The organism is Gordonia bronchialis DSM 43247 (assembly GCF_000024785.1).
Taxonomy (GTDB): Bacteria; Actinomycetota; Actinomycetes; order Mycobacteriales; family Mycobacteriaceae; genus Gordonia; species Gordonia bronchialis.
Window position 1 is genome coordinate 2,171,419 of record NC_013441.1, and the last position, 57,671, is coordinate 2,229,089.

Annotated in this window: 53 protein-coding genes, 2 tRNA genes and 1 pseudogene (1 of these 56 running past the window's edge); 48 read left to right on the forward strand and 8 right to left on the reverse strand. The window is 67.4% G+C overall.

What is annotated here, in order from left to right; genetic code table 11:
- Positions 1-291: 291 nt before the first annotated feature.
- From GBRO_RS10125 to GBRO_RS10135, 3 genes and pseudogenes are all read right to left on the reverse strand, one after another.
- Positions 292-1,483, reverse strand: a pseudogene (locus GBRO_RS10125) (lipase family protein).
- Between the two features lie 251 nt (positions 1,484-1,734).
- Positions 1,735-1,920 (reverse strand): hypothetical protein, encoded by a 186-nt coding sequence (locus tag GBRO_RS10130; protein WP_012833857.1) that lies wholly within the window; start codon positions 1,918-1,920, stop codon positions 1,735-1,737.
- 116 nt (positions 1,921-2,036) lie between these two features.
- Positions 2,037-2,107: transfer RNA gene (locus tag GBRO_RS10135), tRNA-Gly, on the reverse strand.
- A gap of 190 nt (positions 2,108-2,297) precedes the next feature.
- Between GBRO_RS10135 and GBRO_RS10140 the strand changes: the two genes are divergently transcribed.
- The 17 genes from GBRO_RS10140 (at position 2,298) to proB (ending at position 21,982) form a co-directional block, all read left to right on the forward strand.
- Positions 2,298-2,371, forward strand: a tRNA-Pro gene (locus GBRO_RS10140).
- A gap of 65 nt (positions 2,372-2,436) precedes the next feature.
- The gene (gene tig / locus GBRO_RS10145) at positions 2,437-3,801 is read left to right on the forward strand and encodes a trigger factor (RefSeq protein ID WP_012833858.1); all 1,365 of its coding nucleotides are present in this window, start codon (positions 2,437-2,439) and stop codon (positions 3,799-3,801) included.
- A 222-nt stretch (positions 3,802-4,023) separates the two neighbouring features.
- Positions 4,024-4,647, forward strand: a complete 624-nt coding sequence (locus GBRO_RS10150) for an ATP-dependent Clp protease proteolytic subunit (protein ID WP_012833859.1) — start codon at positions 4,024-4,026, stop codon at positions 4,645-4,647.
- Between the two features lie 53 nt (positions 4,648-4,700).
- Positions 4,701-5,384, forward strand: coding sequence for an ATP-dependent Clp protease proteolytic subunit (locus tag GBRO_RS10155; RefSeq protein ID WP_012833860.1), 684 nt, complete (start codon positions 4,701-4,703; stop codon positions 5,382-5,384).
- Between the two features lie 181 nt (positions 5,385-5,565).
- Positions 5,566-6,846, forward strand: coding sequence for an ATP-dependent Clp protease ATP-binding subunit ClpX (clpX, locus tag GBRO_RS10160; protein ID WP_012833861.1), 1,281 nt, complete (start codon positions 5,566-5,568; stop codon positions 6,844-6,846).
- 653 nt (positions 6,847-7,499) lie between these two features.
- Positions 7,500-7,838, forward strand: coding sequence for a hypothetical protein (locus GBRO_RS25970; protein ID WP_147290647.1), 339 nt, complete (start codon positions 7,500-7,502; stop codon positions 7,836-7,838).
- Between the two features lie 152 nt (positions 7,839-7,990).
- On the forward strand, positions 7,991-8,611 hold the full coding sequence (gene mobA / locus GBRO_RS10165) for a molybdenum cofactor guanylyltransferase (protein WP_012833862.1): 621 nt from the start codon (positions 7,991-7,993) through the stop codon (positions 8,609-8,611).
- Between the two features lie 55 nt (positions 8,612-8,666).
- A complete protein-coding gene (locus GBRO_RS10170) occupies positions 8,667-11,321 on the forward strand; it encodes a valine--tRNA ligase (protein WP_012833863.1) in 2,655 nt (884 codons plus the stop codon).
- Positions 11,318-12,844, forward strand: a complete 1,527-nt coding sequence (gene folC, locus GBRO_RS10175) for a bifunctional tetrahydrofolate synthase/dihydrofolate synthase (protein ID WP_012833864.1) — start codon at positions 11,318-11,320, stop codon at positions 12,842-12,844. The genes GBRO_RS10170 and folC overlap by 4 nt, the downstream gene beginning before the upstream one ends.
- 71 nt (positions 12,845-12,915) lie before the next feature.
- Positions 12,916-13,254: a DUF4233 domain-containing protein gene (locus tag GBRO_RS10180; RefSeq protein ID WP_083775685.1), complete on the forward strand. Its 339-nt coding sequence runs from the start codon at positions 12,916-12,918 to the stop codon at positions 13,252-13,254.
- A 132-nt stretch (positions 13,255-13,386) separates the two neighbouring features.
- Positions 13,387-13,935 (forward strand): hypothetical protein, encoded by a 549-nt coding sequence (locus tag GBRO_RS10185; protein ID WP_012833866.1) that lies wholly within the window; start codon positions 13,387-13,389, stop codon positions 13,933-13,935.
- A 50-nt stretch (positions 13,936-13,985) separates the two neighbouring features.
- Positions 13,986-14,402: a nucleoside-diphosphate kinase gene (ndk, locus tag GBRO_RS10190; RefSeq protein WP_012833867.1), complete on the forward strand. Its 417-nt coding sequence runs from the start codon at positions 13,986-13,988 to the stop codon at positions 14,400-14,402.
- 472 nt (positions 14,403-14,874) lie between these two features.
- Entirely contained in the window at positions 14,875-18,246 is a 3,372-nt protein-coding gene (locus GBRO_RS10195) for a translation initiation factor IF-2 N-terminal domain-containing protein (protein ID WP_012833868.1), read from the forward strand.
- A 310-nt stretch (positions 18,247-18,556) separates the two neighbouring features.
- Positions 18,557-18,868 carry a 50S ribosomal protein L21 gene (gene rplU / locus GBRO_RS10200; protein ID WP_012833869.1) on the forward strand — a complete coding sequence of 104 codons (312 nt, stop codon included), beginning with the start codon at positions 18,557-18,559 and terminating at the stop codon, positions 18,866-18,868.
- Positions 18,869-18,903: 35 nt separating this feature from the next.
- Complete coding sequence (gene rpmA, locus GBRO_RS10205; protein ID WP_012833870.1) at positions 18,904-19,167, forward strand: 50S ribosomal protein L27; 264 nt, start codon at positions 18,904-18,906, stop codon at positions 19,165-19,167.
- 196 nt (positions 19,168-19,363) lie between these two features.
- Positions 19,364-20,830, forward strand: coding sequence for a GTPase ObgE (obgE, locus tag GBRO_RS10210; RefSeq protein WP_012833871.1), 1,467 nt, complete (start codon positions 19,364-19,366; stop codon positions 20,828-20,830).
- Positions 20,831-20,866: 36 nt separating this feature from the next.
- Positions 20,867-21,982 (forward strand): glutamate 5-kinase, encoded by a 1,116-nt coding sequence (proB, locus tag GBRO_RS10215; RefSeq protein WP_012833872.1) that lies wholly within the window; start codon positions 20,867-20,869, stop codon positions 21,980-21,982.
- Positions 21,983-22,453: 471 nt separating this feature from the next.
- On the opposite strand, the gene GBRO_RS10220 is transcribed toward proB, so the two are convergent.
- The 4 genes from GBRO_RS10220 to ectA form a co-directional block, all read right to left on the reverse strand.
- Complete coding sequence (locus GBRO_RS10220) at positions 22,454-23,344, reverse strand: Sir2 family NAD-dependent protein deacetylase (RefSeq protein ID WP_012833873.1); 891 nt, start codon at positions 23,342-23,344, stop codon at positions 22,454-22,456.
- Positions 23,345-23,392: 48 nt separating this feature from the next.
- On the reverse strand, positions 23,393-23,821 hold the full coding sequence (locus GBRO_RS10225; RefSeq protein ID WP_012833874.1) for an ectoine synthase: 429 nt from the start codon (positions 23,819-23,821) through the stop codon (positions 23,393-23,395).
- Positions 23,818-25,089, reverse strand: a complete 1,272-nt coding sequence (gene ectB / locus GBRO_RS10230) for a diaminobutyrate--2-oxoglutarate transaminase (protein WP_012833875.1) — start codon at positions 25,087-25,089, stop codon at positions 23,818-23,820. The genes GBRO_RS10225 and ectB overlap by 4 nt, the downstream gene beginning before the upstream one ends.
- 128 nt (positions 25,090-25,217) lie before the next feature.
- Positions 25,218-25,745 (reverse strand): diaminobutyrate acetyltransferase, encoded by a 528-nt coding sequence (gene ectA, locus GBRO_RS10235; RefSeq protein WP_012833876.1) that lies wholly within the window; start codon positions 25,743-25,745, stop codon positions 25,218-25,220.
- Between the two features lie 180 nt (positions 25,746-25,925).
- On the opposite strand from ectA, the gene rsmD reads away from it, so the two are divergent.
- From rsmD to GBRO_RS10370, 27 genes are all read left to right on the forward strand, one after another.
- Positions 25,926-26,480, forward strand: a complete 555-nt coding sequence (rsmD, locus tag GBRO_RS10240; RefSeq protein ID WP_041919841.1) for a 16S rRNA (guanine(966)-N(2))-methyltransferase RsmD — start codon at positions 25,926-25,928, stop codon at positions 26,478-26,480.
- On the forward strand, positions 26,470-27,630 hold the full coding sequence (locus tag GBRO_RS10245; RefSeq protein ID WP_012833878.1) for a nitronate monooxygenase: 1,161 nt from the start codon (positions 26,470-26,472) through the stop codon (positions 27,628-27,630). The genes rsmD and GBRO_RS10245 overlap by 11 nt, the downstream gene beginning before the upstream one ends.
- 104 nt (positions 27,631-27,734) lie before the next feature.
- Positions 27,735-28,238 (forward strand): pantetheine-phosphate adenylyltransferase, encoded by a 504-nt coding sequence (gene coaD / locus GBRO_RS10250; RefSeq protein WP_012833879.1) that lies wholly within the window; start codon positions 27,735-27,737, stop codon positions 28,236-28,238.
- A gap of 100 nt (positions 28,239-28,338) precedes the next feature.
- A complete protein-coding gene (locus GBRO_RS10255; protein ID WP_041919842.1) occupies positions 28,339-29,166 on the forward strand; it encodes a DivIVA domain-containing protein in 828 nt (275 codons plus the stop codon).
- Positions 29,167-29,250: 84 nt separating this feature from the next.
- Positions 29,251-29,913: a YceD family protein gene (locus GBRO_RS10260; protein WP_041919843.1), complete on the forward strand. Its 663-nt coding sequence runs from the start codon at positions 29,251-29,253 to the stop codon at positions 29,911-29,913.
- Complete coding sequence (rnc, locus tag GBRO_RS10265) at positions 29,906-30,694, forward strand: ribonuclease III (RefSeq protein WP_012833882.1); 789 nt, start codon at positions 29,906-29,908, stop codon at positions 30,692-30,694. Before GBRO_RS10260 ends, rnc begins: the two co-directional genes overlap by 8 nt.
- Positions 30,695-30,706: 12 nt before the next feature.
- Entirely contained in the window at positions 30,707-31,594 is an 888-nt protein-coding gene (mutM, locus tag GBRO_RS10270) for a bifunctional DNA-formamidopyrimidine glycosylase/DNA-(apurinic or apyrimidinic site) lyase (protein ID WP_012833883.1), read from the forward strand.
- 109 nt (positions 31,595-31,703) lie between these two features.
- Entirely contained in the window at positions 31,704-32,165 is a 462-nt protein-coding gene (locus GBRO_RS10275; RefSeq protein WP_012833884.1) for an OsmC family protein, read from the forward strand.
- A 42-nt stretch (positions 32,166-32,207) separates the two neighbouring features.
- The gene (locus GBRO_RS10280) at positions 32,208-32,531 is read left to right on the forward strand and encodes an acylphosphatase (protein WP_012833885.1); all 324 of its coding nucleotides are present in this window, start codon (positions 32,208-32,210) and stop codon (positions 32,529-32,531) included.
- Between the two features lie 64 nt (positions 32,532-32,595).
- Positions 32,596-36,249 (forward strand): chromosome segregation protein SMC, encoded by a 3,654-nt coding sequence (gene smc, locus GBRO_RS10285; protein ID WP_012833886.1) that lies wholly within the window; start codon positions 32,596-32,598, stop codon positions 36,247-36,249.
- A gap of 87 nt (positions 36,250-36,336) precedes the next feature.
- A complete protein-coding gene (gene ftsY / locus GBRO_RS10290) occupies positions 36,337-37,932 on the forward strand; it encodes a signal recognition particle-docking protein FtsY (protein WP_012833887.1) in 1,596 nt (531 codons plus the stop codon).
- A 235-nt stretch (positions 37,933-38,167) separates the two neighbouring features.
- Positions 38,168-39,520: an ammonium transporter gene (locus tag GBRO_RS10295; RefSeq protein WP_012833888.1), complete on the forward strand. Its 1,353-nt coding sequence runs from the start codon at positions 38,168-38,170 to the stop codon at positions 39,518-39,520.
- A 49-nt stretch (positions 39,521-39,569) separates the two neighbouring features.
- Positions 39,570-39,908 carry a P-II family nitrogen regulator gene (locus tag GBRO_RS10300; RefSeq protein ID WP_004572306.1) on the forward strand — a complete coding sequence of 113 codons (339 nt, stop codon included), beginning with the start codon at positions 39,570-39,572 and terminating at the stop codon, positions 39,906-39,908.
- Positions 39,909-39,917: 9 nt separating this feature from the next.
- A complete protein-coding gene (locus tag GBRO_RS10305; RefSeq protein WP_012833889.1) occupies positions 39,918-42,500 on the forward strand; it encodes a [protein-PII] uridylyltransferase in 2,583 nt (860 codons plus the stop codon).
- A gap of 27 nt (positions 42,501-42,527) precedes the next feature.
- Complete coding sequence (gene ffh, locus GBRO_RS10310) at positions 42,528-44,081, forward strand: signal recognition particle protein (protein ID WP_012833890.1); 1,554 nt, start codon at positions 42,528-42,530, stop codon at positions 44,079-44,081.
- A gap of 18 nt (positions 44,082-44,099) precedes the next feature.
- Positions 44,100-45,173, forward strand: coding sequence for an amidohydrolase family protein (locus tag GBRO_RS10315; RefSeq protein ID WP_012833891.1), 1,074 nt, complete (start codon positions 44,100-44,102; stop codon positions 45,171-45,173).
- Positions 45,174-45,499: 326 nt separating this feature from the next.
- Positions 45,500-45,970, forward strand: a complete 471-nt coding sequence (rpsP, locus tag GBRO_RS10320) for a 30S ribosomal protein S16 (RefSeq protein WP_012833892.1) — start codon at positions 45,500-45,502, stop codon at positions 45,968-45,970.
- Positions 45,967-46,209 carry an RNA-binding protein gene (locus GBRO_RS10325; protein ID WP_012833893.1) on the forward strand — a complete coding sequence of 81 codons (243 nt, stop codon included), beginning with the start codon at positions 45,967-45,969 and terminating at the stop codon, positions 46,207-46,209. The genes rpsP and GBRO_RS10325 overlap by 4 nt, the downstream gene beginning before the upstream one ends.
- Positions 46,210-46,237: 28 nt before the next feature.
- A complete protein-coding gene (gene rimM, locus GBRO_RS10330; protein WP_012833894.1) occupies positions 46,238-46,756 on the forward strand; it encodes a ribosome maturation factor RimM in 519 nt (172 codons plus the stop codon).
- Positions 46,756-47,451: a tRNA (guanosine(37)-N1)-methyltransferase TrmD gene (gene trmD / locus GBRO_RS10335; RefSeq protein WP_012833895.1), complete on the forward strand. Its 696-nt coding sequence runs from the start codon at positions 46,756-46,758 to the stop codon at positions 47,449-47,451. The genes rimM and trmD overlap by 1 nt, the downstream gene beginning before the upstream one ends.
- 102 nt (positions 47,452-47,553) lie before the next feature.
- A complete protein-coding gene (locus GBRO_RS10340; RefSeq protein WP_012833896.1) occupies positions 47,554-47,877 on the forward strand; it encodes a YbaB/EbfC family nucleoid-associated protein in 324 nt (107 codons plus the stop codon).
- Positions 47,840-48,181 (forward strand): hypothetical protein, encoded by a 342-nt coding sequence (locus GBRO_RS10345; RefSeq protein WP_148223276.1) that lies wholly within the window; start codon positions 47,840-47,842, stop codon positions 48,179-48,181. The genes GBRO_RS10340 and GBRO_RS10345 overlap by 38 nt, the downstream gene beginning before the upstream one ends.
- Positions 48,181-49,200 carry a hypothetical protein gene (locus GBRO_RS10350; protein ID WP_012833898.1) on the forward strand — a complete coding sequence of 340 codons (1,020 nt, stop codon included), beginning with the start codon at positions 48,181-48,183 and terminating at the stop codon, positions 49,198-49,200. The genes GBRO_RS10345 and GBRO_RS10350 overlap by 1 nt, the downstream gene beginning before the upstream one ends.
- A 187-nt stretch (positions 49,201-49,387) precedes the next feature.
- Positions 49,388-49,729 (forward strand): 50S ribosomal protein L19, encoded by a 342-nt coding sequence (gene rplS / locus GBRO_RS10355; RefSeq protein WP_012833899.1) that lies wholly within the window; start codon positions 49,388-49,390, stop codon positions 49,727-49,729.
- Positions 49,730-49,747: 18 nt separating this feature from the next.
- Positions 49,748-50,677, forward strand: coding sequence for a signal peptidase I (lepB, locus tag GBRO_RS10360; RefSeq protein ID WP_012833900.1), 930 nt, complete (start codon positions 49,748-49,750; stop codon positions 50,675-50,677).
- Between the two features lie 7 nt (positions 50,678-50,684).
- The gene (locus GBRO_RS10365; RefSeq protein ID WP_012833901.1) at positions 50,685-51,371 is read left to right on the forward strand and encodes a ribonuclease HII; all 687 of its coding nucleotides are present in this window, start codon (positions 50,685-50,687) and stop codon (positions 51,369-51,371) included.
- Positions 51,368-51,679, forward strand: a complete 312-nt coding sequence (locus tag GBRO_RS10370) for a DUF2469 domain-containing protein (protein ID WP_012833902.1) — start codon at positions 51,368-51,370, stop codon at positions 51,677-51,679. The genes GBRO_RS10365 and GBRO_RS10370 overlap by 4 nt, the downstream gene beginning before the upstream one ends.
- Before the next feature lie 9 nt (positions 51,680-51,688).
- On the opposite strand, the gene GBRO_RS10375 is transcribed toward GBRO_RS10370, so the two are convergent.
- A complete protein-coding gene (locus GBRO_RS10375) occupies positions 51,689-53,560 on the reverse strand; it encodes an amino acid permease (protein ID WP_012833903.1) in 1,872 nt (623 codons plus the stop codon).
- Between the two features lie 243 nt (positions 53,561-53,803).
- On the opposite strand from GBRO_RS10375, the gene GBRO_RS10380 reads away from it, so the two are divergent.
- The 4 genes from GBRO_RS10380 to GBRO_RS10395 all read left to right on the forward strand — a co-directional run.
- Positions 53,804-54,217 (forward strand): YraN family protein, encoded by a 414-nt coding sequence (locus tag GBRO_RS10380; protein ID WP_012833904.1) that lies wholly within the window; start codon positions 53,804-53,806, stop codon positions 54,215-54,217.
- A 10-nt stretch (positions 54,218-54,227) separates the two neighbouring features.
- Complete coding sequence (locus tag GBRO_RS10385) at positions 54,228-55,736, forward strand: YifB family Mg chelatase-like AAA ATPase (protein WP_012833905.1); 1,509 nt, start codon at positions 54,228-54,230, stop codon at positions 55,734-55,736.
- Complete coding sequence (dprA, locus tag GBRO_RS10390) at positions 55,730-56,857, forward strand: DNA-processing protein DprA (RefSeq protein WP_041919844.1); 1,128 nt, start codon at positions 55,730-55,732, stop codon at positions 56,855-56,857. The genes GBRO_RS10385 and dprA overlap by 7 nt, the downstream gene beginning before the upstream one ends.
- A gap of 119 nt (positions 56,858-56,976) precedes the next feature.
- On the forward strand, positions 56,977-57,671 hold the 5' portion of the coding sequence (locus GBRO_RS10395; RefSeq protein WP_012833907.1) for a hypothetical protein. The gene runs 97 nt beyond the window's last position; the window shows 695 of its 792 coding nt (coding positions 1-695); its start codon is at positions 56,977-56,979; its stop codon lies off the right edge, out of view.

Consider the following 57,671-nt stretch of genomic DNA (forward strand, 5'->3'; position numbering starts at 1 on the left):
CGGGCCTGCCCACGTCGGGCTCGGCGAGAGGGCTTGTTCAGCACTGAGTTCGTACCTTCGGTTCGGGATGATTGTCTAGCGCATTCCCCCCGGAAGGCGCGAACCCATCGTTACACAACTGTTGCCATCGGTCCAAAGGTCGGCAGAGCGCCGACGGACCTGATGATCGCGAATCGCCGGTACGGGTTGGTAAAAGCAATGGTGGCGCATGCGGGCCGCCGCATGTGTGACGGTTGTCACACATGCGGCGGCCGGGTACGGATGTCCGCTTTGCGGGGGAGGTGTCGGGCCTCAGCAGTTGCTGGGCGCCGGCAACCCGTTGAAGCGGTCGGTCAGATAGGCAAAAGCGGGCAACAGGCCGATCACCGCCGCACTGAGGTGATCGGGTGACGGGGTGGACAGCCGCTGGACCCGCACCCCGGCGCGGCAGTAGCGCCCGAGGGTGTAGTCGATCGACGACACCGGGATCAGCACGTCGGTCGGGCTGTGCCACTCGAAGACCGGCGTCTTCGGGATCCCCCGGGTAGAGCGAGAGGCTGTTCTCCTCGACCACCCTGCGCGCCTTCGGGTCGTCGAAGATGGCGCGTCCGCCGATCGTGACCTGCTGGGCGTCGTGCCCGGCGCCGAGTCGGAGGATGTCATTGGTGCAGGTGTTGCGCATACCGATGTACATCTGGCGACCCAGCCCCGACAGGTAGTGGAGCATCGGGATCTGCTGCGGGTACTCGCGGGAGACGCCGATGGCCGCGGCGAAGGCCAGGCCGAACGCCGGGTGTGGCCGGTTGTAGCCGAGGCCTTCGGCCATCTTGATGAGGTTCATCGGCACTCCGCCGTATGCGGCGCCGGCGATGTTCAGGTCGGGAGCGTATGTCGGCGCAAGGGCGGCAGCCCACGCGGTCGCCATCCCGCCGCCGGAGTAACCGGCCAGCCCGACCCTGCTGTGCGCAACGCGGGCCGGTGCGAAACTCTGCACAGCGCGGATACCGTCGAGCGTGATCTGCCCGCCGACCTTGGCCGCGCCGTAGGCGCTGCGCGGGCCGAGATGATCGGGATGGCGATCGTCCAGCCCCGCTGGAGTGCCACATTGAGACTGGGCGCCTCGCGGATCGTCAGATTCGGATCCTGCGTCCACAGGGCCTGCGACGGTGCGCACTGCAGCCCGGTCGCGTTGATGATGTCGCTGAAACGACAGCAGCGGGCCGTTGGTGCGGTGGCGATCGGGAACCAGCACGGTGGTGACGGCCGCGATGGGTTTGCCCTGACTGTCGGTACTGCGGAAGGTGATTTGATACGTCCGCAGATCAGCGAACAGCGGCGGGTTCACGTGGCCGCGGACCCGGATGATCTGACCGGGCGCATACGCCGCGAGATTCGCCGGCTGCGCATAGAAGTTGTCGGGTAGTGGCGTCGGTAGTGCGACGTTCTCGGCATGTGCCTCGCCGGCGCCCACGACGAGCGCCGAACCGGCGGCGACCGAACTCATGAGGGCGAGCGACAGTGCGGAAGCGATCGCGACCCGCCCCGCGCTTCGCCTTTCCACCCGATTTTGTGGCATGAGCCGACGACGAAAAAACAACACGAGCAATTCCCCCCAGGAAAGTCCAGTGGCTGATCCAGACCCCCGACGCCGCTAATGATCCCGATGCGGCGGCCTCTGTCAACTGGGACAATTGACCACGTCAACCTGCACGAACGTCACCGGGGCGACGTCGCGGTGTGCCGGTGCGGTGCCGGTCAGGCGGGCTGCGGGTGTTCGGTCCGCAGGTGCCGAGAAGGTTCCGAGCAGGACTCGTCGCGGCAGACCAGCATGACGTCGACCCGTCCGACCCCGCTGTCGGACTGGGTGACATCGCGCCGCACGTACAGATTGGCGCCGCATGTCGGACACTTGCGCTGACTCTTGCTGTGGCTGGAGGACATGGTCCCAAGCCTACGCCGATGTGTCCTATATCACAGTGACCTACTGGGGCGCGGCTTGGTCGACAGGGGCGACATACACGTCAGGCCAGAAACGATGAACGCTTCTGGCCTGGCCGAGCGGGTGACGGGAATCGAACCCGCGTAGCTAGTTTGGAAGACTAGGGCTCTACCATTGAGCTACACCCGCATGCAGTCGACGTCCGGGTGACCTGGGGTCTGCTCGGGCGTCGCGTGCAGGTTGAGACTGTACCCGGTGGCTTACCCCAGGTGGAAATCGTCGCCCCGTTGTTCGTCGTCGGGGCACGGCCACGTACTATCTTCTGTTGGCCCACGAGCGTGGTCGGTCTCCGTGATCTTCCAGCCGCGTACCGGGACCACGGGATGTGGCGCAGCTTGGTAGCGCATCCGCTTTGGGAGCGGAGGGTCGCAGGTTCAAATCCTGTCATCCCGACCCAGACGAACCTCGTCATCGAACATCAGACTTGTCACCGAATCACGACATAAGGAGCAGCAGGCGTGAAGAGCACTGTCGAGCAACTCACCCCGACACGAGTGAAACTCAACGTCGAGGTCCCGTTCGAGGAGCTGTCGGCAGAGTTCGACCGCACCTACCGGTCGCTGGCCCAGCAGATCCGTATCCCCGGTTTCCGTCCGGGCAAGGCCCCCGCGAAGCTGATCGAGGCCCGCGTCGGCCGTGACTCGATCCTCGCGCAGGTGGTCAACGACGCGCTTCCCGGCAAGTACTCCGAGGCCGTGGCCGAGACCGAGACCAAGGCAATCGGCCAGCCCGAGATCGACCTGTCGGAGCTGAAGTACGGCGAGAGCGTCACCTTCACCGCCGAGGTCGACGTCCGCCCCGAGATCGACCTGCCCGACTACTCCACCCTCGCCGTCGAGGTCGATCCGATCGAGATCGAGGACGACGCGGTCGACGAGCAGCTCGAGGGCCTGCGGGCGCGGTTCGGAACGCTGAAGGGCGTCGACCGCGGCGCGCAGGACGGCGACTTCGTCTCGATCGACCTCGCCGCCGAGGTCGACGGTGAGCCCGTCGACGAGGCGTCCACCGAGGGTCTGTCCCACGAGGTCGGTTCCGGCCAGCTGATCGATGGTCTCGACGAGGCCCTCGTCGGGCTCAAGGCGGGGGACAGCAAGGTCTTCACCACCAAGCTCGTCGCCGGCGACCATGCCGGTGAGGACGCCCAGGTCACCGTGACCGTCAACTCCGTCAAGGAGCGCGAGCTCCCCGAGGTCGACGACGAGTTCGCCCAGATGGCAAGCGAATTCGACACCGTCGACGAGCTCAAGGAGAGCCTGCGCGAGCGGGTCACCCAGTCCAAGAAGGTCGAGCAGGCCAACGCGATTCGCGACAAGGTGCTCGACGCGCTGCTCGATACCGTCGAGGTCCCGCTGCCGGAGAAGGTCGTCGAAGGTGAGATCGAGGGGCAGCAGCACCAGGTCATCCACGCCCTCGGACACGACGACGAGCAGCTCGCCAAGTTCCTCGAGGCACAGGGCACCACCCGTGAGGAGTGGGACGCCGAAGCCCGCACCGAGGCCGAGAAGTCGGTCCGCACCCAACTGCTGCTCGATGCGATCGCCGAACAGCAGGAGACCGAGGTCAGCCAGGACGAGCTGACCCAGCAGATCATCTTCCAGGCACAGCGGTACGGGATGCAGCCGCAGGAGTTCATCCAGCAGCTCACCCAGGCCAACCAGGTCGGCGCCGTCTACGCCGATGTGCGGCGCGGCAAGGCGCTGGCCGGCATCGTCGGGCAGGTGACGGTGACCGACACCAACGGCGCGACCGTCGATACCTCCGAGTTCTTCGGCGACGACAACGACGAGGCCGCCGCCGACGACGCGACGTCCGACGACGCCTGATCGTCATCGACACCGCTGCAGCCGGTACGGGTTCACCCGGCCGGCTGCGTGCGTTCGGCGTCCGTTCTGCTCTCAGCGAAGACCGGTGTCCGCGGGGGTGTTCGGCATCCGGCATTGACTAGTGTCGGTGGGGACGCCTCGCCCAGCAGAGGCATTCACGACAACGGAGCACGACAACCAGGCATCACAACCTGGCACCACAACAAGGCAAAGGTAGGGACCGTGACTGAGCCGACCATCCACACACCCCACATCAGTTCACCGCAGCTGAGTTCGGGCGTGGCTGGGTTGAACCTGACCGATTCGGTGTTCGAGCGCCTGCTGCGCGAGCGCATCATCTTCCTCGGTACGCAGGTCGACGACGACATCGCGAATCGGCTGTGCGCCCAGATCCTGTTGCTCGCCGCCGAGGATCCGCACAAGGACATCAACCTCTACATCAACTCCCCGGGCGGATCGGTCACCGCGGGGATGGCGATCTTCGACACCATGCAACTCGCCACGTGCGACGTGGCAACCTACGCCATGGGCATGGCCGCCTCGATGGGGCAGTTCCTGCTCGCCGCCGGTGCCAAGGGCAAGCGGCACGCGCTGCCGCACGCGCGGATCATGATGCACCAGCCCTCGGCCGGCATCGGCGGAACCGCGGCCGACATCGCGATCCAGGCCGAGCAGTTCGCGGCCACCAAGAAGGAGATGAACCGGCTCAACGCCGAGTTCAGCGGTCAGCCGCTGGAGAAGATCGAAGCCGATGCGGACCGCGACAAGTGGTTCACCGCCGAGGAGGCCAAGGAGTACGGGCTCGTCGACCACGTGATCACCCGTCCGGAGAACCCGGCGCCGTGATCAGCGGTCAATCAACCACGCCACGAGGCCACATCTCACCAATGGAGCAGCAGATGACCAACTCCCTTTCGCCCGAGGTCGCCGCCGGGATCCCCGCTTCGGCACTGGCTTTGCGCAGCATCACCGCCCGCTACATCCTGCCGCAGTTCATCGAGCACACGCCGAACGGTCAGCGCCAGTACGATCCGTACGCCAAGCTCTTCGAGGAGCGCATCGTCTTCGTCGGTACGCCGATCGACCAGACCGTCGCCAACGATGTGATGGCGCAGCTGCTGGTCCTCGAGTCGCAGGACCCCGACCGCGACATCACGATGTACATCAACTCGCCCGGTGGCAGCGTGCCCGACATGCTCGCCATCTACGACACGATGCAGTACGTCCACTGCGACATCGTCACCGTATGCCTCGGCGAGGCCGCGTCGGCCGCGGCGATCCTGCTCGCGGGCGGAACCCCGGGTAAGCGTGCCGCGCTGCCCAACGCCACGATCCTGATTCATCAGCCGCGTACCGGTGGGGCCTACCAGGGTCAGGTCTCCGACCTCGAAATCCAGGCTGCCGAGATCGAGCGCATCCGCAATCGGCTCGACGAGATCCTCGCCGGGCACACAGGTCAGCCGGCCGAGAAGATCCGCAAGGACACCGACCGCGACAACATCCTCACCGCCGAGGCCGCCAAGGAATACGGCATCGTGGACGAGGTGTTCGAGTACCGGAAGAAGTCGCTGAAGAAGTCCTGACTCGACCGGCAGAACTTCGTTGCGACATTTGCCTTTATCGGTCGAAGTTCATGCAGCACGCGAGTACCGTCGGGTTACTGGGCGAATGGAACCGCCAGCGGTGGTCCATGTCGTCGGTCCGCGTGCTCGCGGCGGTCCGGTGTGGCAACGAGCAAGAACGAGGAAGTAGGTACAGCACGAGATGGCACGTATCGGAGACGGTGGGGACCTGCTGAAGTGCTCTTTCTGCGGCAAGAGCCAGAAGCAGGTGAAGAAGCTCATCGCCGGCCCCGGCGTGTACATCTGCGATGAGTGCATCGATCTGTGCAACGAGATCATCGAGGAGGAACTCGCCGAGAGCGGCGACGTCAAACTCGACGAGCTGCCCAAGCCGGCGGAGATCCGGGACTTCCTCGAGAACTACGTCATCGGGCAGGACACCGCCAAGCGCACCCTGGCCGTCGCGGTCTACAACCACTACAAGCGCATCCAGGCCGGTGAGAAGAAGGACTCGCGTACCGGCGAGACCGTCGAGCTCGCCAAGTCCAACATCCTCATGCTCGGTCCAACGGGCTGCGGTAAGACCTACCTCGCGCAAACCCTCGCCAAGATGCTGAACGTGCCGTTCGCCATCGCCGACGCCACCGCGCTGACCGAGGCCGGCTACGTGGGCGAGGACGTGGAGAACATCCTGCTGAAGCTGATCCAGGCCGCCGACTACGACGTGAAGCGTGCCGAGACCGGCATCATCTACATCGACGAGGTCGACAAGATCGCCCGCAAGAGCGAGAACCCGTCGATCACGCGCGACGTCTCCGGTGAAGGTGTGCAGCAGGCGTTGCTGAAGATTCTCGAGGGCACCCAGGCGTCGGTACCGCCGCAGGGCGGGCGCAAGCATCCGCATCAGGAGTTCATCCAGATCGACACCACCAACGTGCTGTTCATCGTGGCCGGTGCGTTTGCGGGTCTGGAGAAGATCGTCTCCGATCGAATCGGCAAGCGCGGCATCGGATTCGGCAATGACGTCGCCACCAAGGACGAGGTGGATACCAGCGATCACTTCGCCGAGGTGATGCCCGAGGACCTGATCAAGTTCGGTCTGATCCCCGAGTTCATCGGTCGTCTGCCCGTTGTCGCGTCGGTGACCAATCTGGACAAGGAATCGCTCGTCAGCATCCTGTCCGAGCCGAAGAACGCACTCGTCAAGCAGTACACCCGACTGTTCGACATGGACAACGTGGAACTAGAGTTCACCACCGACGCACTGGAGGCCATCGCCGATCAGGCGATCCACCGCGGCACCGGTGCCCGCGGCCTGCGCGCCATCATGGAAGAGGTCCTGCTGCCGGTGATGTATGACATCCCGAGCCGCGACGACGTCGAGAAGGTCGTGGTGACCGGCGAGACCGTTCGGGACAACGTGCTGCCCACCATCGTGCCGCGTAAGGACAGCCCGTCGGAGCGGCGGGACAAGAGCGCCTGAGCTGGCGCAGAATGCGCGAGCGTTCGAAGTCACGGACGACGAACTTGCCGACCGACTGAATCGAATCGGGCAGTTCTTGTTCGCGAGAAGGTGATGACACCTGCAATGGCGAAATTTCTGGCACTCGCTGGGACCGGGTTTCAGGATCAGTTGAATCTCCGGATGGGCTGTGGACATGCCCGAACGCGCCTAAAGATGCGACTACCGATCCGTTCTCGTGTTGCTTGCTGCATTGCCTGAGGCGGGCCCAATGGTGACTTTTGGCCGCAGCGTAGGAGGCAGCGTACTTCTCGGAACGGTTGGCAAGCTCGTCGGCGAGTTGGTCTGCAAATGAATACGAGTGGTGCGCGGCCGTGTGTTCCGTCGGCGTGGTCGTCACTTTCTTATGGAGATATCGGTGGTGCCGCGATGTATTTGTTCATCGGTACGGGCTTCGCGGCCATGGGCATCGCCGCTTTACTGCCGATCATGTGGTCGCATCGTTTTGTGCTGTACTGGTATGCATTGGATTCTATTTGGACCTCTGCTCGATATTCAGGTCTCTCCACACGCGCAAGATTGTGTCGCCGGCGCGTGGTGCTCACGAATGGAGTACTAGCGATTCATCGTGATTCGTGGATACGTGTACTCGATTCTTCTGCAAGGATCGCGCCTTGGTTGACAACCGTTCGCCGCTCCTGGAGATCTCGGAAGAGTCGATCGGTGCAGGTGCGCGCCGAAGTCTGATCGATCGAGGATGGGAAACCGTGGCCGGAGTTGTTCCCGCTTCGACCAAGGGTGATAGGCGCAACGGAGTCTGGATCAATCTGAGTCCTAGTGATCGGCGCGAGGAGATTCGGGTAGATGAGGCGAGCATCGGGGCGATTGGAACACTTTGGCTGGTGGGTTTTTATCATCGGCACCCAGAAATGCGATTCGAACTCTCAGGCGCCGCAGTTCTGGAGCGTCTTAACTCAGTGTTTGTGACTGAGGTGGAGAATCGAGATGTGTGAGGTCCTCGATTCTGTTCTGTACCTGCTGCATACGTGTCGTTGGTACGGGATCTAGCTGTCGATCCGGATTCGCGAAGACTGATTCGCCGCGTTGTCGCCTCGCGATCGCCCAACCCGCCTCCCGAACGGGATTCATCGACCACACTTGACCCATGGCAGATCAGGAACAGAACAGGGCATCCGACGGCCGGCTTGCGGGCATCGTTCTCGCCGGCGGGCGGTCGCGTCGGATGGGGCAGGACAAAGCAGCACTCGACTGGGACGGCGAGCCGATGCTGGCCCGGATCGTCCGGGTCGCCGCGCAGCGCTGTGAGCCGATCCTGGTGGTCGCAGCGGAGTCGTCGTCGGCGTATCAGGGTCTTTTCGGCACCGGCGGACCGCAGGCGCAGTGGATCACCGACGAGGAGCCGGGCGCCGGACCGCTCGGTGGGCTCGTCGCGGGCCTGCGGGCCGCCGCGGCCGGGGGCGCCGAACTTGCCTTTGTCTGTGCCACCGACATGCCGTTGATCAGCGCCGAGCTGATCGACGAATTGCTCCGGGGGGTCACCCCGTCGGCGCAGGCGGTGATCGCGCACGACAGCCAGCGCGATCACCCGATGGCCGGGATCTATCGCACGGCCGCGGCCGAGGTCATCGCCGGGGTCGTCGCGACAGGGGAGCGCCGGATGACGGCCGCGCTCGATGCCCTGACCACCCACCGTGTCGCTGTCTCCGAGCCGGACTGGCTCGTGAACGTCAACGCACCCGAGGACCTGCACCGCCTGCGCGTGTGAGGCGGTGTGGGCGCCCGTTCACCCGCGGTCCGGCGACCGGTGAGCGACAAATAGAATGGCGGTCGTGACGCGACCCGACCCGACATCCGATCTGCCCAAGTCCTGGGATCCCGCCGAGCACGAGGCGCGGCTCTATCAGGGCTGGGTGGATGCCGGTTACTTCACCGCCGACGCCGAGAGCGACAAGCCCGCGTTCTCCATTGTGATCCCGCCGCCCAACGTCAACGGGTCCCTGCACATGGGCCACGCCTACGAGCACGTGCTCATGGACGCGTTGTCCCGGCGCCGCCGGATGCAGGGGTACGAGGTCTTGTGGTTGCCCGGCATGGACCACGCGGCCATCGCCATGCAGACGATGGTCGAACGCAAACTGGCCGACGAGGGCAAGACCCGGGACGACCTCGGTCGAGAGGCGTTCATCGAGCGGGTGTGGGCGGAGAAGGCCGAGATCGGTGGCAACATCGGCGAGCAGATGCGACGACTCGGCGACGGCGTCGACTGGAGCCGCGAACGATTCACCATGGACGAGGGCCTGTCCCGCGCGGTGCAGACCGTCTTCAAGAAGATGTTCGACGACGGGTTGATCTACCGTGCCGAACGGCTGGTGAACTGGTCTCCGGTTCTCAAGACCGCGGTCAGCGACATCGAGGTCAACTACGCCGATGTGGAGGGTGAACTCGTCAGCTTCCGCTACGGATCGCTCGACGACGACGAGCCGCACATCGTGGTCGCCACCACCCGGATGGAGACGATGCTCGGCGATACGGCGATCGCCGTTCACCCCGACGACGAGCGCTACGCACATCTGATCGGCACCGAACTCGACCATCCCTTCGTCGACCGGACCATCCCGATCATTGCCGACGACTACGTCGATCCCGAATTCGGTACCGGCGCAGTCAAGATCACGCCCGCACACGATCCCAATGACTTCGCGATCGGGCAGCGGCACAACCTCGAGATGCCGACCATCATGGACGAGTCGGCCCGGATCTCCGGTACCGGAACACAATTCGACGGGATGGATCGGTTCGAGGCGCGCGTCAAGATTCGGGAAACCCTCGCCGAGCAGGGCCGCATCGTCAAGGAGGTGCGGCCATATCTGCACAGCGTCGGGCATTCCGAGCGCACCGGCGAACCGATCGAGCCGCGACTGTCGATGCAGTGGTGGGTGAAGGTCGAATCGCTCGCCAAGGCCTCCGGCGACGCGGTCCGCGCGGGCGACACCGTCATTCATCCCACGTCGATGGAGCCGCGGTTCTTCGCGTGGGTCGACGACATGCACGACTGGTGCATCTCCCGGCAACTGTGGTGGGGTCACCGCATCCCGATCTGGTACGGACCCGACGGTGAGATCGTGTGCACCGGGCCCGACGAGCAGGCCCCCGACGGCTATGTGCAGGAAACCGATGTCCTCGACACCTGGTTCTCGTCGGGGTTGTGGCCGTTCTCCACGCTCGGCTGGCCGGATCAGACCGCCGATCTCGAGAAGTTCTATCCCACTTCGGTTCTCGTCACCGGATACGACATTCTGTTCTTCTGGGTGGCGCGCATGATGATGTTCGGTACCTACGTCGGAAACGATCTAGGACCCGATGCCAAGGTGCCCTTCGGCAACCTCTTCCTGCACGGACTGGTCCGCGACGAGCACGGCCGCAAGATGAGCAAGTCCAAGGGCAACGGCATCGATCCGCTGGACTGGGTCCAGCGATTCGGCGCGGATGCCCTGCGTTTCACCCTGGCTCGTGGCGCCAACCCGGGCAGCGACATCTCGGTGGGCGAGGACCATGCCTCGTCGTCGCGCAATTTCGCCACGAAGCTGTTCAATGCCACCAAGTTCGCGCTGATGAACGGTGCACGGGTGGGCGATCTCCCGTCCGCCGACGAACTGACCGCGGTCGACCGCTGGATCCTGGGCCGACTCGATGAGGTGCTGGCCGAGGTCGACGCCGGCTTCGAGTCCTACGAGTTCTCCAAGGCATGTGAGTCGCTCTACCACTTCGCCTGGGACGAGGTGTGTGACTGGTACCTCGAGCTGGCCAAGGTGCAATTCGCCGAGGGTGACGAAAAGCGCTCGGAGACAACGCGCCTGGTTCTGGGTGCAGTTCTCGACCCGCTCTTGCGGGCGTTGTCGCCGGTGATGCCGTTCGTCACCGAGGTGCTGTGGAAGGCGCTCACCGGTGGCCCGTCGCTGGTCGTGGCGGACTGGCCCGCGGTGTCCGCACGCGTGGGCGACGAGCAGGCGACGGCCGTCGTCGACGATCTGCAACGGCTGATCACCGAGATCCGCCGCTTCCGTAGCGATCAGGGATTGCAGCCCGGCCAGCGCGTGGCGGCCACCTTCGAGCAGCTCGAGGACTCGGGGCTCGGGGAGATGCTGCCCTACGTCCGGTCGCTGGCCCGGCTCAACGCGCCCGACGACGGATTCTCGACGACCGCCACCATCGAGGTCCGCCTGCGCCGGGCGACGGTCACCGTCGCCATCGACACCTCCGGCACCGTCGACGTCGAGGCCGAACGCAAACGGTTGACCAAGGACCTTGCGGCCGCCGAGAAGGAACTGTCCTCCACCACAGCCAAACTCGGTAATGAGCAGTTCCTGTCGAAGGCACCCGAGCAGGTGGTTGCCAAGATCACCGAACGCCAACGCGTCGCGACCGAAGAAGTGGAACGGCTGCGCAAGCGGCTGGCGGACATGGGTGACGCGTGAGTGACGAGACCGAGTCCGGTTGGCCCGAGGAGGATCCCGCGATAAGCGGTGACCCGCTGGGGTTGTCGGCCCTGTTCGACGACGAGGAGGGATCGGCCGAGGACAAGGTCGTCGCGGACGTGCCGACCGCGGACTCCGTGGAGGATCTCGCCGAACTCGCCGAGGTGGAGGCCGATCTCGACACCCGCTGGCCCGAGACGAAGATCGAGCCGTCGCTGACCCGGATCTCCACCCTGATGGATCTGCTCGGTTCTCCTCAGCACGGCTATCCGGTCATCCACGTCGCGGGCACCAACGGCAAGACGTCGGTGACCCGGATGATCGACGCCCTCCTGGTGGCGCTGCATCGGCGTACCGGCCGCATCACCAGCCCGCACCTGCAGCGGGTCACCGAACGGATCTCGTTGGACGGCAAGCCGATTCCGGCGCGAACCTATGTCGACACCTATCGGGAGCTGGAGCCTTACATCACGATGGTGGACGACTCGTCCACGGCTGCCGGCGGCCCCCGGATGAGCAAGTTCGAGGTACTCACCGCGATGGCCTACGCCGTATTCGCCGAGGCCCCGGTGGACGTTGCGGTTGTCGAGACCGGGATGGGGGGCCGCTGGGATGCGACCAACGTGGTGGACTCGGCGGTGGCGGTCATCACCCCCATCGCGATGGATCACGCCGACTATCTTGGCGACACCTTGACGGCGATCGCGGGGGAGAAGGCGGGCATCATCAAGGCTGCCGACCCCGACGCGCTGGTGCCGGTGGACCCCATCACCGTCATCGCCCCGCAGGACCCGGAGGTGATGGATGTGCTTCTTCGTGCCACCGTTGACGCCGGAACCGTTGTGGCACGCGCGGGTTCGGAGTTCACGGTGCTCGAGTCGGTGACGGCTGTCGGCGGGCAGATGCTCACCCTCCGCGGACTCGGTGGCGTCTACGACGAGGTGTTCCTGCCGCTGCACGGCGCGCATCAGGCGGGCAACGCCGCGCTCGCACTGGCGGCGGTCGAGGCGTTCTTCGGCGCGGGTGCTCAGCGTCAGCTCGACATCGACGCGGTACGAGCCGGATTCGCCGAGGCTGCCTCACCGGGGCGGCTCGAACGACTGCGCAGCGCGCCGACGGTGTTCGCCGACGCCGCGCACAATCCGCACGGCGCAACGGCTCTCGCGCAGGCGCTCGTCGAGGAGTTCGACTTCCGTCGGCTCGTCGGCGTCGTCGGGGTCCTCGGGGACAAGGATGCACGCGGTCTGCTCGAGGCGCTCGAACCCGTTTTCGACGTGGTGGTGCTGACCAACAACGGATCGCCGCGCGCGCTGGACACGTCCACACTCGCCGACTACGCGACCGAGATCTTCGGTGAGGAGCGCGTGGTGGTGAAGCCGTTCCTGCCGGACGCGGTCGAGGCTGCCATCGCACTGGCCGAGGAAGTGGACGGCGAGCCGGTGTCCGGGGCCGGGGTGGTGATCACCGGCTCGGTGGTGACCGCCGGTGCCGCGCGCACCCTGTTCGGGAAGGAACCGCGGTGAGTGAGGGAGCCGTCGAACCGCAGAGGTTCACGCCGCCGACCAACGATCCCTGGAAGGGGCTGCGGGGGGTGATGGCCGGGACGCTGATCCTGGAGGTCATCGTGATGATCCTGACGTTCCCGATCGTCGCCCGGATCGCCGGTGGACTGACCTGGGTGTCGGGCATCTATCTCGCGGCCGTCACGGTGGCGTTGATCCTGGCGGCCGGAATGCAGGGCCGCCGCCACGCACTGACGATCGACCTCGCGCTGCAGTTCGCGGTGATCGCCGGTGGTGTCTTCCACTGGTCCATCGCCGTCGTCGGCCTGCTGTTCATGTGTGTCTGGATCTACATCCGCTACGTGAAAGTCGACGTCGAGCGCCGGATCGAACGGGGGCTGCTGCCGGGGCAGGAGCCGATCACCGACTGAATCTCCGGGGGCTTCGCGATCGCATCTGATGATCTTCACCCGCCACAACTCCTGTTGTCGGAACGTTATCGAGGAGACTTCCCTCGGGAAGCCATTGCTGTGAGAATGACGCGAGCCAGGGGGCCCGTCACTGTGGGGGGTGGGATGCTCCCCGGATCACAGCCCGATGCGCATCACTGTCGGACGTGCAATGTCGAAGTCAACGTGAGGAACTACGTGCCGTTCACCCTTTCCGGTTTCCATTCGACCCGACGCCGGCGCCGAACCGGTCGGATCTCGACCGTCGCGGTGGCCCCGGCCATCGCAGCCGTCGCAGTCGCAGCCGCGCTGGGCGCCGGTACTGCTGCGGCAGCCCCCGTGAAGCCGGCGACCCCGCAGATCGACATCCCTACCGCGGACTCCCCGATGCCGGCCGGTCCCGGCGAGTTCAGCTACATCGCAACACATGCGGTGACCAAACGAGCGGCCGGGATGAAGGTGCCCGAGGCGATCGCGTCGCTGCCCGTACCGGCCCAGTACCGGCCGGCCAATCTCGCGCTGGCCCAGCAGTTCGATCTCGCGCTCGCCGGGGCGCTTGCCTCGCCGGGCGGGTGTCTGCAGATCGTCGTCGACCCGCGGGCACGCAGCGGCAGCCTGTTCAACTACGGATTCTTCCCGGTCTCCGGTGAGTACTGCCCCTGAGCCGAGGGCGCGTGCCGTCGGTGGCACCGATCACCGTTTAAGGTGTGACCGTGACTGAACGTACTCTCGTCCTCATCAAGCCCGACGGTGTCGCTCGCGCCCTGGTCGGCGACATCATCAGCCGTATCGAGCGCAAGGGCCTGTCGCTCGTCGCGCTCGAACTGAAGACCGTCAGCGATGAGGTCGCCCGCGGCCACTACGCCGAACACGAGGGCAAACCCTTCTATCCGTCGCTGCTGGAGTTCATCACCTCCGGTCCGCTGGTGGCCGCGGTTCTCGAAGGGCCGCGTGCCGTCGCGGCCTTTCGGCAGATCGCCGGTGGAACCGATCCGGTGGAGAAGGCAGTGCCCGGAACGATCCGCGGTGACTTTGCGCTGAGCACCCAGAACAACCTGGTGCACGGCTCGGACTCGCCCGAATCCGCGGAGCGTGAGATCGCCCTCTGGTTCCCCGGCCTCACCGCCTGATTTCCGCGTCCGACCCGCCCGTCCTCCTCGAATCCCCGACGTGATGGCAGGCCCTCGCGGTCTGCCGGTCGGGCGCAAACAGCCCGTAGTTTGCGGCTATCGGTTCGCGGTGTGGGATACTTGCACAGTTGTCGGCGACACACTTTGTCTCCGACGACGGACGATGACGCGCCCGGTATCGGCGCGGACCGGCAGATGAGTCCGCCGGACCTCGCCGGGCCCGACCAGATTGACCGGGCCACGCCGCCGTTGTTTGCTCGACGCGAACCGGTGGATGTGGAGAACCGGCCTCGCTGGCAGGCTGGATGGCGCGGTGCGGTCATCACCATGCAAGAGCGTCGAACGAGACGTCCGTGGACCCGGACCACCGCCGACGCACAGACCACACAACACCGGCCCATGGGCCGGGACACAGAGCAGACCCTCGCGTGGCCGCGTCAGCCCGACGCGCCCGGGGGTTCGAGGAGACTGAGTGACCGACAACGGGTCGCCGGCTGACGCGAACGCAGCGTCAGGAGCGGCGGAAGAATTTCCCAGCAGACTTCGTGTGCACGCCCTGGCCAGGATCCTGGGCATGACCAGCCGCGAGGTGCTTGCGCATCTGGCTGAGTTGGGCGCGGAGATCCGCAGCGCACAATCGAGCGTCGACCGTGAACTCGCACAGGCGGTGGCCGACCGCGTGCGCCACCACGTGGAGGTCGACGACGCCTCCCTGGCCGCCGTCGACGCGACGTCCACCGAGACACCGCCAACGGCGCCTGAGACACCGACGACGGCGCCGGAAAGTGCACCGACGGCACCGGAAAGTGCACCGACGGCACCGGAAGATGCGCCGACGGCACCGGAAGATGCGCCGACGGCACCGGAAGATGCGCCGACAGCACTGGAAGATGCGCCGACGGCACCGGACCCGACACCTGAGACCGCAGTGACGGCCGCCGATCGCGGGCCCGAGACACCGAGTCTCTTCTCAGCGGCGTCGGCGCAGTACGACCATCCGATCGCCGGCGACGTTCCGGCACTGGCCGCGGGGCCTCTGTTCCTGCAGCCGCAGGCTCCTGAACCGAGTGCCGAGCGCACCCGCGACACCTCGGCTCGTGCCGGAAGCGCAAGCTCCGACATTCAGGGCGGCGACACCAAGGGCGGCGAGGAGCAGAACGCCGACGACAACGGCGCCGACGACACCGATGGTCACGACGACGCCGGCAAGGATTCGGGCGACGACACCGAGTCGAATCGCAACCGCAGGCGTCGTCGAGGCCGCCGCGGACGTGGCCGCGGTCGTGGTGAGCAGGGCGCCGACGATCAGGGTGCCGACGACGCCGACGAGCAGGCCGGCGGTGATCAGAATCGGGCCGACCAGAACAGGGCCGACCAGAACGGGGCCGACACCGTCGACTCCGGCGAGGACACCGACGTCACGAGCGATGGCGGAAGCGACCCTGAGTCCGAGGATGAGAAGGACGCGGGAGAGTCGGGCGCCAGGAAGAAGGCCGGCCGGCCGTCGGGCAAGAAGGGTAAACGGTCCAAGAACAAGAAGGTCGCCGAGGAGGACGACGCCGGTACCGACGACTCCGACGCCGAGGACACCGGAGAGTCGGATGACGCCGAGGACTCCGACGCCGAAGCGGACGGGAACGGTGAGGGCTCGACGCGTCGTCGCCGCCGTCGCCGTCGTCGCAAGGGCGGTGCCGATGCCGAGGATGCGTCCCCCGACGATCCGCCGAACACAGTCGTGCACGAGCGGGAACCGCGTAGTAAACGAGTCCGTGACGAGGTCCAGGGGATTTCCGGATCCACCCGACTCGAGGCCAAACGCCAGCGTCGCCGGGACGGGCGGGATGCGGGGCGTCGCCGACCGCCGATCCTGACCGAATCCGAGTTCCTGGCCCGCCGCGAGGCCGTAGACCGCGTGATGGTGGTGCGTGAACGCGGCGCCAACAGCCGCATCGCACCCGGTACCGGCGACGACGGTCATGAGCACGCCACCCCGATCGAGGACTACACGCAGGTCGCCGTGCTCGAGGACGGCGTCCTCGTCGAACACTTCGTGACCACGGCGACCTCGTCGTCGATGGTCGGCAACATCTATCTCGGGCGGGTGCAGAACGTCCTGCCCGGGATGGAGGCCGCCTTCGTCGACATCGGGCGCGGACGCAACGGTGTGCTCTATGCCGGCGAGGTGAACTGGGATGCGGCCGGCCTCGACGGCGGTTCACGCAAGATCGAGCAGGCCCTCAAACCCGGCGACAATGTGCTCGTCCAGGTCAGCAAGGACCCGGTGGGCCACAAGGGTGCGCGTCTGACCACGCAGATCTCGCTGGCCGGCCGTTATCTCGTGTACGTGCCCGGCGGTTCGTCGACCGGAATCAGCCGCAAGCTGCCCGACGTCGAACGCAAACGCCTCAAGCAGATCCTGGCCAAGCTCGTGCCGGCCGACGCCGGCGTCATCATCCGGACCGCGTCCGAGGGTGTCAGCGCTGAGGAACTCGGCGCCGACATCGCGCGTCTGGAAGCCAAGTGGCGTTCTATCGACGAATCGGTCACCCAGGCCAAGAAGAACTCCGGTTCGGCCGGGCCAAAGGCGCTCTACGAGGAACCAGACCTGCTGGTTCGGGTGGTGCGTGACCTGTTCAACGAGGACTTCAAGAAACTCGTCGTCGAGGGTGCCAAGGCATGGAACCTCGTCGAGGGGTACGTCGGCTCCGTCGCGCCCGACCTGATGGATCGCGTTGAGAAGTTCGAGAAACCGCACGCCGATGCGCCGGATTCCTTTGTGGTGCACCGCATCGACGAGCAATTGGCGAAGGCGCTCGACCGCAAGGTGTGGCTGCCTTCGGGTGGCACGCTGATCATCGAGCACACCGAGGCGATGACGGTCGTCGACGTCAACACGGGCAAGTTCACCGGTTCGGGTGGCAACCTCGAGGAGACGGTGACCCGGAACAACCTCGAAGCGGCCGAGGAGATCGTGCGCCAGATGCGGCTGCGCGACATCGGCGGCATGATCATCGTCGATTTCATCGACATGGTCCTCGAGTCCAACCGCGACCTGGTGCTGCGACGGCTCACCGAGGCGCTGGCCCGTGACCGGACTCGCCATCAGGTCTCCGAGGTGACTTCGCTGGGTCTGGTCCAGATGACGCGCAAGCGACTGGGTACGGGGCTGCTCGAGGCGTTCTCGACGACATGCACCACTTGCGGTGGACGCGGTGTCATCGTGCACGCCAACCCGGTGGAGGTGCGCTCCGAGGAGGCCGGACGCGTCGAAGGCGGTTCCAAGCGGTCGCGTCGCGGCAAACGGAAGCCCGAGGCCGCGCCCGAACACAAACCGGCACACCATCCCGCCGAGCACCCGATGTTCCGGGCGATGGCCGCGCACTCCCACGACGACCCCGAACACGTCGCACACGACTCCGACGCGGCACCGGATTCCGCGGCGGAGGCATCGGATTCCGCGGCGGAGGCATCGGATTCCGCGGCGGAGGCATCGGATTCCGCGGCGGCGGCATCGGATTCGACGGCGGCGGCACCGGAATCCACGCCGAAGACACCCGAATCCACGCCGACGACACCGCCGTCGACGAGTGGACCCGCGGCCGAGGGCGACGGATCACCGCGGCGCCGTCGTCGTGTGGTCCGCCGGGCGGCATCGCCCACTGCGGCACCGGAACCGATGGTGCTCACCGCTGCGCCGGACGGACAGGGCGACGCCGCCCCGACCCCGGTCACGACATTCGGTCCGGTGTCACCGACCAGCGCCGAGTCGGCCGTGGCGGTCCGCAGACGGCCACGGCGCCGCTCCGCGGGACGACCGGCCGGTCCGCCGCCCGGCGAGCAGTGACCACCCCGGGTGGGCCCGGGGAGATCACACCAGGTCGGGCGAGTTTGACCCGACGACGGACGGTCCCGTAATCTTGCAAGGTCGCCTTCCGCGGAGGTTGTGCGCTGTGCGGGGTTCCGATCGTTCGGACACCACCCGACCAGCCGCGTGAACCACGTCGACAGGCATCTGGTGTGAACCGCCCGAATCCCCGGCGTACCGGCTGGGTGTTCTGCGGCCCGCGCCGGCACGAACACCAGCACGACAACAGCACGCCCCGGCGCCACCCCGGCGCGGCGGGCCCGACGAGATGAGTAAGAGGAAGACTCCGATGGCAACGTACGCGATCGTCAAGACCGGCGGTAAGCAGTACAAGGTCGCCGAGGGCGACATTGTGAAGGTCGAGAAGATCGACGGAGAGCCGGGCAGCACCGTGAGCCTGCCGGTCGCGTTGGTCGTCGACGGGTCGACCCTGACCACCGATGCCGACAAGCTGGCCAAGATCTCGGTCACCGGCGAGGTCGTCGAGCATGTCAAGGGCCCCAAGATCCGCATTCACAAGTTCAAGAACAAGACCGGCTACCACAAGCGGCAGGGTCACCGTCAGAAGCTGACGGTCCTCAAGGTCACCGGTATCAAGTAATCCAGCTTCAGCGCAGACCTCAGGAGGACTGACAGATGGCACACAAGAAGGGCGCGTCCAGCTCGCGCAACGGTCGTGATTCCAACGCCCAGCGTCTCGGTGTGAAGCGTTTCGGCGGGCAGCGGGTGAGCGCCGGTGAGATCCTGGTCCGCCAGCGCGGCACCAAGTTCCACCCCGGTGTGAACGTCGGACGCGGTGGCGACGACACCCTGTTCGCACTCGAGGCCGGTGCTGTCGAGTTCGGCACCAAGCGTGGCCGCAAGACGGTCAACATCGTCCCGGAAGCCGCTCAGGTCTGACCGTGGGGAACGGCGCCCTCCGGCGTCAACCCGACGGAGTCGGCCTTCGCCGACCCGAGCGCACCGCGACATGAGCGCCATCACCGGCGCCGCGATATCTTCGCCTGAACAGGGCGGGCTGGGTCACTGCACCCGGCCCGCCCTGTTTGCATTTTCACTCCCGAATCCCGTTCTCGTTCCGTAGAAAGGACATCCGATGTCTCGGTTCGTCGACCGCGTCACGATCCACGTGGCGGCCGGCAACGGTGGCCATGGCTGTGCCTCGGTGCATCGCGAGAAGTTCAAGCCGCTCGGTGGTCCGGACGGCGGCAACGGCGGCAACGGCGGATCGGTACGGCTGGTCGTCGACCCGCAGGTACACACCCTTCTCGACTTCCACTTCCGCCCGCACGCCAAGGCGGGCAACGGCCGGCCGGGGGCGGGTGACAACCGCGATGGCGCCACCGGCGAGGATCTGGTCCTGCATGTGCCCGACGGCACCGTGGTGCTCGACGCCGACGGCTCCATCGTCGCCGATCTGGTGGGTGCCGGAACCACCTTCGAGGCGGCCCAGGGCGGACGCGGCGGACTCGGTAACGCGGCCCTGGCGTCCAAGGCGCGCAAGGCCCCCGGCTTCGCGCTGCTGGGTGAGGAGGGCGAGCATCGTGACCTCGTCCTGGAACTCAAATCGGTTGCCGACGTGGGCCTCGTGGGATTCCCGTCCGCAGGCAAGTCGTCGTTGGTGTCGGTCCTCTCTGCAGCGAAACCCAAGATCGCCGACTACCCGTTCACCACGCTGGTCCCCAATCTCGGTGTGGTCCAGACCGCCGGCGACGTCTTCACCATCGCCGACGTACCGGGACTGATCCCGGGAGCGTCGACGGGTCGCGGACTCGGCCTGGAGTTCCTACGGCACCTCGAGCGATGCGCGCTCCTCGCGCATGTGGTCGACTGCGCCACCCTCGAACCCGGTCGTGACCCGGTGTCCGACATCGACGCCCTCGAGGCCGAGCTGGCCGCCTACCAGCCGGCGCTCGACGCCGACCACGGGCTCGGCGACCTCGCCGACCGCCCCCGGGTGGTCATCTTGAACAAGATCGACGTCCCCGATGCCGCCGACCTCGCCGATCTGGTGGAACCCGAACTGGCACAACGTGGTTGGTCGGTATTCCGCATCTCGGCGGTGACCCACCAGGGTTTGCGTGAGCTGACCTTCGCGCTGGCGCGGATGGTGCGCGAGTACCGCGACTCGCAGCCCAAGGTCGCGGCCCGACGTCCGATCATCCGTCCCAAGGCGGTCGACGAGGCCGGCTTCACCGTGTCTCCCGATCCGGAGACACCCGGCGGTTTCATCGTGCGGGGTACGCGTCCCGAACGGTGGATCGCGCAGACCCAGTTCGACAACGACGAGGCCGTCGGCTACCTCGCCGACCGACTCAACCGGCTGGGCGTCGAAGACGAACTCACCCGTCTCGGAGCCGAACCCGGCGCGCCGGTCACCATCGGCGACGTCACCTTCGACTGGGAGCCGACGACCCCGATGGGTGACGACGTCCCGATCACCGGGCGCGGCACCGACATTCGGCTCGACCGCTCCGAACGGGTGGGGGCCGCCGAACGCAAACAGGCACGCCGGCTGCGGCGCGGATTGCACGACGACGAGGACGCTCCCGATGGCGCATGAGCTGCCGCACAACGGAAATCGGAGCAGGGCAAGGGCATGAGCGAGGTACGTGAGTTCATCGCGCGCGCCCGCAGCGTCGTCGTGAAGATCGGATCGTCGGCGCTCACCGATCTCGGAACCGGGCTCGACACCGCGCGGCTCGACCGGCTCGCCGACGCGCTGGAGGCACGGATGCGGGCCGGCTCCGACGTCATCGTCGTGTCGTCCGGTGCGATCGGTGCGGGCATCGCCCCGCTGGGACTCAAGAAGCGACCCACCGATCTGGCCACCAAACAGGCGGCCGCCAGCGTCGGGCAGCTCGCCCTGGCCCACGCCTGGGGTACCTCCTTCGCCCGCTATCGACGCACGGTGGGGCAGGTGCTGCTGACCGCCGACGACATTTCCAACCGTGCCCATCATGCGAATGCGCAACGCACACTTGACCGTTTGCGGTCGCTCGGTGCTGTCGCGGTGGTCAACGAGAACGACACGGTGGCCACCAACGAGATCCGGTTCGGCGACAACGATCGCCTCGCGGCGCTGGTCGCCCAGCTCGCCGGGGCCGACGCACTGGTCCTGCTGTCTGATATCGACGGTCTCTACGATGGCGATCCGCGCAAGGTCTCCCCGTCGGGGCAGCCGGCCCGCTTCATTTCCGAAGTGGCGGGTCCCGAGGATCTCGACGGCGTGATCGCCGGGGCCGGTGGAGCACTGGGTACCGGTGGTATGGCCTCGAAACTGGCTGCTGCGCGACTGGCGGCCGATTCCGGTGTGCCGGTGCTGCTGGCGGCCGCATCGCAAGCGGGGCAAGCGCTTTCGGACGCATCGGTAGGGACGGTCTTTGCCGCCCGGCCCGAACGGCTCTCGGCACGGCGGTTCTGGGTGCGTCATGCCGCTGACGCGCGGGGACAGATCGTGCTCGACGACGGCGCGGTGACCGCGGTGGCGTGTCGTCGGCGCTCGTTGCTGGCCGCCGGCGTAGTTGGTGTGCGGGGCCGATTCTCCAACGGCGACGTCGTCGAACTCGTCGATGTCAACGGGATCGCGCGTGCCCGAGGCGTTTCCGCCTACGACGCCGACGACATCGCAAAGATGGTGGGCCGCTCCACATCTGAGCTGCCGGCCGAGTTACGCAGAGCTGTGGTGCACGCGGACGACCTGGTCGCGATCTGAGGGGTGGTGCGGCACTGTGGTTGCGGACATCGCTGTGTCGCCTATGGTTTCGACGCGGCGCGGTCTCGCTTCGCTCGTCCGTGCCGGCTCAACCAGCGGGTGGGGAGTGCCGGCTCAACCAGCGGGTGGGGAGTGTCGGCTCGACCAGCGGGTGGGGAGTGTCGGCTCGACCAGCGGGTGGGGAGTGTCGGCTCGACCAGCGGGTGGGGAGTGTCGGCTCGACCAGCGGGTGGGGAGTGTCGGCTCGACCAGCGGGTGGGGAGTGTCGGCTCGACCAGCGGGTGGGGAGTGTCGGCTCGACCAGCGGGTGGGGAGTGTCGGCTCGACCAGCGGGTGGGGAGTGTCGGCTCGACCAGCGGGTGGGGAGTGTCGGCTCGACCAGCGGGTGGGGAGTGTCGGCTCGACCAGCGGGTGGGGAGTGTCGGCTCGACCAGCGGGTGGGGAGTGCCGGCTCGACCAGCGGTGGTGAGCTCACTTGGCGGCAGTTGCCGTAACCAGAGCGGGTAGAACCGAAGACGCGAAATGGTCGATCTTGAGGGCCGCGATGTTGTCGGCTCGGGTCGCGCCGCGGTTGACGATGATCACCGGTTTGCCGGTGCGTGCTGCGTGACGGGCGAAGCGCAGGCCGCTCATCACGGTGAGCGATGATCCGACGACCAGGAGCGCGTCGGCCTCATCAACGAGTGTGAAAGCCTGTGTGACAATCGGTTTCGGTACACTTTCGCCGAAGTAGACGATGTCGGGCTTGAGGATTCCGCCACAGTCGGGACAGTCGATCATGCGGAAATGAGCGGTGTCGGACACCACGGCGTCGGCGTCCGGGGCGACCTCGATCGCCCCGCGGCCACCCACGCTCTCGGCGAAGCCGGCGTTGAGATCCTCGAGGCGTTCCGCCAGCCGGTGGCGGGAAGTGGTCCACCCGCATCCCAGACAGCGCACCCGCCCGTAGCATCCGTGCAATTCGAGGACGCCGCGCGTGCCGGCCTTGGTGTGCAGCATGTCCACGTTCTGGGTGATGACGGTACTCAGGTGGCCACTGCGTTGCAGATCGGTGAGTGCGTGGTGCGCGACGTTGGGTACCGAGGCGTCCATGTGCCGCCACCCGAGGTGATTGCGGGCCCAGTAGTGGCGACGGAACTCCGGCGACGACAGGAACATCTCGAGGGTCATCGGCGTACGTCGCGGTGCGCCGGGGGAGCGGTAGTCGGGGATACCGGATTCGGTGGAGATCCCGGCCCCGGTCAGCGCGACGAAGCGCCGCCCGGCGAGCAGACGGCGTGCATCGTCCAGACGCTCCTCGAGGTCATCGTCGAGTGCTGTCGGTGCCGCGGGCTCCCAACCGATCTGTAAACGCGTACGCACCCTGCCCAGAATAGGCAGGGTGCGCGGCGAATGCCCACGTGCGCCGGGTCAGGCGTTCTCGGTGGCGTGGCGCCCACTCGGTGCGGGCACCGTCACCAGCGGGTAGACACCGTTCTCGTCGTGAACCTCGGTCCCGACCACCGGGGGATTGAACACACACAGCATCCGCATCTGTGTCGTCGCGGTGACGGTGTGGCGTTCGTGGCCGTTGAGCAGGTACATGGTGCCGGGCGCCAGCGGGTAGGTCTCGCCGGTCTCGCGGTCGAGCAGTGTGCCCTCGCCTTCCACCAGCCACACCGCCTCGACGTGGTTGGCGTAGTGGAACTCGTTGACCGAACCCGCGTTGATGGTGGTCTCGTGGAACGAGAAACCCACGTGGTCGCCTCCGAGGACGATGCGCTTGGACACCCAGTTGCCCTTGGGATCGGCGACTTCGCGCTCGGTCCCGGTGATCTCGGCTGTAGTGCGGACGATCATCCGATCACCTCCTTGACGGAATCGGTCAGGATGCCCAGACCCTGGTCCAGGTCATTGTGGGAAATGGTCAGCGGGGGAAGGAGTTTCACGACCTCGTCGGAGGGGCCGGAGGTTTCGGCGAGCAGGCCGGAACCAAAGGCATGAGCGCAGACCTTGCCGGCCGCGGTGGCCTCGTCGAACACCAGGCCGCGCACCATGCCACGCCCGCGCGTGGACAGACCGTCGAACCGGTCGCAGAGACCGGTGAACACCTCGTTGATGCGCTCGCCCTTGGCGTGCACCTCGCGGGAGAGCGCGTCGTCGCTCCAGTAGGTGTCGATGGTCTTGGCGGCAGTCACGAACGCCGGGTTGTTGCCGCGGAAGGTTCCGTTGTGCTCGCCGGGAGTCCACACGTCGAGTTCGGGCTTGAACAGGGTCAGAGCCAGCGGCAATCCGTATCCGCTGATCGACTTGGACAGCGTCACGATGTCGGGCGTGATGCCGGCGGCCTCGAAGGAGAAGAACTCACCGGTGCGGCCACAGCCCATCTGCACGTCGTCGACGATGAGCAGGATGTCGCGACGCTGGCACAACGCGGCGAGCGCCTGCAGCCACTCGGCGCGGGCGACGTTGACGCCACCCTCGCCCTGCACGGTCTCGACGATGACCGCGGCCGGGCGGTTGAGACCGCTGCCGGAGTCGTCGAGCACACGCTCGAACCAGGCGAAGTCCTCCATGACGCCACCGAAGTAGTTGTCGAACGGCATCGGGGTGGCGTGGACGAGCGGAATGCCCGCGCCGGCGCGCTTCATCGAGTTCCCGGTCACCGACAGCGATCCCAGTGTCATGCCGTGAAAAGCGTTGGTGAAGCTGATGATCGACTCGCGTCCGGTCACCTTGCGGGCCAGCTTCAGCGCCGACTCGACGGCGTTGGTGCCGGTGGGACCGGGGAACTGGATCTTGTAGTCCAGCCCGCGCGGCGCCAGGATCTTCTCGGTGAACGCCTCGATGAAGCGGCCCTTGGCGACGGTGGCCATGTCGAGGCCGTGGGTGATGCCGTCGTCGGCGATGTACTCGAGCAGTTCGCGTTTGAGCTCGGGATTGTTGTGCCCGTAGTTGAGTGACCCGGCGCCGGCGAAGAAGTCGAGGTACTCGCGGCCCGACTGATCGGTGAGCCACGATCCGCTGGCGCGGGTGAACACGGTGGGCCAGCTACGGCAGTAGCTGCGCACCTCGGATTCGTGTTGAGTGAACATCGAGTCGTCGATGGTCTGATCGAGAAGTTGCATGTGCTTCCTTCTTCCTCGGTATTGCGAAAATTCGTGTCGAGTCGTGCCAGAACCGTTCTCGGGCAGCGACTTACCCCTGAATGCGGGTTCCGAGGGGAAGTCGGTGACCGCGTCCGGGTGACGGCCGATCAGGGCTCGGGAACCTCGGGCTCGAGCATGTAGAGGTCTTCGGGCTCGTGGGCATCCGGAAAAGCGTTGGCGGCAAAGAGATCCCGCCGCTCAAAGCGGAGGCCGCGGGCATTCGCGACGGACGCGAACAAACGCTGTGACGCTTCATTATCCGGGCTGATGGTGGTGTGCATGGCAACCACTCCGCGGCGGGCGCCGCGGTCGAAGAGGTGATGCAGCATCCGCGCGGCGATGCCGTGTCCACGGAAGGCGTCGTCGACGGCGACCTGCCAGACCATGAGGGTCGAGGGGTCGCTCTGCCGACGGTAACCGGTGACGAATCCGATTGCGCGGCCGTCTACTTCGGCGACGATGGAGGTGTCGGCGAAGTCGTGACACCACAGCACATAGGAATAGCTCGAATTGACGTCGAGAACCTTTGAATCCGAGGCGATTTCCCAGAGTCGGGTACCGTCGTCGACCGTGGGGGCACGGAAGTCGACGTCGAGGGCAGTTGTTGGGGCCGTTCTTGTTTGGGACGGGCTCATGACCTGTTTGACGTTAACAACGCGTGTCCGCGAAGTCATGCAGCTGCCGAAATCGGACAACGGAACACCTACCTTGTCCCTGCTCAGCGCCGCAATGTGAAGTGGCTCACAAACATGTTGTTCAGGCGTGCTCCCGGGGGCTTGGCGGACCGCCACGCCCGGGGGCGCAGAATGGGTGGCATGACGAGGATCATCGCCGGTCGGCTGCGCGGCCGGCGTCTGCGCGTGCCGGACGAGGGCACCCGCCCCACCTCTGACCGGGTCCGTGAATCGGTGTTCAACATGCTCGTGCACCGTTGCGATCTCGCGGGCGCTCGCGTCCTGGATGTCTACGCCGGATCCGGCGCCCTTGGTCTCGAGGCACTGTCCCGTGGAGCCTCCGAGGCGACCTTCGTCGACTCCGCACGCAAGGCGACCAGCGCGATCCTCGCCAATGCGCATCAGTGCGGCGTGGCGGCGGAAGTGTCGGTCATCACCCGGCCGGCGGCGGCGTACCTGGCCGGTCCCCCCGAACCCCGCTTCGACCTCGTCTTCGCCGACCCGCCCTATGCCCTCGGCCCGGAGTCGGTGAATGCCGACCTGATCGCGCTACGACCGTGGCTCGCGAGCGAGGCCATCGTGGTCCTCGAACGCTCGGCGCGGGGGCCGGACATCGACTGGCCACCCGCCTACGAGGTCATCATCGACAAGAACTACGGAGACACCAGAGTGGAGGTGGCGCGCCATGTCGGCTGACACCGCGCACGCACACGACGACCAATCGGTCCGCATCGGTGATCTGCTGCTGGACACCCCGGTGATCTGTGCGCCGATGGCCGGCGGTCCGACCACGCCCGCACTGGTGTCCGGAGTCTCCGCGGCCGGTGGCCTGGGCATGCTCGCCGCGGGGTACCTGACCGCGGCGGAGCTTGCCGGGAAGCTCGACGACGTGGACTCCGCGACGGGCGGGCGCTACGGGGTCAACCTGTTCCTGCCGGGCCCGGATGTGACTGCTGATCCGTCCGCGCCGGTGAACGCCGCGATCGAGGGTTACCGACAGCGACTCGCGGGCTACGCCGGTCGCTACGGCGTCGAGGTGGGTGCCCCGCGCTGGTTCGACGAGGACATCGACGCCACCGTCACGCTCCTGTGTCGATACCGGCCCGGACTGATCACCACCACCTTCGGCGATCCCGGGGCCGAACTGGTCGATCGGATACACGACGAGGTCGGGGCCGCGGTGGGGGTCACCGTCACCAGCGTGGCGCAAGCCCGCAGCGCCGTGCGATCGGGAGCCGATCTCTTGATCGCGCAGGGGATCGAGGCGGGTGGGCACCGCGGTATCTGGGTCGACGATCTTGCCGACCCGCTCGGTGGCCCGGCCCCCGGGACCGTCGATCTCGTCACGGCGCTGGTGGCGGCCGTCGAGATCCCGGTGATCGCCGCCGGCGGACTCATGACCGGTGCCGACATCGATGCCGTGCTGGCAGCGGGAGCCGTTGCGGCGCAACTGGGTACGGCCTTTCTGCGGGCCGACGAAGCGGGGACGTCGGCGGTACACCGGGACGCGCTGGCCCGTGGCCGGGAGAACGCCGAGGACTCCGGCCCCGGCTCCGATGCACCCGGCCCCGCTGAGCCCGACACCGTGATCACCCGGGCGTTCTCCGGCCGGCCCGCCCGATCGCTGCGTAACGCGTTCGCCGTCGACAACGCCGACGCCCCTGCCGCTTACCCGCAGGTCCACTACATGACCAAACCGATCCGCGCCGGGGCGGCGGCCGCCGGGGTGGCCGACGACGTGAACCTGTGGGCGGGCACCGGGTGGCGTGCCGCCGCTGCCGCACCGGCGGCAACCATCGTCGAGCGGCTGCGGACCGAACTGCGCGCCGCGCGGGATCACCGCTGACGGCTCTTGCCCCGCAGGGGCGCACTGTCTCGCAACGCACACTGCCTTGCTGAGCATGATGACGCCGACCGACGAGGTCGCCACCGCCGGGTAAGTTCTCCGCCATGACGGATGTGACCACCCGCACCGCGGTATGCCCCGGCTCCTTTGACCCCTTCACGCTCGGCCACCGGTATGTGGTGCAGCGCGCCGCTGCCTGCTTCGACGAGGTGGTGATCACCGTGGTCGTCAATCCGAACAAGCACGGCATGTTCGGCGTCGACGAACGGATCGAGCTGATCCGCGCGGACTGTGCCGATCTGCCCAACGTGCGGGTGGACCGGTGGTCGGGTCTGCTCGTCGACTACCTGCGCAACGAGTCGATCCACACGATCGTGAAGGGTTTGCGTTCGGCCGTCGATTTCGACTACGAGGTGCCCATGGCACAGATGAATCGCGAGCTCGCCGACGTCGAGACCGTGTTCTTGCTGACCGACCCGCGCTTCGCCCACGTGTCGAGTTCACTGGTCAAGGAGGTGGCAAAGCTCGGTGGTGACGTCGCCCCGTTCTTGTCGCCGGCCATCCATCGCGCTCTGCTGGCACGTATTGCGGGCGAACAGCGCGTGTGACGACACACCCCTCGCGCTTCACCAATCACAACTGCAACATTCGGCACAATAGTCACAGAAGCACCGACTGAAACAAGGCAAGCGCCGGATTGGGGTGGCTGTGTACCGGGTATTTGAAGCTCTCGACGAGCTGGTAGCGATTGTCGAGGAAGCGCGAAGCGTCCCGATGACCGCGGGCTGCGTCGTCCCGCGCGGCGACGTGCTGGAACTGCTCGACGACATCAAGGACGCGATCCCGGGTGAGCTCGACGACGCCCAGGACGTTCTCGACGAGCGCGATGCGTTGATCGGCGATGCCCGTGAGCACGCCGATCAGGTCACCTCGAAGGCGGATTCGGAATCCGAGGCAGTGATGGCCCATGCCCGTGCCGAGGCCGACCGCATCCTGGCCGAGGCGAAGGCGCAGGCCGACCGGATGGTCGATGAGGCCAGTGCGCACGGCAAATCGCTGGTCGACGAGGCCACCGAGGAAGCCCATCGCCTGTCCACGGGTGCCGCTCGCGAATTCGAGGCGGTGACCGGGCGGGCACGTGCCGAGGCCCAGCGGACCATCGATTCCGCCAACAACTCCTACGACAAGTCGGTGGCCGACGGCATCGCCGAACAGCAGCGCCTGGTTTCGGAGACCGAGGTTGTCGCGGCGGCGAAGTCGGAGGCCGAGCGCATCATCGACGCGGCACACGCCGAGGCCGATCGGCTCCGCGGGGATTGCGACATCTACGTCGACGAGAAACTCGCGCAGTTCGAGGAGGTCCTGACCGGGACGCTGCGCTCGGTGAACCGTGGTCGCCATCAGCTCCGCACCGGTGCCGGGATGCACGATTACGTCGAGTACCCGCGCAGCGTCGACGAACCGTCGGCCCGGCGTGAAACGGCAGGCGCTCGCGCAGGTTACGAGCGCGAGCCCGGGTCACCACTCGCGGTGTGAGCATCGGGTCGCGCCGGGCGTCGGGTGCATCAGCGCCCGGCGCGGTCGTTCGATGTATCGAGCCGCCCGGCGTATCGTGCAACTGTGGCTGATCATGCTGTGACACCAGAGACGACCACGCCGGACGCGCCAGGGCCCAAGCGGACCGCGCGTCATGACCCGTTTGTGCTCGATGTTCGCACTCTCGGGCGTCGGGCCGGTTCGATGGCCGAAGTGCATCGGACGGTGACCACACCCGATCGCATCGGGGTCGAGATGATCGGCATCGCAACGGGTTTCGACGTCGACCTCGACCTCCGGCTCGAGTCGGTGACCGAAGGCGTCCTCGTCACCGGGACGGTGTGTGGCGAGACCGTCGGTCAGTGCGCGCGGTGCCTCGAACCGGTCGACGGGACCGTCACGGTGTTCCTCACCGAGCTGTTTGCCTACCCGGACAGCGTGACCGAACAGACCACCGACGCCGAGGACGTCCACCGCATCGTCGACGATCACATCGATCTCGAACAGTCGATCATCGATGCGGTCGCCATGGAGCTGCCGCTGTCGCCGCTGTGCTCCGACGACTGTCCCGGGCTCTGTCAGGTATGCGGGGTGCGCCTCGCGATCGCCGAACCCGGTCACGCGCACGAGGTCATCGATCCGCGATGGGCCGGGTTGGCCGACAAGTTCCCGGGCCTGGCCGGGGAATCCGGCCCGGCCTCCACCGATGCCCCGAACCCCGACGACAGGGACGAGAAGCGTGGTTGACGAGGCCGGGGAATCACAGTTCGCCGACCTGCTCACAGCGGTGGACACCACGATCGGTGAGCAACTGCTCACGCTCGCCCTCACCCACCGTTCCTACGCCTACGAGAACGGGGGACTGCCGACCAACGAGCGGCTGGAGTTCCTCGGTGACTCCGTGCTCGGTGTGGTGATCACCGAACGCCTCTACCTCAGCTACCCCGACCGACCCGAGGGTGAACTGGCCAAGATCCGCGCGAGTGTCGTCAACATGCACGCCCTCGCCGACGTCGCACGTTCACTCGGGCCCGGCGGCCTCGGCCGGCATCTGTATCTGGGCCGCGGTGAGGAGATGACCGGCGGTCGGGACAAGGACTCGATCCTGGCCGACGGCCTCGAATCGCTCTTCGGCGCGGTGTTCATCGAACACGGCCTGGCCACCTCCAAACGCGTCATCCTGCGGCTGTTCGACGACGTCATCGACCGGGCCGGAACCCTGGGCGCGGGACTCGACTGGAAGACGTCACTGCAGGAACTGAGCGCCGAACAGGGACTCGGCCCGCCGCAGTATCAGATCAGCTCGACCGGGCCGGACCACAACAAGGAGTTCACCGCGGTCGCCGTGGTCGCCGGCGAGAGTCTCGGCAACGGGGTGGGGCGGACCAAGAAAGAGGCCGAACAGCAGGCGGCGGCACGCGCGTGGAAGACGCTCACCGAACGGGCCACCGCCGTGGGCTCGCCGGATTCAGTCGCGTCCGATCCGACAGCATCCGATTCTGCTGTGTCGGACCCGGCCGCTTCGTGACCCGTACATCACATGCCTGAACTACCCGAGGTGGAGACCGTTCGCCGTGGCCTCGCGGATCACCTCGTCGGCCGGACGATCCGGAAGGTCGAGGTTCTGCACCCGCGCGCGGCTCGCCGGCATGTCGGTGGCGATCTCGACCTCATCGGGCGTCTGCGAAACAAGTCGGTCACCGGAGTGCGCCGCCGCGGCAAGTATCTGTGGCTCGACGTCGCCGATGCCCGCGACCGGGCCGCCGTCGTCGTCCATCTGGGGATGAGCGGACAGATGCTGATCGCGCGAGCCGGTGCCCCCGATCACACGCATCTGCGGATCCGGGCATCCCTCGACGACGGAAACGAACTGCGTTTCGTCGATCAGCGCACCTTCGGCGGCTGGCATGTCGACGACTATGCCGAACCCGAAGATGCTGTGGCACAGTCGAGTTCGCTTCTCCCGACGTCGGTCGCGCACATCGCCCGCGATCCCTTCGACCCCGACTTCGACGCCGAGGCGACGGTCTCACGCATCCGCACCAAACACAGCGAGATCAAGCGGGTACTGCTCGACCAGACGGTGATCTCCGGGGTGGGCAACATCTACGCCGACGAGGCACTCTGGCGGGCACGCCTCTACGGCGGCCGCGTCGCCGACGGCATCAGCCGCCCCAAGCTGCGCGAACTCCTCACCGCGGTGTCCGACGTGATGGGTGAGGCGCTTGCCGTCGGCGGGACGTCGTTCGACGCGCTGTATGTGAACGTGAACGGGCAGTCGGGGTACTTCGAACGGTCGCTGAACGCCTACGGCCGTGCGGGTCAACCGTGCCGTCGATGTGGGCAGATGATGCGCCGCGAATCATTCATGAACCGCAGCTCGTACTTCTGCCCGCGCTGCCAGCGGCGCTCGGTGCGCACCGGCTGAGCCGGGGCGCGGTAAGCGCACCACACCGCCACGGAAGAATGGGCGCATGCCGGGTGTTACCCGAACGCGAGCGAGTGCCTTACAGACCTGTGAAAGGACCCCAGAGACCATGACGACCCAGACCCCGACGCCCGAGACGACCGGCGATGCACAGCAGAAGCCGCACACCGACCTGTGGGTTCAGCGGACCGGCGTCCGTCGGTATACGGGCCGCAGCTCGCGCGGTGCCGAGGTTCTGGTCGGCTCCGAGGACGTCGACGGCGTGTTCACCCCCGGCGAGTTGCTGAAGATCGCATTGGCCGCCTGCACCGGGATGTCGTCGGATCGTCCTCTGGCCCGCCGGCTCGGTGATGATTACGACGCCACCATCCGGGTGTCGGGCGCCGCCGACCGCGACAACGAGGTGTATCCGCGCCTCGACGAGGTCCTCGAGATCGATCTCTCCGAACTGGATCCCGAAGCGGCGCAGCGACTTCTCGTGGTCGTCGAACGCGCCGTCGACGCGGTGTGCACGGTCGGGCGGACCATCAAGGCCGGCGCCGAGGTGGGATTGCGCATCGACACTGAGTGAACACGTCCGGGTGAGCGGTGCCCGCCCACTAATCTGACAACCATGTCCGACGAGCACCGGCACCATTCCGATCACGACGAGCCTGATCCCGAACACCAGGTGCGCCTGATCGCGCACGTCCACGGGCGGGTGCAGGGCGTCGGATTCCGGTGGTGGACCCGCTCACGTGCGCTGGAACTGGGTTTGTCGGGTTACGCCGCCAATCAGCCCGACGGGCGGGTGCTGGTGGTGGCCGAGGGGCCGCGCCGTGAGGTGCAGGCGCTGCTGGATTCGCTGCGCTCGGGACAGACGCCGGGGCGGGTCTCTCTCGTCGTCGAGCGTCTGGACCTTCCGCGTGGCGACCTCACCGGGTTCGCCGAGCGCTGATTCCCGCCCGTTCGTGGCGTGGGGCGACGATCTCGGATCGCGATGGTGAGTACTCTGTACCGTCGTGCACCTCAAGAGCCTGACCCTGAAGGGCTTCAAGTCGTTTGCCTCGGCAACGACCCTGCGCTTCGAGCCGGGTATCACGTGCGTCGTCGGGCCCAACGGCTCCGGAAAATCCAACGTCGTCGACGCTCTGACCTGGGTGATGGGCGAGCAGGGCGCCAAAGCGCTGCGCGGCGGGAAGATGGAAGACGTCATCTTCGCCGGGACCTCGGGCCGTCCGCCGCTGGGGCGCGCCGAGGTGACGCTGACGATCGACAACGCCGACGGCGCGCTGCCCATCGAATACTCCGAGGTCTCCATCACGCGGCGCATGTTCCGCGACGGGGCCGGTGAGTATGAGGTCAACGGCAGCAAATGCCGCCTGATGGATGTGCAGGAACTGCTGTCGGACTCCGGCATCGGCCGTGAGATGCACGTCATCGTGGGGCAGGGGCGACTGTCGGCGATCCTGGAGTCGCGCCCCGAGGATCGTCGCGCGTTCATCGAAGAGGCGGCCGGCGTTCTCAAACACCGCAAACGCAAAGAAAAGGCCGTCCGCAAGCTCGACGCCATGCAGGCCAACCTGGCGCGGCTCACCGACCTGACCGCCGAGCTCCGCCGCCAGCTCAAACCGCTCGGCCGGCAGGCCGAGGTGGCCCGGCGCGCGCAGACGGTGCAGGCCGACCTCCGCGATGCGCGTCTCCGCCTGGCCGCCGACGATCTCGTCACCCGCCGCGCCGAGATGGCCGAGCACAGCGCGGTGGAAGACGAGGTGCGCCGCCGGCAGGACGAGGTCAGCGTCGAGGCCGACCGCATCGCCGCCGAGGTCGCCGAACACGAACAGCATCTGGCCGAGGTCACCCCGGCGGCGTCGGCCGCCAACCAGGCGTGGTTCCGGCTCTCCGCGCTCGCCGAACGTGTCGACGCCACCTGCCGGGTGGCCACCGAACGCAGCCGCTACCTCAGCGAGCCGGCGGCCGAGTCGAGTGGTCCCGACCCCGAGACGCTGGAGCGTCAGGCGACCGAGGCCGCCGAGACCGAGGCCGAACTGGCCGAGGCCGTCGCGGTGGCCGCCGAACAACTCGAGGTGACCCGCGAGCAGCTCGCCGAACGTGAATCGGTGGCGCAGGCCGCCGAGGCCGCGCACATGGCCGCCGTCCGAGCGATCGCCGACCGGCGCGAGGGCCTGGCGCGGCTCGAGGGGCAGGTGGACAACCTCCGTACTCGCGCCGAGTCGGTGGAGGCCGAGGCAGCGCGATTGACCGCGGCGATCGCCGCCGCGACAGAACGCGCCGAAAATGCTCAGTCGCAACAAGATTCGGCAGCCGGGACGCTCGGCGAGCTGGAGGCCGCAGAACGGGCGCTCGACGAACACCACGAACGGTGCGTCACCGCACTGAATCTGTCGAACGAGCGGGTCGCAACCCTCCAGGCGCAGCAGCGGGAGGCCGAGCAGAAGATCGCCTCGCTGACCGCCCGCATCGACGCCCTCGCCGTCGGTCTCGAACGTAATGACGGTGGCGCGTGGCTGATCCAGAACGCTCCCGACGGGATGCTGGGACCGCTCTCGGAACTGCTCGGCGTCGAGGCCGGGTTCGAGACGGCGATCGCCGGCGCACTGGGCCCGGCGGCCGACGCCTTCGCCACCGTCGACGGGGTAGCCGCCCTGCGGGCTCTGCAGGCACTCAAGTCCGGCGACGGCGGCCGCGCCGCGCTGATCTGCGGGGGACTGGCCGGCGCCCCCGGTCCCCGTGACATCACCCTGCCGACCGGCGCGCGGTGGGCGTCGTCGGTGGTGACCTGCCCGGATAGCGTCCGCGGCGCGATCGAGGTCATCCTGGCCGACATCGTGGTCGTCGACGATCCCGCCGTGGGTCTCGATCTCGCCCAGCGGTTCGGCATCACCGCGGTGACCACCGATGGTGACCGTATCGGCCGGGCCACGGTGGTGGGCGGGTCGTCGCACCGGCCGTCGACGCTGGAGGTCCAGTCGGCCATCGACACCGCCACCGACGATCTGGCCGCCACGCGTCGTCGGGCGGAGGAGGTGGCGGCCGCACTCGACGGTGCGCTCACCGAACAACGCCAGCGGCGCGAGTCGGCCGAGGAGGCGCTGGCCGCGCTGCACGAATCCGACGCCAACGTGGGTGGCGCATACGAGACGATGGCCCGACTCGGCCAGGAGATCCGGGCCGCCCGATCGGAGACCGAGCGTCTGACGCGGCAGCGGGAACGGGCCGAGGAGGGACGGACGGAGACCTTCGCGCAACTCGAGGAACTGACCGAACGACTCCGGCTCGCCCAGGACGAGACCGAACCCGTGGCCGGTGAGTCCGGCGTCGACGACACCGATCGTGCGGTTGCCGCCGAGGCGGTCGCCGCCGCACGCAGCGCCGAGATGGAAGCACGGTTGGCGCTGCGCACCGCCGAGGAACGCCTAGCCTCGGTGCGTGGCCGGGCCGACTCGCTACGCCGTGCCGCTCAGCGGGAACGCGACGCGCGCGAGCGTGCCCGCCGCCAGGACCAGGTCCGGCGTCATGCCGCGGCCGTCGCCGCCGCGGTCGCCGAGGCCGGTGCGCAGGTGTCGGCGCGGCTCGCCGGCGCTGTGGCCACCGCCCAGGCCGGCCGGGACGAACTCGAGGAGATCCGCATCGCGCGCAGCGCCACGCTCGAGGAACTCAAGGCGCGCGCCACCGAGCTCACCAATCAGCTCAACGCCTTGCGCGACACCGTGCACCGCGACGAGATGGCGCGCGCCCAGGTGGCGTTGCGGATCGAGCAACTCGAGGAACAGATCCTGGAGTCCTTCGCCGTCGCGCCCGACGACCTGATCGCCGAGTACGGTCCGGATGTACCGATGCCGCCGTCGGCGCTCGAGATACAGGAGTACGAGGACGCCAAGGCGCGCGGAGAGCAGGTGGTGGCACCGGCCCCGATGCCGTTCGACCGCGCGACCCAGGAGGCCCGTGCGAAAAAGGCGCAGAAGGACCTCAACACCCTCGGAAAGGTCAACCCGCTGGCCCTCGAGGAGTTCGCGGCGCTCGAGGAACGCTACAACTTCCTCTCCGCCCAGCTCGAAGACGTCAAGGCCGCCCGCAAGGATCTGCTCGACGTCGTCGACGAGGTCGATGCGCGCATCCTCCAGGTCTTCACCGAGGCCTACGCCGACGTCGAACGCGAGTTCTCGCAGGTCTTCGCGACGCTGTTCCCGGGCGGGGAGGGCCGGCTGATCCTCACCGAACCCGGCGACATGCTCACCACCGGTATCGAGGTGGAGGCGCGACCCCCGGGCAAGAAGGTCAAACGGCTCTCGCTGCTGTCCGGTGGTGAGAAGTCGCTCACCGCGGTCGCGATGCTGGTCGCGATTTTCCGGGCCCGGCCGTCGCCGTTCTACGTCATGGACGAGGTCGAGGCGGCGCTCGACGACACGAACCTGCGCCGCCTGATCAGTCTCTTCGAGCAACTGCGGGAGCGCTCGCAGCTGATCGTCATCACCCATCAGAAGCCCACCATGGAGGTCGCCGACGCGCTGTACGGCGTCAGCATGCGCGGTGACGGCATCACCACCGTCATCTCGCAGCGTCTGCGCGGCGTCGACATGCCGGTGAGTACCGGCGCGGCCGTCCCTGCGACAACCGACCCGGCCGACCCGGCCGCGGGCCGCACCGCGGACTGATCGACCCGTCCGGTCGCATCCCCGTCGGGATGTCGGGTAAGCCGGAGAGAAGTACACGCGCGACTCTCACGAGAACAGGACATAGAAGTGGACACCGGAATCATCATCGGCATCGTCGTCGCGGTGATCGTGCTCGTCGCACTGATCACCCTCGGTCTGATCCTCGCGCGCCGACGCCGGATCTCGCTGAGCGACACCACGACCGAGCAGGTCACCGACGGAACCATCCGGCAGGTCGATCGATCGGGCGGGTACACCGCCGGCTCCGGCTTCAGCTTCAGTCAGGGATCGACCGGCGGCACCGCGCTGGCCGAGCCGCCCGAGCCGGTGCGGCCGCCGGGGGACACCGGGTTCGAGCGCACCGAGGTCGACGGGCAGCCCGGTGTGGGTGACGACGCCGCGGTGCCACGGGACTCCGCGCAGCGCGGCATCCAGGAGGTCGGACTTCCCGACCTCGATACTCCCGCCGGCGTTGCCGACGGTGGTTCGGCGCCGGTCGAGCCGGCCACACCGCAGGTAGCCGAGCCGGAGACCGCTGCACCCGACACTGCGCAACCCGACACTGCGCAACCCGAGGCCGCTCAACCGGAGGCCGCTCAACCGGAGGTCACCGCGCCGACGACCCCCGAGCCGACGACCCCCGAGCCAGCGACCGACACCGCGCCCACCGGCACTGGCACTGCGCCCACGGGGGCCCCGGCCGGCGAGATCACCGTGCCGGACACCGCGGAGTCGGTGACCGCCGCACCCGCGCTCGACGAGATCGAACCCACCGCGGGTCGCCTCGGGCGTCTGCGGGGCCGGCTGTCGCGATCGCAAGGGGCGATCGGCAAGAGCGTGCTCGGTCTGCTCGGGGCGGGCGACCTCGACGAGGACAGCTGGGAGGAGATCGAGGACACCCTCGTGATGGCCGACCTCGGCTCGTCGACGACCGCCGCGGTGGTGGAACGGCTGCGTGAGGAACTGGCCACCAACAACGTGCGAACCGCCGAACAGGCCCGGGCACTGCTCAAACGTGTTCTCGTGGAACAGCTGCGCCCCGAACTCGACCGGTCGGTGAAAGCACTGCCGCATGCCGGCCGGCCCGCCGTCGTGCTGGTTGTCGGGGTCAACGGAACCGGCAAGACCACCACCACCGGCAAACTCGCGCGGGTGCTGGTGGCCGATGGCCGCCGGGTCCTGCTCGGCGCGGCCGACACCTTCCGTGCGGCCGCCGCCGACCAGCTGCAGACCTGGGGTGAGCGCGTGGGCGCCGAAGTCGTGCGCGGCAAGGAGAAGGCCGACCCGGCGGCGGTCGCCTTCGATGCAGTCGACCGGGGCATCGACGCCGGTGTCGACGTTGTGATGATCGACACCGCGGGCCGGCTGCACACCAAGACGGGTTTGATGGACGAACTCGGCAAGGTCAAGCGGGTCGTCGAGAAAAAGGCGCCGGTCGACGAGGTGCTTCTCGTCCTCGACGCGACCGTGGGACAGAACGGACTCATGCAGGCTCGCGTCTTCGCCGAGGTCGTCGACATCACCGGTCTGGTGCTGACCAAACTCGACGGAACCGCCAAGGGCGGCATCGTCTTCCACGTCCAGAAGGAGCTCGGCGTGCCGGTCAAACTGGTCGGTCTCGGCGAAGGTGCCGACGATCTCGCACCGTTCGAACCGGAGGCCTTCGTCGAGGCCCTGCTCTGAGTGCGTGGAGTTCGCGCCAGCCGCAACATCTTTGACGATGGCGAATCGGGTCTCACAATGCTTCGACGAGCCTGAGAGGTCGTCGAACGGCCCACCTGGGGTGTTACCTGCGGGAAATACAAACCGGCCGTTGGTTCACACTCTGGAAACACCGAGGCACCACGGCTGAAACCGAGTGCCGCGAGTCTCTTTGGAGGCGCCGAGCGGTCGGCGCACTCTAGGGAGGTTTCTTACAGTGGTTTCTGCACTGCCAGAGAGTGTCTTCGGAGAACCCGATGCCGGCAACACCGCATGGATGCTTGCCAGTGCCTCGATGGTTCTGCTGATGACACCGGCGCTCGCCTTCTTCTACGGGGGTCTGTCGCGCGGCAAATCTGTCCTGAACATGATGATGATGTCGTTCGGGGCGCTCGCCACCGTGAGCGTTGTCTATGTGTTGTGGGGCTTTTCGATGTCCTTCGGCAACACGGTCACCGGAGACAGTGACATCGGCGGCATCTTCTCCAACCCGTTCGCGCTGTTCGGTTCCGATCAGTTGATGAACACGACCGAGGTGGGTGACGCCACCCACTACGTGCTGTGGACCGGCGTGGACACCAAGCTCCCCGCCATCGTGTTCCTGGGATTCCAGCTGACCTTCGCCGTGATCACCGTGGCCCTCATCTCGGGTGCGGTTGCCGAGCGCGTGAAGTTCTCCACCTGGCTGGTCTTCTCGGTCGTGTGGGCCACCATCGTGTACTTCCCGTTGTCGCACATGGTGTGGGGCGGCGGACTGATGTCGGGAGCCGAGAAGAGCTTCGCGTCGTCGATATTCGGCACCACCACCGAGGACGGAGTCACCAGCGCCAACGTCGCCCCGATCGACTTCGCCGGCGGTACGGTCGTCCACATCAACGCCGGTATGGCCGGTCTGATCCTGGCGATCATCGTCGGCAAGCGTGTCGGCTTCGGTCGCACGGCCTATCGCCCGCACAACATCCCGTTCGTGATGCTCGGCGCGGCACTGCTGTGGTTCGGCTGGTTCGGATTCAACGCGGGTTCCGAACTCGCCGCGGACATGACGGCCGGACTCGTCTGGGTCAACACCACCGCTGCGACCGCCGCCGCGATGATCGGCTGGCTCGCCGTGGAATGGGTGCGCGACAAGCACGCGACCAGCGTCGGTGCGGCCTCGGGTATCGTCGCCGGCCTCGTCGCCATCACCCCGGCCTGCGGTGCGCTCACCCCGGTGGGCTCGTTGATCCTGGGCGTCATCGCCGGTGCGCTGGCCGCGCTCGCGATCGGACTGAAGAACAAGTTCGGCTACGACGATTCGCTCGACGTGGTCGGCGTGCACCTCGTCGCCGGCCTGTGGGGCACCATCGGCATCGGCCTGCTCGCCAAGGACAAGGGGCTGTTCTGGGGCGGCGACTACAAGCAGCTCGTCGTGCAGGTGGTCATCGCGCTCTTCGCCCTGGCCTTCACCGGTATCCTGACCGCCGTCATCGCCCTGGCCCTCAAGCCGCTCGGCTGGCGGGTCGCCGACGACGAGGAGAAGAGTGGCATCGACGAGGCCGAACATGCGGAGACGGCGTATGAACTGGCATGAAGCACCGACCGTTCGCGACTACGCTGAAACCCATGGAGAGGGATAACTCATGAAGCTGATCACCGCAATCGTCAAGCCGTTCACGCTCGAGGATGTCAAAGCGGGACTGGAACAGGCCGGAATCCTGGGCATGACCGTCAGTGAGGTCCAGGGCTACGGTCGCCAGAAGGGCCACACCGAGGTGTACCGCGGGGCCGAGTATTCGGTGGACTTCGTCCCCAAGGTCCGCGTGGAGGTCGTCGTGGACGACGCCGCGGTGGACAAGGTGGTCGACGTCATCGTCGAGGCCGCCCGTACCGGCAAGATCGGTGACGGGAAGGTGTGGGTGTCCCCGGTGGAGTCGGTCGTACGCGTCCGCACCGGTGAGCGCGGCGGCGACGCGCTCTAATCGCGGCCCGTGCCCTTTCTCAACACGACACACGGCCCCGCGTCCGACGATGAGTCAGGCGCGGGGCCGCGTTCGTCAACACCCGACAACCCGGTTGCGGCAACGGATCTCGCGAAGACCCGCCGCCAACTGACCGAGTCGGCGAAGGCCGGCAGGCTCGACTCCGCCGGCCTGCGCCAAGTCCTCGTGGATCTGCACGAGTTCTGGCTGACCAGCAAGGGAGCCGAACTCGGCATCAAGCCCTACAGCGGTTTCGCCATCGTCGCGGTCGGGGGACTCGGCCGCGGGGAACTGCTGCCGCATTCCGACCTCGATCTCATTCTGCTGCACGACGATCTCCCCGCGGCACGGGTGTCGGAAGTGGCCGACGGTCTCTGGTATCCGTTGTGGGACGCCAACATTCCGCTCGATCACAGTGTGCGTACAGTGCCCCAGGCACTACAGGTGGCTGCCGAGGACATCACCGCGGCGCTCGGTCTGCTCGAGGCCCGGCACATCGCCGGCGACGAGGACCTGTCGGCGCTGCTCATCGGCGGCGTACGTCAGCAGTGGCGCAACGACATCCGGGATCGGTTCGCGGGTGTCGTCGAACATGCCCAGGACCGCTGGCGGCGTGCCGGTGACATCGCGCACCGCGCCGAACCCGATCTCAAGAACGGGCGGGGCGGGCTGCGCGACGTGCAACTGCTCGGTGCGCTCGCGATCGCGCAGCTGACCGACGGGATGGCCAGCCTGCGCCCCGACTCGCCCGGTGCCGGACCGCAATTGGCGTACATGCGGTTGTTGGACATCCGTACCGAATTGCATCGAATCGCCGGGCGGGCCCGCGAACAGGTGCAGGCGCAGGACGCCGACGAGATCGGTGCGGCGCTGCGGATCGGTGACCGTTTCGATCTCGCCCGGGTGATCAGCGATTCCGCCCGGACCATCAGCTACTCGATCGACGTGGGGCTGCGCACGGCCGGCAACGCGTTGCCGCGGCGTGGTCTGGCCAAGCTGCGCCGGTCACCCATCCGCCGTCCGCTGGACGAGGGAGTGGTGGAGCACAACGGGGAAATCGTGTTGGCGCGCAGCGCGATTCCGAGCAAAGACCCCGGACTGATCCTGCGTGTCGCGTCGGCGTCGGCCCGCACCGGGTTGCCGATCAGTGCGTCCACGCTCTCGCGGCTCGGCGATTACGCGCCGGAATTGCGCGAGCCGTGGCCGGCGGAGGCGTTGTCGGATCTGCTGGTTCTGCTCAGCTCCGGGCATCACATGGTGGATGCGATCGAGGCGCTCGATCGCACCGGACTGTGGGGGCGGTTGTTGCCGGAATGGGGTGCGGTGCGCGATCTTCCGCCGCGCGACGCCATCCACACGTGGACCGTCGACCGGCACCTGGTGGAGACGGCGGCACATGCGAGCTCCATGACGACCCGGGTGTCGAGACCGGATCTGCTCGTTCTCGGCGCACTGATCCATGATCTCGGCAAGGGACGCGGGGCCGACCACAGCATCGTCGGGGCGGAACTCGCGATCCAGGTGGGCAACCGGGTCGGACTGTGGCCGCAGGATGTCGAGATACTCTCGGTGATGGTGCGTCACCACCTGCTGCTGCCGGCCGTCGCGACACGTCGCGACCTCGACGATCCGGCCACCGCGGAATCGGTGGTCCAGACCCTCGGATACAACCGAGTCCTCCTGGAATTGCTTGCGGCGCTGGCCGAAGCGGATTCGAAGGCGACCGGTCCCGGGGTGTGGGGGGAGTGGAAGGCCTCACTCATCCTGGATCTGGTCCGCCGCTCGATGCGACTCATCGATGCTGGCGAGCTACCCGTTCCCGAGCCGCTGACCGCCGAGCAGATCGCACTCGCCGAGTCCGCGGAATACGCGGTGCGCATGACGCCCGCCGAGGGGCACATGATCGATGTCACGATGGTCGCACCCGATCAGCCGGGCCTGTTGTCGAAGATGGCCGGGGTACTCGCTCTCGGTGGTCTGCGCTCGAACTCGGTCAATGCGCGCAGCCACGGGGCCAAGGCGGTCAACACCTTCGTCGTGATCCCGGTGTTCGGCAGCCCGCCCGAGGCCGGTCTGGTCCGTCAGCAGATGATCGCCGCCGTCGAAGGCAAGATCGATGTGCTGGCACGTCTCGATGCGCGGGAACGGGATTCGCCGATCCCGACCATCGCCACGGTCGCCACCACCCCCGGTGCCGCCGAACCGGTGGTCGAGGCGGGACACCCGCGCAACGCGGTTCCGGCGTTGTTCGCGGTCGCTCCGCCGCGGGCACTGTGGATCGACGGACCCTCCGGGGAGGCATTGCTCGAACTGCGCACCGACGATCGCATCGGCCTGTTGAGCCGGGTGAGCGCGGTTCTGGAGCGGCACGGGGCCGATATCCGCTGGGCCCGGGTCGCCACGCTCGGGTCGACCGTGGTGGACACCTTCGGTCTGCGGCTGTCCGACGAGACCGAATCGGCGCGCGCCGCGCTGGCCGACGCGGTCCTCGCGGTGTGCCCGCCGCCGCAGCCGCGGTCCGACGACGAGGACGGCGACTCGGGCCCGACGAGTTACGGCGGAACCGGGCGATCGGGAGTGCCGATCAGCTGAGAAGCCCGCACATGGGAAGATGGGTGAATGTTCGATTCCCTCTCCGATCGGTTGACCGGTGCGCTCAAGGACCTGCGCGGCAAGGGCCGGCTCTCCGACGCCGACATCGACCGCACCTGCCGGGAGATCCGACTGGCGCTGCTCGAGGCGGATGTCTCGTTGCCGGTGGTGCGCGCCTTCATCGCGCGCATCAAGGACCGCGCCAAGGGCGCGGAGGTGTCCGCGGCGCTGAACCCGGCCCAGCAGGTCGTCAAGATCGTCAACGAGGAGCTCGTCGGCATCCTCGGCGGCGAGACCCGCCGCGTCACCTATGCCAAGACACCGCCGACGGTGATCATGCTGGCCGGCCTGCAGGGTGCCGGTAAGACAACCCTGGCGGGCAAGCTCGGGCACTGGCTGCAGCAGCAGGGGCACACCCCCATGCTGGTGGCCTGTGACCTGCAGCGCCCGGGCGCGGTGTCGCAGCTGCAGATCGTGGGTGAGCGTGCCGGGGTGCCGGTGTTCGCCCCCCACCCCGGGACGAGTGTGGGCGGGGAGGGCGTCCTGGGCGTCAGCTCGGGGGATCCGGTGGCGGTGGCGCAGGGTGGCGTCGACGAGGCCCGCAGGCAGCACTACGACGTGGTCATCATCGACACCGCCGGCCGTCTGGGTATCGACGAGGAACTGATGCGGCAGGCCGCCGACATCCGGGAGGCCACCCGGCCCGACGAGGTCCTCTTCGTCGTCGACGCGATGATCGGTCAGGATGCCGTCACCACGGCGCAGGCCTTCCAGGACGGGGTCGGTTTCACCGGCGTCGTGCTCACCAAACTTGACGGGGACGCCCGCGGCGGTGCCGCGCTGTCGGTGCGTGAGGTCACCGGCCGACCGATCATGTTCGCGTCGTCGGGGGAGAAGCTCGAGGACTTCGACGTCTTCCATCCCGACCGGATGGCCAGCCGCATCCTGGGTATGGGTGACGTCCTCAGCCTCATCGAGCAGGCCGAACAGCACTGGGACACACAGCAGGCCGAGGCCGCGGCCGCCAAGATCACCCAGGGCGACCTGACTCTCGAGGACTTCCTCGAGCAGATGCTGATGATCCGCAAGATGGGGCCCATCGGCAACATCCTCGGCATGCTCCCGGGCGCCGGTCAGATGAAGGACGCGCTCTCCCAGGTCGACGACAAGCAACTCGACCGGGTACAGGCGATCATCCGCGGCATGACCCCCGCCGAACGCGACAACCCGAAGATCATCAACGCCTCCCGCCGGCTCCGCATCGCCAACGGGTCCGGTGTCACCGTCAGCGAGGTCAACCAGCTCGTCGACCGCTTCTTCGAGGCCCGCAAGATGATGGCCCAGATGTCGGGCCGGATGGGCATGGGCGCGGTTGGCCGCAAATCCAACCGCAAGAAGGGCAAGGGCAAGAAGGGCAAGGCCAAGGGACGCGGGCCCACGCCGCCGAAGATGCGTGGCGGGCTGCCCGGGATGCCCGCCGGGTTCCCGGACCTGTCGAACATGCCCCCGGGTCTCGACCAGCTCCCACCCGGTCTCGAGGGCATCGACATCTCGCAGTTCCAGCAGCCCAAGAAGAAGTGAGCCAGTAGCGTCACCCTCATGGCGGCAGAGCACTACCGCGGGCGCAATCCGTTCGACGGGGAACCGGTCGAGTTCTGGGTCGTGGGCGACACCATCAGCCACGAACGGGTGCCGGCGGCTGTCACCGTCACCGACGACGGCTGGATCGTGCCCGGACTCGTGGACGCCCACAATCATGTCGGCATCGCGCCCGGCCTCGGCGTCACCATCGAGCAGGCCAGGCAATTCGCCTACGCCGACGCACGCGCCGGCACCCTGCTGATCCGTGAGGTCGGGTCGCCGGTGGACACCCATCCGCTCGACGACGACCCGTCGTGCCCGCGCTTCATCCGCGCCGGCATGCACATCGCGCGCCCCAAACGCTATCTGCGTGACTACGGCATCGACCTCGACGACCCCGACGATCTGCCCGCCGAGGTGGCCCGGCAGGCACGGGCCGGGGACGGCTGGGTCAAGCTCGTCGGCGACTGGATCGATCGCGACGCCGGTGACCTCGCACCGTTGTGGACCCGCGACCAGCTCGCCGCGGCGGTATCGGTGGCCCACGAGCACGGCGCCCGGATCACCGCGCACGTCTTCGGTACCGATGCCCTGGTCGACCTCATCGATGTCGGCGTGGACTGCATCGAGCACGGCACCGGACTGACCGGCGATCTCATCGACCGGATGGTGGAGCGATCCATCGCGCTCGTGCCCACCCTGATCCAGGTGGACAACTTCCCGGAGATCGCCGACGGCGCCGACCGGTTCCCTGCCTACGCGCGGCACATGCGCGCACTGCACGCCGGAGCCGCCGACGTTTTCGCCGCCGCGCGGGAGGCCGGGGTGACCATGTTCGCCGGAACCGATGCCGGCGGGTTCGTCGAGCACGGCCGCATCGTCGACGAGATCGAGCGCCTCGCGCAGGTCGGGCTGGGGCCGGCCGGTGCGCTCGAGGCGGCCACCACGGGTCCGCGCGACTGGCTGGGGGCAGGCCGGCTCGACGACGGTGATCGCGCCGATTTCCTTGTGCTGGAAGACAATCCGGTTGACAAACTGGCGACGCTGCGGGCACCGCGGCACGTCGCGTGCTCCGGGCGGCACCTCATCTGACACGGGCACCGCCCGCTGTGACCGATTCCACTCCTGACGCCCTGGCGGTACTAGGTTACCGGACGGTAATGTAGCACCGGCGTTGCGCGCCGACCGGGGCGTGGGCCTGTGGTCACCTTTCGCGGGGTGGGTGACCGCACGCCCGCGATTTCTCTCCCGCGGTTCACGATTTCTTTCGCGTGGGCCCGGTCTGGCACAATTGCTTGCTGGTTCGTCGGATCCGGTCACGCACCGCCCGACGGTCACACCCACCACAGATCGCAAAACCGGGTCCGTCACACCGGGCGGGCCGCTGAATTGCGCAGTGACCACTGGAAAGAGAAGTCATGGCTGTCAAGATCAAGCTCACGCGGCTCGGCAAGATCCGCAATCCGCAGTACCGCATCGTCGTCGCCGATTCTCGGACCCGCCGCAACGGCCGGGTGATCGAGACCATCGGCAAGTACCACCCGAAGGAAGAGCCGAGCCTGATCGAGGTCGACTCCGAGCGCGCCCAGTACTGGCTCGGCGTCGGTGCGCAGCCGACCGAGCCGGTGGCCGCGATCCTCAAGGTGACCGGTGACTGGCAGAAGTTCAAGGGCCTGCCGGGCGCCGAGGGCACCCTGAAGACCAAGGAAGCCAAGCCGTCCAAGCTGGACCTGTTCAACGCTGCTCTGGCCGCCGCCGACAGCGAGCCGGTCGCCGAGGCGACCACGCCCAAGAAGAAGGCCGCCGCCAAGAAGGACGACGCCCCGGCCGCCGAGGCCACCGCTGACGAGACCCCGGCCGAGAAGCCCGCTGCCGAGGCCGACGCGTGAGTGCCGTCGTCGCCGATGCCGTCGAGCATCTGGTGCGTGGGATCGTCGCCAATCCGGACGATGTCCGGGTCGACCTGGTGACCGGGCGCCGTGGGCGCCTCGTCGAGGTGCACGTCAACCCAGAGGATCTCGGCAAGGTGATCGGCCGCAACGGTCGCACCGCCACGGCGCTGCGCACCCTGGTCGCCGGTATCGGCGGCAAGGGGATGCGGGTCGACATCGTCGACACCGATCGCTGATCTGCTGCGGGACAAGACAAGAGCAACGATGGACCTCGTCGTCGGACGTGTCGCCAAGTCGCACGGCGTTCGCGGCGAGGTCGTCGTCGACATCCGCACCGATGATCCGGAAACCCGGTTCGCCGTCGGGACCGTCCTGCGCGGACGGATGCCCAAGGGTGCCGGTGACCGCGAGTTCACCGTGACAGCCGCCCGGCACCACGCCGGACGGCTGTTGCTGTCGCTGGCCGAGGTGACCGATCGTGGGGCGGCAGACGGTCTCCGAGGGGTGCTGTTCCTCATCGACAGCAGCGAGGCGCAGCCCTCCGACGACCCCGACGAGTTCTACGATCACGAACTCGAGGGCGTCCCGGTCAGTACCGTCGACGGCGTGTCGGTCGGCGTGGTGGAGTCCGTCCTGCATCTGCCCGGCGGCGAACTGCTCAGTGTGCGAACCGAGGACAGGCGCGAGGTGCTGGTGCCGTTCGTGCGGCAGATCGTGCCGACGGTGACCCGCGAACAGATCGTCATCGACCCACCCGACGGCCTGCTCGACGAGGCGCAGTAGTGCGCATCGACGTCGTCTCGATCTTTCCCGAGTATCTCGACCCGTTGCGATATGCGTTGCTGGGCAAGGCGATCGAGGCCGGGCGCATCGAGGTCGACGTGCACGACCTACGGGCCTGGACCCACGACGTGCACCGCAGTGTGGACGATGCGCCGTACGGCGGCGGGCCCGGCATGGTGATGAAACCCGGGGTGTGGGGACCGTGTCTGGACGACGTCTGCCCCGACGACGCCCTGCTGGTGGTCCCCACCCCGGCGGGTGTGCCCTTCACCCAGGCCACCGCGCAGCGCTGGAGCACCGAACCACACGTCGTCTTCGCCTGCGGACGCTATGAGGGCATCGATCAGCGCGTCTTCGACGACGCCGCCCGGCGGGTGCGGGTCGAGGAGGTGTCCCTCGGTGACTTCGTGCTGATCGGCGGCGAGGTCGCCGCGATGGCCATGATCGAGGCCACCGTCCGGTTGATCCCCGGGGTGCTGGGCAATCCCCGCTCCCATCAAGAGGATTCGTTCTCCGACGGCCTCCTCGAAGGACCCAGCTACACACGGCCGGAGACGTGGCGGGGACTGCCGGTGCCGCCGGTGCTGCTCAGCGGCGATCACGCGCGTGTCGCCCGGTGGCGTCACGAGCAGGCCGTCGAACGAACGCGACTTCGGCGCCCGGACCTGCTGCCCGACGATGTGAACGAGTCCTGACCGTCGGCGCTTTGCGCGGTTAGTATTCCCTCGGACACCACGGGGATGTCCGGATCGTGAAGCACCAGGGGGCCGATCATCGACAGCGACAGGTACTCGACGATGCTCGCCGAACTCGACCGGCAGCGCACCGAACTCGACCGCGCCGCCACCGCGCTGAGCACGCTGACCTCTCGGGCGCTGAGCACGGACCGGCTGGTGTCCGTCACCGTCAACGCCCGCGGCCTGCTGGTGGATGTGACCATCGAACCGCTTGCGCTGCGCCGCTATCGGGCCGACCAGCTCGCGGCCCTGCTCACCGGATTGTCCGGTCAGGCCGACGAGGCGCTGCGCAGGCAACGCGAATCGATCCTGCGAGCCGCGGCCGACCCCGAACCGACGTTGGCCGATGTTCGGGACGGATCCGGGCGCGGTGATGATGTCTGACCATCTTGCCCTCGATCCGGCGGACCTGACCGGTCTCGCCCGGCGGCTGACCGGCGCGCGCGAGGACCTGGCCGCTGCCCACACCGAGGTGACCGCGGTCCTCGCCGACGTGGCGGCGTCGCTGGGGAGTGGTCCGGCGGCCGGGGTGTTCCGGACCGGTCTGGATCGCGCGCAGGACTCGGTGCTGGGTTCACTGGCCGGCCTCACCGATCGCGTCGGCGCCCATGCGACAGCGGTTGCGTCCGGTGCGCAGCAGGTCGCCGACACCGACGCCGACCTCGGCGGCGAGATCGTGGGGACCTGATGACGGCCTCGGAGGCCACCCGGGCCGCGGTGTCGGACTGGGATGCGGCCGCATATGCCGAACACCTGGTCCCCGGATCGTGGCCCACCGCCGACGTGGATGGGCTGCGTGCCGGGGCCGGGCGTTTTCGGGACCTGGCGCGACGGGTGCGCGGCATCGGCAACGATATCGACGCCGGGCGTCGTGGCATCGCCGGCGGACGCGGCATCTTCGCCGAAGAACTCGACGCCGTACTGCGCCGGCTGAACGATCACGAACCCGGGTCGGGCGGTGCCGGAGATGTCGCCGGGCGGTTGGACACCGTGGCGCGCATGCTCGAGCGCTACGCCGACACCGTGGTGCAGGCGCGTCAGGAGATGACGTTGATCGCCGCCATCACCGACCGGGATTCCCGGCGCGCCGAGGTGCTTGCGCTGCTCGGTGACGAGTCGGCGCGGGTCGTGGCCGCCAGTGCCGGACGGCTGGCGCTGACCGCGGCCGGTGATGACTTCACCGACCGTTCCGAGGACGCGGCGCGCCACGACACACCGCCGGCCGCGACGAGCGGGATGATGCCGTTCGCGCCGATGGGTGCGTTGGGTGCAGGGGCGCTGGCCGGTGCGGCGGGCGTCGGCGCGGTCCGGTCCGGTCCAGGCGGCCCGGCTGTGGTGGACACCGAGGACCTCGTCTGGCTGCGACGCCGGGCCGATCAGGTCGCGTCGTCGGTCGGCCCGGAACTCGGTGGCTGGTTGCGGACCGCGGTGGGCCTCGGGCGCTCAGATCGTGGCCGTCGGGTGGTGGTCGTCGCCACCAGCGATCCACAGCCCTACCAGCGGCGCGGCATGTCGCTCGGCGACGACGAGGCGCTCGCCGGGGACGGTCGCGCACCCGAATTGGCCATCCTCGATCATATGGCTGCGACCGGCACCACACCGTGTGCGGTGGCCTCGGCTGCCCCGATGGCCCCGGCCACGCTCGCAGTGTTGAGGGCTGCCGAGGTGGAGGTGCTCGCGCCGGGCGCCGATACCCGCGGGCCGTGATCTCCGCGGGCGTACGACGATTTCGTCGGGCCGGGGTTGGTCTGGCACAATAGTCGGGTTGCCTGGCCACGACACCGCACAGCGGAGTCTGCCGGGTACGCACCGACTCGGAGCACGAACCGGTTGAACGCCCACAGGCCGCCAGGTTCCTCTACTCAACGTTCACGCCAGAACAGGACCACTACCGATGAACACCCTCGACTTCCTCGACAAGCAGTCGCTCCGCGACGACATTCCCGCCTTCGGCCCCGGCGACACCCTCGACGTGCACGTCAAGGTCATCGAGGGCAGCAAGGAGCGCGTCCAGGTGTTCAAGGGCGTCGTCATCCGCCGCCAGGGTGGTGGCGTGCGCGAGACCTTCACCGTCCGCAAGGTGTCCTTCGGCGTCGGCGTTGAGCGCACCTTCCCGGTGCACAGCCCCAACATCGCCAAGATCGAGGTCCTCACCCGCGGTGACGTCCGTCGCGCCAAGCTGTACTACCTGCGCGACCTGCGCGGCAAGGCAGCCAAGATCAAGGAAAAGCGCTGACGCGTCTACCCTGACGACGTGGCCGACACGCATCGCGAAGACCCGCACCCGGACGACCCGAACGGCGTCGATCCCCAGCCGCTCGACACCGATCCGCCGGCGAGCCGGCACGAGCGCGCGACGACGGCCTCCGGGCCTGACACCCCCGCACCCGACGATCCCGAGGACGACTCGGAGCGCCCGTGGCGGCTGAAGTCCGACCCCGACGAGAAAAAGAAGAAGTCGGGTAAGTCGGGATCGTTCCTGCGCGAACTCGTGATCATCATCGGGTGCGTGCTGCTGTTGACCTGGCTGCTGCAGACCTTCGTCGGCCGGCAGTACGTCATCCCGTCGGAATCGATGGAGGAGACGCTCATCGGCTGCGAGGGATGCAGCGGCAACGACCGGATCGTCATCGACAAGATGGTCTACCGGTTCGGCGATCCGCAACCCGGCGATGTGGTGGTGTTCAAGGCGCCGACCGAGTCGTGGTCGGGCGGTTGGATCTCCCCGCGATCGACCAACCCGGTGATGAAGAAGACCCAGGATGTGCTGTCGTGGTTCGGGTTTGCCCCGCCGGATGAGAACAACCTGGTGAAGCGGGTCATCGCGGTCGGCGGGCAGACCGTCGAATGCCGCAACGCCGACGGTGTCGGCGTCAAGGTCAACGGCAAGGTGCTGCACGAGCCCTACATCGATCAGGCTCTCCAGCAACAGAATCCGGGGATTCTCGGACCGAACGGCAAACCGGTGCCCTGCTACGGCGAGGACTTCGGCCCGTTACGTGTTCCCGACGGGAACGTCTGGGTGATGGGTGACAATCGCGGCAACTCGGCGGACTCCCGCTTCCATATGGAGGATCGCTACCACGGCACGGTGCCGATCGGCGACATCCGCGGCAAGGTGCGGTTCATCATCTATCCCTTCTCCCGGATGGGCGGTGTCGGCTCGGACAACCCGCAGCAGTGAGCCGACGATGACCCGCTGGCCGCCACGCGCCCCGATCCGCCGGGCCGCATCGCTGCGCACCTTCGAGTTCGCGCTTCACCGCAACGGTCTGGGGCCGGTAGCCGGTGTCGACGAGGCCGGCCGCGGGGCCTGTGCGGGCCCGCTGGTGGTGGCGGCATGTGTCCTCAAACCGACCCAGCTGACCTCGCTGGCCGATCTCGATGACTCCAAACGACTCACCGAGCGGACACGTGAAACCCTGTATCGCGCGGTCACCCGCTATGCGCACAGCTGGAGCGCGGTGATCATCGACGCCGCCGAGATCGACCGGATCGGCATCCACGTAGCCAACATCGAAGGCATGCGCCGGGCGGTTGCCGCCCTCGACGTGACACCGGGTTATGTGCTCTCCGACGGCTTCAAGGTGCCCGGTCTGACCGCACCGTCGTTGCCGGTGATCGGTGGCGACGGTGCCGCCGCGTGCATCGCGGCGGCGAGCATCATCGCCAAGGTCACCCGGGATCGCATCATGGTGGCGATGGACGACGAACACCCGGGATACGACTTCGCCGTGCACAAGGGATACAGCACGGCGCACCACATGTCGCGCATCGATACCGCGGGACCGTCGCCGCAACATCGCATGTCGTACCGTAATGTCGCGGCCCGCGTGCTCGTGGGTCCGGCGTCCGACGAGGATAGGCTGACAGGATGAGTGCTGAGGATCTCGAGAAGTACGAAACCGAGATGGAACTCTCTCTGTACCGCGAGTACAAGGACATCGTCGGGCAGTTCACCTACGTCGTCGAGACCGAGCGGCGCTTCTACCTCGCGAACTCGGTGGACATGGTTCCCCGCAACACCGACGGTGAGGTCTACTTCGAGTTGCGCATGAGCGACGCCTGGGTGTGGGACATGTACCGACCGGCGCGATTCGTCAAGCAGGTGCGGGTGATCACCTTCAAGGACGTCAACATCGAGGAACTCGAAAAGCCTGAACTCCGGTTGCCCGACGAGCCGTGATCGCGGCGATCAGCCGACGTGGACGTGCGGGCGCGCCGCGAGATCCGGTTCGGCGCGCCGCAGGATCTCCCGGGTGACCGGGGCGACCTCGCCCTCGCCGACGAACAGGAACCGCAGCAGGTTGGCCAGCGGATTGCCCTCGCTCCATTCGAAATACACGTCCGGGTTCACGCCGGTGCGATCCCTGATCGCCAGCAGTACCGCGGCAATCGTGTTGGGAATGGCCGCCGCGTCGACCCAGAGGATGCGGTAGCCACCGCTGTGATGGCGGCCGTGGACGTGGAGGTCGGTGGCGAATTCGGAAGAATCCGTGACGTTGATCTCCAGGAAGATGATGACGTCCGCCGACGGGATATGACTCTCGGCGCGCTGCTGTATCTCCTTGTCGTGGTATTCGAGCAGGGAACGGTTCTCGGGATCATGGGTCACGATCTGGATATGGCCGGCGCGCGCGGCCCGGCCTATGATCTCCGTGGCGACTTCGTCGAAATCGATTGAGGTGCTGCGTAATTCGAAGGAACGGTTGATGCGGGAGGCGAAGGACACCAAGATGATCGCGGCGATGAAGAAGGCTGCCACCTGTACGCCCTCCGGCCGTTCGAAGACGTTGGCCACCGTCGTGTAGGAGAACACCGCGGCGATCACGCCGAAGGTGACGGCGGCGGCCCGGCGGCGACGTCTGCGGAGTGACAGGGTCACCGCCACAGACGCGGACGTCATCAGGACCAGGACGCCCGTCGCATACGCCGCGCCCTGGGCGTCCACGTCGGCATCGAAGTAGGCGGTCACGCCGAATGCGACGAGCGCGAACACGATGACCAGCGGCCGGCTTGCCCGGGCCCAGTCCGGGGCCATCCCGTACCGCGGGAGGTAGCGCGGAACCAGATTGAGCAGACCCGCCATCGCCGATGCGCCTGCGAACCACAGGATCAGGATGGTGCTGAGGTCGTAGACGGTCCCGAACCAGGAACCGAGATTGGCGTGTGCGAGGTAGGCCAGGGCGCGGCCGTTCGCCGGTTGGCCCGCTTTGAAGTCGGCCTCGGGGATCAGGATGGTGCATACCAGGCTGCTCGTGATGAGGAAGCCGGACATGATCAGTGCGGAGGTGGTGAGTAGTCGTCGTGCGCCGCGGATTCGGGTTTCGGGGCGCCCGGGCGGATCCTCGGGGGAGCCGTCGATCTGCGGCATCACCGCGACACCGGTTTCGAAACCGGACAGGCCGAGCGCGAGTTTGGGGAAGACGATGAGGGCTACCGCGATCATCATCCACGGACTGCGGTGTTCGGTGGTCATCGCGTGCCGCCAGTCGACGATGAGGTCGGTGGACTGCGCGATGCGCCAGAGGCCGTCGACGATGACGACCAGATTCAGGGTCAGGTAGACCGCGACCAATCCGACGGCGAGGGTGATGGCCTCGGTGAAGCCGCGCAGGAAGACCGCCGCGAGCGCGCAGAGCAGGATGAGCGTGATGACGACCTGCCCGCCCGACATCCAGTGCGGCATAAGTGGATTCTCGATGAGGTGAGCACTCGCGTCGGCCGCCGACAGCGTCATCGTGATGAGGAAGTCGGTGGCCGCGAACCCGAGGAGCACGAGTACGAAGATCTTGCCGCCCCACTTGGGCAGCAGGTTTTCGAGCATCGCGATGGAGCCCTCACCGCGGGGGGATTTGCGGGCCACGTACCGGTAGACGGGGAGCGCGCCGAACAGGGTCAATGCGATGAGGACGACGGTGGCCAGTGGGGCGATCGTGCCCGCGGCGAGTGCGGCGATGCCCGGTTGGTACCCGAGTGTGGAGAAGTAGTCGACACCGGTCAGACACATGACCTTCCACCACGGGTGAGTGCGTGAGTGCTGACCGGGTAGTCCGTGCGGCCCCATCAGGCCGGCCCGCTGTGGCGTGATGTCGTCGAGGAGCCACTGCTTCAGACGCGGCGGCCGCGTTGTAGGGGACACCGGGCAACTGTAAGCAGACCCGGGGGTCTGCGCGCGGGTGATCTGTCGACTCGCGAACCGGCGCCGCGTCCCGGCCTGCGCCATCCACATCCGAGCGTCCATCCACAGATACCGGGCCGTGCGTCCGGCGTGCCGGTTATGTCCGATCGCGCAGCGCAGTCTTGATGCATGACAGCACATTCCGCGGCCGAGCCCGGGCCGCGTCGGGCCGACCGTCGTCGTCACATCGGACACCTCGGTGAGGACATCGCGGCCGAGTTCGTGACCAATCGCGGTTGGCGTGTGCTGCACCGCAACTGGCGAAATCGGTATGGGGAGCTCGATCTGATCGCCGCCGATGGCCGGGTCCTGGTGGTGGTGGAGGTGAAGACCCGGGCGAGCCTGATGTACTCCGATCCGCTGGAAGCGGTGACGCCGGCGAAGCTGTCTCGGATGCGCAAGCTGACGCGGATGTGGCTGTCGGAGCAGAACGGGTCGTGGTCGCAGATCCGGTTCGACGTGATCAGTGTCCAGCTCGATCCGCACCACCCCGACGATCGTGCATCGGCCCGTATCCGGCATCATCTCGGGGTGTTCGTGTGAGGGCCGCGCGGTGATCGGGTGTACCCATTCCGTGGGGCTCAACGCCTTCGTGGCGCGGGTGGTCGACGTGCAGGCGAGTACCGGGTCGGGGCTGCCGATCTTCGTCTTCAGCGGTAACCCGGATTCCTCGGCGCGGGAGGGCAGAGATCGGGTGCGGCCGGCAATTGCCAACTCGGGCCTCAAGTTTCCCGATGCACGGGTGACGGTTGCGTTGTCGCCGGCGGAGATGCCCAAGATCGGGCCGGGTTTTGATCTCGCGATCGCGGTGGCACTGCTGGCCGCGACCGATCAGGTCTCCACGCAGCTGCTCGACTCGACGGTGTTCCTGGGTGAGTTGGCCCTCGACGGTGGTCTTCGACCGATTCGTGGCGTGCTCCCGGCGGTGATCGCCGCTCGGCAACGGGGTTTTCGTCGGGTGGTGGTTCCCCTGGAATGTGTCGCCGAGGCGGCACTCGTGGAGGGGATGGACGTAGGTGGGGCGCGCAATCTGGCCGAAGTGGTGCAGTGGGCGGAGGGCCGTCTGACTCTGGACACCGTGCACGACGCGACGCCGGTCGACCCGCCGTCGGTCCCCGACATGGCCGACGTCGTCGGTCAGCACGAGGCCCGGCATGCGCTCGAGATCGCCGCGGCCGGAGCTCATCACGTGATGATGACGGGATCCCCGGGGATCGGAAAGACGATGCTGGCCAAACGATTACCCGGAATTCTCCCGCCGCTGGGGTTGGAGGACTCGCTGGAGGTGACCGCGATCCACTCGCTGGTGGGGGCGTTGTCGCCGGGCCGTCCGCTGGTGACCGACCCGCCGTTCATCGCGCCGCATCACAGCTCGACGGTCACTGCGTTACTCGGCGGCGGTACCGGTTTCGCGCAACCCGGTGCGGTGTCGAAGGCGCATCGGGGAGTGCTGTTCCTGGACGAATGCGCGGAGATGGGGGCCAAGGTGCTCGATTCGTTGCGCGAACCGCTCGAGGAAGGCGAGGTGCGGGTGCCGCGCCGGGACGGCGTGGCGGTGTATCCGGCGCGCTTTCAACTGATCCTGGCCGCCAATCCGTGCCCGTGTGCCCCGGCCCACGACGTCGACTGTGTTTGTTCGTCGGTCGTCCGTCGCCGTTATCTGGGCAAGCTGTCGGGTCCGTTGATGGATCGCGTCGACATTCGGGTCCGGATGGAACCACCGGGCAACGCGGCCCTGATGAGTGGGCAGGGTGAGTCCAGTGCGCAGGTACGGGCCCGGGTGACCGCGGCCCGCGAGGCCGCCCGGGCGCGGTGGGGTGATCATGGCTGGCGCACCAATGCCGAGGTGCCGGGATCGGCTCTGCGTCAACGGTTTCGGCTACCGGGATCGGTTGTCAAGCCGATCGAGTTGTTCCTGCGCGACGGACGGGTGACCGCACGCGGCGCGGATCGTGCGCTGCGGCTGGCCTGGACGCTGTGCGACCTGCGCGGTGGTGATCAGCCCACCGAAGACGATGTGGCCCAGGCACTTCTGTTCCGGGATCGGGGGTCGAGCTGGTGAGTGACGACGCGGCACGCCGGGCGTGGGCGTACTTGGCGCGGGTGGCCGAACCGCCGGCGGCTCCGGTGATCGACATGATCGCGGCGCTCGGAGTGAGCGAGGCGGCCGCCGCCGTCCGGCGGCGCAAGGTGCCCGACGAGCATCGCGAGGTGCTCGCGATCACGGCGTCGCGTGCGGACACCGATCAGGCACAAGCGGATCTCGACACCGCCGAACGCATCGGTGCGCGATTGGTGACGCCGGCCGACGACGAGTGGCCGGCCTGGTCGCTGATGGCCCTCGGACAGGCCGACACCGCGGCCAGAGGTGGTGTGCCGCTGGCGCTCTGGGTGCGCGGCCCGGCGCGCTTGGACGACATCGCCGCGGCCTGTGTGGCCCTGGTGGGATCCCGCGCGGCGTCCTCCTATGGCGAACATGTGACCGCCACGGTGGCATCGGGTTTGTGCGACAACGGTTTCGCGGTCCTGTCCGGGGGCGCCTTCGGGATCGACGGGGCGGCGCATCGAGCGGCTCTCGGATCGGGCGGGACCACCGCGGCGGTGATGGCGTGCGGTATCGACCGCGATTATCCCGCCGCCCACGCCCAGCTGTTGCGCGAGATCGCCCGTGTGGGCGCGGTGATCAGTGAGTATCCGCCCGGTACGACGGCCGCCAAACACCGTTTCCTGACCCGCAACCGGTTGGTCGCCGCGCTCGGTGGTGCGACGGTTGTCGTCGAGGCGGGCCGACGGTCGGGAGCGGCCAACACCGCGGCCTGGGCGCGCAAACTGGGTCGCCCGCTGGGGGCGGTGCCGGGGCCGGTCACGTCGGTGACCTCGGTCGGCTGCCATCAGATGATCGCCGATCAGCTGGCCACGCTGGTCGTCGATGCGGCTGCGGTGATCCGTCTGGTCCGCCCGGATGGTGAGGGGGTGATGACCGGGGGACGGGCGCGAGCCACCGATGCACTCAGCGCCGAGCAGAAGCGGGTCCACGATGCCCTACCCGCCCGCGGCGCCGTGACGATCGGGGAGATCGCTTTCTCAGCCGGGCTCGAATTGCCCGCTGTGCGAACAGCATTGGCCCGCCTCGAAGTCACCGGTCTGATCGACGGGGACGGAGCGAGGTGGTGGCTGGTCTAGCGCATTACCTGACGCTGTCATGGGTGAGAGAACACTCGCTTGAATGACATACGGGCCTGAATGTTACTCGCTGCCATAGACTCGTCAAACGGCTGGGCCGGGGCGAACGGAGTTCTTCAATGGCAATTTCAGCACCTCCTGTGTTTCCGGTTGCGCAGACTGACATCGGGTATGCCGACGGCATCGTGGCAAGGGCCACGTGTCTGGCGGGCCGACATTCGCCACCGGAGATCGCCGGTGTCGTTCCGCAATTTGCCGGTGTCGGTGACACCGATCGGCTCGCGGGATTGTTGCCGTTGTGGCTCACCAAGTATCCGGATCGAGTCGTGCTTGCGGTGGCCGATGCCGTGCCGCCGCGGTGGGCGATCCCGATGCTGGATCCACGGTTGTCTCCACGCAGTTTCGTCAGCGTGGTCACGCTCCCGGTGGATGCGGCGAGCACTCGCAAGCGGGCGTTTGTGTCTGACCCGTTCTTTCTCGCCGGACTCGCGGTGTCATTGATCCTCGTTGTGGCTCTGGGTGGGCAACGGGGAAAGTGGGGTTCTCCAACCTGGGACATCGTGATGTTCTCGGTCGTCGGTGCCGTCGTGGTGGGCACGACGTTTGCCGCGGTGCGGACTCGGGTTGCAGGCGGTGACTATCCCACGTGGAAGCGGATCAACCTGGTTCTCGCGAAGACAGGCATGTGCGCGCTGGTCCTTGCCCTGGTCCTGGCCCTGTCCACGCTGGCTGACGTGCATGGGATTCTCGGGACCATGATGGACGCCTCTGCGATCGTCGCCGGGATCTGTCTTCTCGGCTCGATGATCTCTGG

Excerpts from the sequence above, each read along its gene's own strand:
- GBRO_RS10275 (WP_012833884.1), top strand. The coding sequence starts at position 31,704 with ATGACGACCCAGACCCCGACGCCCGAGACGACCGGCGATGCACAGCAG.
- mobA (WP_012833862.1), top strand. The coding sequence starts at position 7,991 with ATGGCAGATCAGGAACAGAACAGGGCATCCGACGGCCGGCTTGCGGGC.
- GBRO_RS10340 (WP_012833896.1), top strand. The coding sequence starts at position 47,554 with ATGCTCGCCGAACTCGACCGGCAGCGCACCGAACTCGACCGCGCCGCC.
- GBRO_RS10280 (WP_012833885.1), top strand. The coding sequence starts at position 32,208 with ATGTCCGACGAGCACCGGCACCATTCCGATCACGACGAGCCTGATCCC.
- rpmA (WP_012833870.1), top strand. The coding sequence starts at position 18,904 with ATGGCACACAAGAAGGGCGCGTCCAGCTCGCGCAACGGTCGTGATTCC.
- GBRO_RS10365 (WP_012833901.1), top strand. The coding sequence starts at position 50,685 with ATGACCCGCTGGCCGCCACGCGCCCCGATCCGCCGGGCCGCATCGCTG.
- GBRO_RS10180 (WP_083775685.1), top strand. The coding sequence starts at position 12,916 with ATGGCCGGGACGCTGATCCTGGAGGTCATCGTGATGATCCTGACGTTC.
- GBRO_RS10315 (WP_012833891.1), top strand. The coding sequence starts at position 44,100 with ATGGCGGCAGAGCACTACCGCGGGCGCAATCCGTTCGACGGGGAACCG.
- GBRO_RS10370 (WP_012833902.1), top strand. The coding sequence starts at position 51,368 with ATGAGTGCTGAGGATCTCGAGAAGTACGAAACCGAGATGGAACTCTCT.
- GBRO_RS10380 (WP_012833904.1), top strand. The coding sequence starts at position 53,804 with ATGACAGCACATTCCGCGGCCGAGCCCGGGCCGCGTCGGGCCGACCGT.
- rpsP (WP_012833892.1), top strand. The coding sequence starts at position 45,500 with ATGGCTGTCAAGATCAAGCTCACGCGGCTCGGCAAGATCCGCAATCCG.
- GBRO_RS10245 (WP_012833878.1), top strand. The coding sequence starts at position 26,470 with ATGTCGGCTGACACCGCGCACGCACACGACGACCAATCGGTCCGCATC.
- rplU (WP_012833869.1), top strand. The coding sequence starts at position 18,557 with ATGGCAACGTACGCGATCGTCAAGACCGGCGGTAAGCAGTACAAGGTC.
- mutM (WP_012833883.1), top strand. The coding sequence starts at position 30,707 with ATGCCTGAACTACCCGAGGTGGAGACCGTTCGCCGTGGCCTCGCGGAT.
- obgE (WP_012833871.1), top strand. The coding sequence starts at position 19,364 with ATGTCTCGGTTCGTCGACCGCGTCACGATCCACGTGGCGGCCGGCAAC.
- GBRO_RS10345 (WP_148223276.1), top strand. The coding sequence starts at position 47,840 with ATGTTCGGGACGGATCCGGGCGCGGTGATGATGTCTGACCATCTTGCC.
- GBRO_RS10225 (WP_012833874.1), bottom strand. The coding sequence starts at position 23,821 with ATGATCGTCCGCACTACAGCCGAGATCACCGGGACCGAGCGCGAAGTC.
- GBRO_RS10130 (WP_012833857.1), bottom strand. The coding sequence starts at position 1,920 with ATGTCCTCCAGCCACAGCAAGAGTCAGCGCAAGTGTCCGACATGCGGC.
- ectA (WP_012833876.1), bottom strand. The coding sequence starts at position 25,745 with ATGAGCCCGTCCCAAACAAGAACGGCCCCAACAACTGCCCTCGACGTC.
- rsmD (WP_041919841.1), top strand. The coding sequence starts at position 25,926 with ATGACGAGGATCATCGCCGGTCGGCTGCGCGGCCGGCGTCTGCGCGTG.
- rimM (WP_012833894.1), top strand. The coding sequence starts at position 46,238 with ATGGACCTCGTCGTCGGACGTGTCGCCAAGTCGCACGGCGTTCGCGGC.
- GBRO_RS10155 (WP_012833860.1), top strand. The coding sequence starts at position 4,701 with ATGACCAACTCCCTTTCGCCCGAGGTCGCCGCCGGGATCCCCGCTTCG.
- proB (WP_012833872.1), top strand. The coding sequence starts at position 20,867 with ATGAGCGAGGTACGTGAGTTCATCGCGCGCGCCCGCAGCGTCGTCGTG.
- rplS (WP_012833899.1), top strand. The coding sequence starts at position 49,388 with ATGAACACCCTCGACTTCCTCGACAAGCAGTCGCTCCGCGACGACATT.
- clpX (WP_012833861.1), top strand. The coding sequence starts at position 5,566 with ATGGCACGTATCGGAGACGGTGGGGACCTGCTGAAGTGCTCTTTCTGC.
- GBRO_RS10375 (WP_012833903.1), bottom strand. The coding sequence starts at position 53,560 with ATGGGGCCGCACGGACTACCCGGTCAGCACTCACGCACTCACCCGTGG.
- coaD (WP_012833879.1), top strand. The coding sequence starts at position 27,735 with ATGACGGATGTGACCACCCGCACCGCGGTATGCCCCGGCTCCTTTGAC.
- GBRO_RS10170 (WP_012833863.1), top strand. The coding sequence starts at position 8,667 with ATGGCGGTCGTGACGCGACCCGACCCGACATCCGATCTGCCCAAGTCC.
- GBRO_RS10350 (WP_012833898.1), top strand. The coding sequence starts at position 48,181 with ATGACGGCCTCGGAGGCCACCCGGGCCGCGGTGTCGGACTGGGATGCG.
- ectB (WP_012833875.1), bottom strand. The coding sequence starts at position 25,089 with ATGCAACTTCTCGATCAGACCATCGACGACTCGATGTTCACTCAACAC.
- GBRO_RS10300 (WP_004572306.1), top strand. The coding sequence starts at position 39,570 with ATGAAGCTGATCACCGCAATCGTCAAGCCGTTCACGCTCGAGGATGTC.
- ffh (WP_012833890.1), top strand. The coding sequence starts at position 42,528 with ATGTTCGATTCCCTCTCCGATCGGTTGACCGGTGCGCTCAAGGACCTG.